Source organism: Nodularia chucula CCY0103, assembly GCF_963923915.1.
Taxonomy (GTDB): domain Bacteria; phylum Cyanobacteriota; class Cyanobacteriia; order Cyanobacteriales; family Nostocaceae; genus Nodularia; species Nodularia chucula.
The window spans coordinates 1-43,573 of the sequence record NZ_CAWUOL010000033.1; the positions used below are offsets into that span (position 1 = coordinate 1).

Annotated in this window: 35 protein-coding genes and 1 other RNA gene; 19 read left to right on the forward strand and 17 right to left on the reverse strand. The window is 41.7% G+C overall.

Annotated features, from left to right (window positions below):
- Positions 1 to 79 precede the first annotated feature (79 nt).
- The 5 genes from ACM0OP_RS11360 to ACM0OP_RS11380 all read left to right on the forward strand — a co-directional run bounded on the left by ACM0OP_RS11360 (position 80) and on the right by ACM0OP_RS11380 (position 5,811).
- Positions 80 to 1,708, forward strand: coding sequence for an iron uptake porin (locus ACM0OP_RS11360; protein WP_414528546.1), 1,629 nt, complete (start codon positions 80 to 82; stop codon positions 1,706 to 1,708).
- A 249-nt stretch (positions 1,709 to 1,957) separates the two neighbouring features.
- Entirely contained in the window at positions 1,958 to 2,578 is a 621-nt protein-coding gene (locus ACM0OP_RS11365) for an alpha/beta hydrolase (RefSeq protein ID WP_414528548.1), read from the forward strand.
- A gap of 156 nt (positions 2,579 to 2,734) precedes the next feature.
- The gene (gene isiD, locus ACM0OP_RS11370; RefSeq protein ID WP_414528514.1) at positions 2,735 to 2,947 is read left to right on the forward strand and encodes a protein IsiD; all 213 of its coding nucleotides are present in this window, start codon (positions 2,735 to 2,737) and stop codon (positions 2,945 to 2,947) included.
- 60 nt (positions 2,948 to 3,007) lie between these two features.
- Positions 3,008 to 4,261, forward strand: coding sequence for a bifunctional phosphopantothenoylcysteine decarboxylase/phosphopantothenate--cysteine ligase CoaBC (gene coaBC / locus ACM0OP_RS11375; RefSeq protein WP_414528515.1), 1,254 nt, complete (start codon positions 3,008 to 3,010; stop codon positions 4,259 to 4,261).
- Between the two features lie 65 nt (positions 4,262 to 4,326).
- Positions 4,327 to 5,811 carry a site-2 protease family protein gene (locus tag ACM0OP_RS11380; protein WP_414528516.1) on the forward strand — a complete coding sequence of 495 codons (1,485 nt, stop codon included), beginning with the start codon at positions 4,327 to 4,329 and terminating at the stop codon, positions 5,809 to 5,811.
- A 55-nt stretch (positions 5,812 to 5,866) separates the two neighbouring features.
- Here ACM0OP_RS11380 and ACM0OP_RS11385 read toward each other — a convergent pair whose 3' ends face one another.
- Positions 5,867 to 7,105, reverse strand: a complete 1,239-nt coding sequence (locus ACM0OP_RS11385; protein WP_414528517.1) for a glycoside hydrolase family 10 protein — start codon at positions 7,103 to 7,105, stop codon at positions 5,867 to 5,869.
- A gap of 289 nt (positions 7,106 to 7,394) precedes the next feature.
- Here ACM0OP_RS11385 and ACM0OP_RS11390 point away from each other — a divergent pair, with 289 nt between their 5' ends.
- Complete coding sequence (locus ACM0OP_RS11390; protein WP_414528518.1) at positions 7,395 to 8,114, forward strand: hypothetical protein; 720 nt, start codon at positions 7,395 to 7,397, stop codon at positions 8,112 to 8,114.
- A gap of 99 nt (positions 8,115 to 8,213) precedes the next feature.
- The gene (locus ACM0OP_RS11395; RefSeq protein WP_414528519.1) at positions 8,214 to 8,852 is read left to right on the forward strand and encodes a gamma-glutamylcyclotransferase; all 639 of its coding nucleotides are present in this window, start codon (positions 8,214 to 8,216) and stop codon (positions 8,850 to 8,852) included.
- A gap of 104 nt (positions 8,853 to 8,956) precedes the next feature.
- On the opposite strand, the gene ACM0OP_RS11400 is transcribed toward ACM0OP_RS11395, so the two are convergent.
- The gene (locus ACM0OP_RS11400; RefSeq protein WP_414528520.1) at positions 8,957 to 9,271 is read right to left on the reverse strand and encodes an RNA recognition motif domain-containing protein; all 315 of its coding nucleotides are present in this window, start codon (positions 9,269 to 9,271) and stop codon (positions 8,957 to 8,959) included.
- A gap of 291 nt (positions 9,272 to 9,562) precedes the next feature.
- On the opposite strand from ACM0OP_RS11400, the gene ACM0OP_RS11405 reads away from it, so the two are divergent.
- The 5 genes from ACM0OP_RS11405 to ACM0OP_RS11425 all read left to right on the forward strand — a co-directional run bounded on the left by ACM0OP_RS11405 (position 9,563) and on the right by ACM0OP_RS11425 (position 16,379).
- Positions 9,563 to 10,849, forward strand: a complete 1,287-nt coding sequence (locus ACM0OP_RS11405; protein ID WP_414528521.1) for an FAD-binding oxidoreductase — start codon at positions 9,563 to 9,565, stop codon at positions 10,847 to 10,849.
- A 55-nt stretch (positions 10,850 to 10,904) separates the two neighbouring features.
- The gene (locus ACM0OP_RS11410) at positions 10,905 to 12,257 is read left to right on the forward strand and encodes a (Fe-S)-binding protein (RefSeq protein WP_414528522.1); all 1,353 of its coding nucleotides are present in this window, start codon (positions 10,905 to 10,907) and stop codon (positions 12,255 to 12,257) included.
- Between the two features lie 305 nt (positions 12,258 to 12,562).
- On the forward strand, positions 12,563 to 13,699 hold the full coding sequence (locus ACM0OP_RS11415) for a cold-shock protein (RefSeq protein ID WP_414528523.1): 1,137 nt from the start codon (positions 12,563 to 12,565) through the stop codon (positions 13,697 to 13,699).
- Between the two features lie 44 nt (positions 13,700 to 13,743).
- Complete coding sequence (locus ACM0OP_RS11420; RefSeq protein WP_414528524.1) at positions 13,744 to 15,432, forward strand: AIPR family protein; 1,689 nt, start codon at positions 13,744 to 13,746, stop codon at positions 15,430 to 15,432.
- A 203-nt stretch (positions 15,433 to 15,635) separates the two neighbouring features.
- The gene (locus tag ACM0OP_RS11425; RefSeq protein WP_414528525.1) at positions 15,636 to 16,379 is read left to right on the forward strand and encodes a response regulator transcription factor; all 744 of its coding nucleotides are present in this window, start codon (positions 15,636 to 15,638) and stop codon (positions 16,377 to 16,379) included.
- 154 nt (positions 16,380 to 16,533) lie between these two features.
- On the opposite strand, the gene holB is transcribed toward ACM0OP_RS11425, so the two are convergent.
- Positions 16,534 to 17,493 carry a DNA polymerase III subunit delta' gene (gene holB, locus ACM0OP_RS11430; RefSeq protein ID WP_414528526.1) on the reverse strand — a complete coding sequence of 320 codons (960 nt, stop codon included), beginning with the start codon at positions 17,491 to 17,493 and terminating at the stop codon, positions 16,534 to 16,536.
- A gap of 114 nt (positions 17,494 to 17,607) precedes the next feature.
- Positions 17,608 to 18,783: a DNA double-strand break repair nuclease NurA gene (locus ACM0OP_RS11435; protein WP_414528527.1), complete on the reverse strand. Its 1,176-nt coding sequence runs from the start codon at positions 18,781 to 18,783 to the stop codon at positions 17,608 to 17,610.
- Positions 18,784 to 19,253: 470 nt separating this feature from the next.
- Here ACM0OP_RS11435 and ACM0OP_RS11440 point away from each other — a divergent pair, with 470 nt between their 5' ends.
- Together ACM0OP_RS11440 and ACM0OP_RS11445 are read left to right on the forward strand one after the other, a co-directional pair.
- The gene (locus ACM0OP_RS11440) at positions 19,254 to 19,994 is read left to right on the forward strand and encodes a cytochrome c biogenesis protein CcdA (RefSeq protein WP_414528528.1); all 741 of its coding nucleotides are present in this window, start codon (positions 19,254 to 19,256) and stop codon (positions 19,992 to 19,994) included.
- Between the two features lie 3 nt (positions 19,995 to 19,997).
- On the forward strand, positions 19,998 to 21,371 hold the full coding sequence (locus ACM0OP_RS11445; protein WP_414528529.1) for a cytochrome c biogenesis protein: 1,374 nt from the start codon (positions 19,998 to 20,000) through the stop codon (positions 21,369 to 21,371).
- Positions 21,372 to 21,392: 21 nt separating this feature from the next.
- Here ACM0OP_RS11445 and queF read toward each other — a convergent pair whose 3' ends face one another.
- The 8 genes from queF to ACM0OP_RS11485 form a co-directional block, all read right to left on the reverse strand.
- Positions 21,393 to 21,785, reverse strand: coding sequence for a preQ(1) synthase (gene queF, locus ACM0OP_RS11450; protein WP_414528530.1), 393 nt, complete (start codon positions 21,783 to 21,785; stop codon positions 21,393 to 21,395).
- 21 nt (positions 21,786 to 21,806) lie between these two features.
- Entirely contained in the window at positions 21,807 to 22,190 is a 384-nt protein-coding gene (locus tag ACM0OP_RS11455) for a hypothetical protein (protein ID WP_414528531.1), read from the reverse strand.
- A 128-nt stretch (positions 22,191 to 22,318) separates the two neighbouring features.
- Positions 22,319 to 22,708, reverse strand: coding sequence for a phasin family protein (locus ACM0OP_RS11460; protein ID WP_414528532.1), 390 nt, complete (start codon positions 22,706 to 22,708; stop codon positions 22,319 to 22,321).
- A gap of 26 nt (positions 22,709 to 22,734) precedes the next feature.
- An RNA gene (ffs, locus tag ACM0OP_RS11465) (signal recognition particle sRNA small type) lies at positions 22,735 to 22,831 on the reverse strand.
- A 37-nt stretch (positions 22,832 to 22,868) separates the two neighbouring features.
- A complete protein-coding gene (locus tag ACM0OP_RS11470; protein WP_414528533.1) occupies positions 22,869 to 23,135 on the reverse strand; it encodes a YciI family protein in 267 nt (88 codons plus the stop codon).
- 41 nt (positions 23,136 to 23,176) lie between these two features.
- Positions 23,177 to 24,667 carry a glutamine synthetase family protein gene (locus ACM0OP_RS11475; RefSeq protein ID WP_414528534.1) on the reverse strand — a complete coding sequence of 497 codons (1,491 nt, stop codon included), beginning with the start codon at positions 24,665 to 24,667 and terminating at the stop codon, positions 23,177 to 23,179.
- 153 nt (positions 24,668 to 24,820) lie between these two features.
- Positions 24,821 to 26,146 (reverse strand): aromatic ring-hydroxylating oxygenase subunit alpha, encoded by a 1,326-nt coding sequence (locus tag ACM0OP_RS11480; RefSeq protein ID WP_414528535.1) that lies wholly within the window; start codon positions 26,144 to 26,146, stop codon positions 24,821 to 24,823.
- A 126-nt stretch (positions 26,147 to 26,272) separates the two neighbouring features.
- Positions 26,273 to 26,869 (reverse strand): aromatic-ring-hydroxylating dioxygenase subunit beta, encoded by a 597-nt coding sequence (locus ACM0OP_RS11485; RefSeq protein WP_414528536.1) that lies wholly within the window; start codon positions 26,867 to 26,869, stop codon positions 26,273 to 26,275.
- A gap of 41 nt (positions 26,870 to 26,910) precedes the next feature.
- Here ACM0OP_RS11485 and ACM0OP_RS11490 point away from each other — a divergent pair, with 41 nt between their 5' ends.
- The 3 genes from ACM0OP_RS11490 (at position 26,911) to ACM0OP_RS11500 (ending at position 30,935) form a co-directional block, all read left to right on the forward strand.
- Complete coding sequence (locus ACM0OP_RS11490) at positions 26,911 to 27,471, forward strand: 2'-5' RNA ligase family protein (RefSeq protein WP_414528537.1); 561 nt, start codon at positions 26,911 to 26,913, stop codon at positions 27,469 to 27,471.
- A 110-nt stretch (positions 27,472 to 27,581) separates the two neighbouring features.
- A complete protein-coding gene (locus ACM0OP_RS11495; RefSeq protein ID WP_414528538.1) occupies positions 27,582 to 28,979 on the forward strand; it encodes a glycoside hydrolase 100 family protein in 1,398 nt (465 codons plus the stop codon).
- 75 nt (positions 28,980 to 29,054) lie between these two features.
- The gene (locus ACM0OP_RS11500; protein ID WP_414528549.1) at positions 29,055 to 30,935 is read left to right on the forward strand and encodes an ABC transporter ATP-binding protein; all 1,881 of its coding nucleotides are present in this window, start codon (positions 29,055 to 29,057) and stop codon (positions 30,933 to 30,935) included.
- A 76-nt stretch (positions 30,936 to 31,011) separates the two neighbouring features.
- Here ACM0OP_RS11500 and ACM0OP_RS11505 read toward each other — a convergent pair whose 3' ends face one another.
- From ACM0OP_RS11505 to ACM0OP_RS11520, 4 genes are all read right to left on the reverse strand, one after another.
- A complete protein-coding gene (locus tag ACM0OP_RS11505) occupies positions 31,012 to 31,989 on the reverse strand; it encodes a sucrase ferredoxin (RefSeq protein WP_414528539.1) in 978 nt (325 codons plus the stop codon).
- A 1,214-nt stretch (positions 31,990 to 33,203) separates the two neighbouring features.
- Positions 33,204 to 33,827, reverse strand: a complete 624-nt coding sequence (locus tag ACM0OP_RS11510; protein WP_414528540.1) for an exopolysaccharide biosynthesis protein — start codon at positions 33,825 to 33,827, stop codon at positions 33,204 to 33,206.
- 82 nt (positions 33,828 to 33,909) lie between these two features.
- Positions 33,910 to 34,845: an N-acetylmuramic acid 6-phosphate etherase gene (gene murQ / locus ACM0OP_RS11515; protein WP_414528541.1), complete on the reverse strand. Its 936-nt coding sequence runs from the start codon at positions 34,843 to 34,845 to the stop codon at positions 33,910 to 33,912.
- Positions 34,846 to 34,907: 62 nt separating this feature from the next.
- Positions 34,908 to 35,354 (reverse strand): DUF3110 domain-containing protein, encoded by a 447-nt coding sequence (locus tag ACM0OP_RS11520; protein ID WP_414528542.1) that lies wholly within the window; start codon positions 35,352 to 35,354, stop codon positions 34,908 to 34,910.
- A 264-nt stretch (positions 35,355 to 35,618) separates the two neighbouring features.
- Here ACM0OP_RS11520 and ACM0OP_RS11525 point away from each other — a divergent pair, with 264 nt between their 5' ends.
- On the forward strand, positions 35,619 to 41,270 hold the full coding sequence (locus tag ACM0OP_RS11525) for a translocation/assembly module TamB domain-containing protein (protein WP_414528543.1): 5,652 nt from the start codon (positions 35,619 to 35,621) through the stop codon (positions 41,268 to 41,270).
- Between the two features lie 266 nt (positions 41,271 to 41,536).
- Here the strand turns inward: ACM0OP_RS11525 and ACM0OP_RS11530 are convergent, their stop codons facing one another.
- Entirely contained in the window at positions 41,537 to 42,622 is a 1,086-nt protein-coding gene (locus tag ACM0OP_RS11530; RefSeq protein ID WP_414528544.1) for an aromatic ring-hydroxylating dioxygenase subunit alpha, read from the reverse strand.
- Between the two features lie 363 nt (positions 42,623 to 42,985).
- On the opposite strand from ACM0OP_RS11530, the gene ACM0OP_RS11535 reads away from it, so the two are divergent.
- Complete coding sequence (locus tag ACM0OP_RS11535) at positions 42,986 to 43,396, forward strand: heavy metal-responsive transcriptional regulator (protein WP_414528545.1); 411 nt, start codon at positions 42,986 to 42,988, stop codon at positions 43,394 to 43,396.
- The last annotated feature ends 177 nt before the right edge of the window (positions 43,397 to 43,573 follow it).

The following is a 43,573-nucleotide window of genomic DNA, read 5'->3' on the forward strand; positions in this document are numbered from 1 at the left end:
AACTACTATACCTGAATATGTAAAGTTTTGTAACGAGATTCAACATTTCTGGTCTAAACTATGTGGTGTGAGGAAAAAGATGTTGTCAAATAAAATTTATCTATGGGTTTTAATGTCTGTAACCTTGACATTACAGCTATTTTTAGGGCAAACAGCAAAAGCCAGTGAAATCACAGAAGTCATAGATAACCAAGTAAATTCCGAAAAAACATATTTAGCTCAAACTGGTGATAACTTAAATTTTGGTGATGATTTAGCTCAAGTTACCAGTATTTCCCAGTTATCAGACGTACAGCCTACAGACTGGGCGTTTCAGGCTTTACAGTCTCTAGTAGAACGTTATGGTTGTATTGCGGGTTATCCTGATGCTACATTTCGCGGAAATCGCGCCTTAACTCGCTATGAGTTTGCGGCTGGGTTGAATGCTTGTTTAGACAGAGTGAATGAACTCATTGCCACAGCCACAGCCGATATGATTAATCGCAACGATTTAACCACGTTGCAACGGTTACAAGAAGAATTTTCCGCAGAATTGGCAACTTTACGGGGTCGGGTCGATGCTTTAGAAGCCCGAACGGCAGAACTGGAAGGGAATCAATTTTCCACAACGACAAAACTGAATGCGGAAGGTATTTTTGTTGTTGCAGATATATTTGGCGATGAAAGGGCTAATGGCGGCGATTTAAATGTTAATCCAATTCTTGCTAATCGCGTCCGGCTGAATTTTGACAGTAGCTTTACTGGTAGGGATCGTTTGCGGGTACGCTTGCAATCTGGCAATATCTCAGGATTTAATAGTGGTCTAACTGGGACTAACATGACCCGGTTGGGTTTTGATGCCAATACTGGTAACAATGTAGAAATTGATGACTTTTATTATCGTTTTCCAGTGGGTAGAAACACCACAGCTTGGTTAATTGCCAATGGATTTGGTTCCGATAATGTGGTTCAAAGTACCTTCAATACTGCGTTACAGAGTGGTGGCACTGGTTCTATTTCTCGGTTCGGGCGATATCATTCTATTTATCGCATGGCATCAGGTTCAGGGCTGGCTGTTAACCATAAATTTAGTGATAGTTTAGCTCTTTCCCTGGCATATCGTGCTGCCAATGCTAATAATCCCAATGAAAAAGCAGGTTTATTTGATGGTCAACAAGCTATACAGTCACAACTAACTTTCCAACCCAGTCCGAATGTGGGTTTAGGTTTGACTTATGTCAACTACTACGCTCCTAGTGGTGCTGTAAACTTAACTGGTAGTATCGGCAGTGGTTTTGCTAGCCGACCTTTTGCAACTGATTCAGCTACTTTAGCCAACGCCTACGGTGTACAGGCTAGTTACCGATTTAGTCCCCGGTTCATTGTATCTGGTTGGGGTGGTTACACTAACGCCCAGGCCTTAGCTGGTAGTAATGAAGGTAGCAAAGCCGATATTTGGAATTGGGCGGTGACATTGGCTTTACCTGATTTTGGTAAGAGAGGTAATTTAGCTGGTTTTGTGTTTGGTATGCCTCCTAAAGTCACTAGCAATGATGTCGCTAGTCGGGAAAATGAAGGGACTTCTTATCACATAGAAGGTTTCTATCGTTACCGTGTGACAGATAATGTGGATGTGACTCCTGGTGTGATGGTGATTCTCAATCCAGAACACAATGATAATAATGACCCGCTTTGGGTAGGGGTTTTACGGACAAGGTTTAGTTTCTAATTTGGGTAGTTTACAATAGCTATTCTAGACTGGGGAAGAGGAAAATATCTTCACTTATCCCTAGTCTAAAAGTATAGGGATTTTAGGCTCAAACAGCGATCGCAGATAAAGGCTGTCTGACCCACAAGAACGGGGCTTTAAACCCAGATTTTTGGTAAAATGCCTTGAGGGTTAAGGTAACTGGATTTTCCCAAATTTATCCCATACCCAGTCCCTAATTCCCTATAACCAGTCACTAGGAGTAAGATTCTGTCTCTACAATTTATTTCCCTTCCCCCTGCTGGTTCTCAACCTGCTGCTGCTTTAATTGTCTGCTTACATGGTTGGGGCGCTAATGCTGAAGATACTGCTTCTTTAGCACCGTTTTTCAATTTACCTGATTGCCAGTTTCTTTTTCCTAATGCCCCTTTTCCCTTTCCTAATTCTCCTACAGGTAGGGCATGGTATGACCTGAGAAAGGAAAATATGTATGCAGGTTTGCCGGAAAGTCGGGAATTGTTACGGGATTGGTTGCAATCTTTGGAAAGCACTACTGGTATGCCTTTATCCCGTACTGTCTTGACGGGATTTTCTCAAGGTGGGGCGATGACTTTGGATGTGGGGTTAAAATTGCCGTTAGCGGGTTTGGTGATAATGAGTGGATATTTGCATCCTGATTTATTGACTACTGCTCCTGGTGATTTTCCCCCAAGTTTAATTATGCATGGCAGAGATGATCAGGTTGTGCCTTTATCGGCTGCTTTAAAAACAAGGGATTTTACTGAGTCTTTGGGGATGGAGGTGGATTACCATGAGTTTGATATGGGGCATGAAGTTAGCCCACAAATGTTAAATGTGTTACACGATTTTGTAAAAAATCTCTGGGACTAGTGTTAGTTCTAATTTTTTTTTGCAAATTATAGTAAAAAGATAGCAAGTTTTTCGGAAATGTGCGCCTTCTAATGAGTAAGATAGATTGGGTGGCAGCTGCAAGTGCAACTCATATCGTGCTGGGTGGTAATTCTGCATAAGGGAGGGGCAAGAATTATGAAAACTTTAAGCATTTCTCAGAACAACATTTCTGCTATGACTACGGCAGATGTGAAGGAGTTGGCTAATCGTCTGGAAGCAGATGATTACAGCAATGCTTTTGAGGGTTTAAATGATTGGCATCTATTGCGTGCGATCGCCTTTCAACGTCCTGAGTTAGTGGAACCCTATGTTTACCTGTTGGATTTAGAAGCCTACGACGAAGCATAACATTTTTAAGATTAGGAGTTAAGAGTTATATTTTTAACTACTTGCTCCTAATTTTCGACTATGCTAAATTTCCAACCCGAAACCCCAAATCGGAAAAAAAGGGTAATTATTGGTTTGGGTGGTGGTATCGCCGCCTACAAAGTTTGTGAATTGGTTTCCACTTTGTTTAAAACTGGGGTAGAGATTCGCGTCATTCTCACCCAGGCGGCGCAACAATTTATCACGCCTTTAACTTTGGCTACCCTCTCCCGCCATTGTGCATACACAGATGATGATTTTTGGCAAGGAAGTCAGCCACGTCCTTTGCATATTGAGTTGGGGGAATGGGCTGATTTGATGGTAATTGCTCCTTTGACGGCGCATACATTGGCTAAGTTAGCTTGTGGGATGGCTGATAATTTACTGACAAATACTGTGTTGGCTTCTACTTGTCCTGTGTTGTTAGCCCCGGCGATGAATACGGATATGTGGGAACAGTTGGCGGTGCAGCGCAATTGGCAGCATTTGTTGACAGATGGCAGATTTCATGGTATGAGTACGGCTTCGGGATTATTGGCTTGCGATCGCATCGGTGCAGGCAGAATGGCAGAACCCCCCGAAATTCTCACTTATATTCAATCACTACTGCACACTGGCGGTAAACGGGATTTAACTGGAAAGCGTGTATTAATTAGTGCTGGGGGAACTAGAGAATATATTGATCCAGTCCGGTTTATTGGCAATCCCTCCACAGGGAAAATGGGACTAGCTTTAGCACAAGCAGCACTACATCGAGGGGCAAATGTGACTCTGGTGCATGGTGAAGCGACTTGGGATGCACCTTTAGGGGTGGAAGCTATACCTGTGGATAGTGCCGCAGAAATGCAAGAGGTGATGCAGTCAAATTTACCCAATGCTGATGTAATAATTATGTCCGCAGCCGTGGCAGATGTCAAACCAAAAGTTTATAGTCCAGAAAAATTACCCAAGCGATCGCTACCCCAATCTTTACCTTTAGAATCAGTACCAGATATAGTTGCGGAGTTAGCACAACTCAAACAACCCCATCAATTATTAATTGGCTTTGCTGCACAAACCGGGGATATCATCACCCCAGCTATGGCTAAGTTGCAGAATAAGCAGTTGGATATGATTGTGGCTAATCCCATAGATGCGGCTGATAGTGGTTTTGGTAGTGATTATAATCGGGCGGTTTTTTTAGATAAACACGGAAATAAAGTGGAAATTGCGCGTTGTTCTAAGTTGCAACTGGCGCATTTATTATGGGATTTTGTGGTTTTTTTTCACGCAGAGTCGCAGAGGCGCGGAGAGTGAAAGAATATAATGTGTGTAACACCTGACTAATTCGGGCTTGGTTTTTCACAGCGAAGGGTTTGGAAATGTTTACCTCGTCGGATATTCCCGTAATTGGGATAATTTTGTTAATTGCTTTGGGTATTTTAGGTTGGGGCTTTTATCGCGCTAGACCTTTTGGCAAACTGGGAATCTTAGCCTGGTTACAGTCGGTGGTATTGATGACTCCCTGGCTACTATTTTTTGGTTTATTTGCGGCTGGGATTTACATCAATATAGCTGGTATATTGATTTTAGTCGTGACATCGGCTGGGTTATATGTCTTTTTAGGCAGACAGTTACGCGCAGCTGGACAAGATGCAATTATTAAGCAAAGAGCAACGGAAAGGTTAGCGGCTAATTCTTCAGAACCACTAGAAAACACGCCGCAGGTGGTACTTGCAGAAATTAAAGTTGAAACAATACCAATTCCAGAGGAAGACTTAAGCGCCATTAAAGGTATTTTTGGTATTGATACGTTTTTTGCTACAGAAACTATCTCCTATCAAGAAGGCGCGATTTTTAAAGGTAATATGCGCGGGGAAGCAGAGGAAGTTTACCAACGTCTGACTGCTAGTTTACAAGCTAAATTAGCTGATAAATATCGTCTGTTTTTAGTAGATAGCACAGATGGTAAACCTGTGGTAATTGTTTTACCTAGCCGTAATGATCCCCGTCCCATGTCATTATCCCAAAAATCCTTTGGGGTGATTTTGTTGTTAGCAACAATTGCTACAACTTTAGAAACTGCGGGATTATTGTTGAATTTTGATTTATTTAGCAACCCAGAACGATATACAGAGGCTTTACCCATAGCTGCTGGGATATTGGCAATTTTAGCAACTCATGAAATTGGTCATTGGTTGATGGCGCGTCGTCATCAAGTTCGCCTGAGCTGGCCTTTCTTTTTACCTGCGGTGCAAATCGGCTCTTTTGGTGCTATTACTCGCTTTGAGTCTTTATTACCCAATCGCAAGGTACTATTTGATATTGCTTTAGCAGGGCCTGCGGCGGGTGGTATCCTATCTTTATTCATGTTAATTGTGGGTTTACTACTTTCGCAGCCTGGTAGTTTATTTCAATTACCTAATCAGTTTTTCCAAGGTTCAATTTTAGTCGGTAGCTTGGCGCGGGTTATCCTGGGTTCGGCTTTGCAATCATCTGTTGTCAGTGTCCATCCTTTAGTAGTGATTGGTTGGCTAGGTTTAGTGATTACGGCTTTGAATTTAATGCCGGCTGGACAGTTAGACGGTGGTAGGATTGTACAAGCAATTTATGGTCGTAAAACCGCAGGTAGGGCGACTGCTGCGACTTTAATTTTACTGGGGCTAATTGCTTTGGGTAATTCCTTAGCTATTTATTGGGCGGTGGTGATTTTCTTCTTACAAAGAGATTTAGAACGCCCTACTTTAAATGAAATCAGCGAACCAGATGATGCTAGAGCGGCTTTAGGTTTATTAGCTCTATTTTTAATGATTGCTACCCTTTTACCTTTAACTCCCGGTGTCGCAGGAAGGTTAGGTATTGGTTGATGAGCAGGGGGGAGGAAGTCTAATTTATTACACCCTACTCCCCACTCCCCACTCCCTACGGTTTCCACCCAGCGAGTAAATTAGGATAACTGGTTGGGGTAGGGAACATCTTTTTTAACCGAAGTTGACGCTTGAGTGATTGTTCTTGGCTGAGATTCCAGAGGGTTTCATAAAAGAAAAAGGAAACTCCGGCAAATTTGCGATCGCGCACTGTTTCTACTTGTGTTTTAATCTGTTCTATGGGTACTGTACGATTTTTCAACCCTGATAAAATCCCAATACTCACAGGAATATGGCTCCGGGCGGCTTTCACTTCTGGATACTCTAATTCTTTGATAAATACATTCAAATCATCTCGATATATCTGCAATACTAAATCTTCTACCAGTCCCATTCTTTCCCATCTCTGCCAATCTGCTAAATAATATTCGTAGGAGAAACGCTGCGGATTAGGGGCGACGGAAACTATACAATCTTTGTGATTAGCTTTGATGGCTGTAAATACCCGCTTCATGAAGTCGGTAATTTTATTCGCTCTCCATCTCACCCATGCGGGATTTTTGGGATCTTGTGGCGGTGCTTGTCCCCGGTGTTCTTGTTTGTACAAGGCTACAGTATAGGCATCATAGCCTAATTCTGATGGTAAGCCGAAATGATCGTCAAATTGAATACCGTCAATATCGTAGTTTTTGACGATTTCCACAATTAAATCTTGAATAAATGTCTGCACTTCTGGGTGAAAGGGATTTAACCACACCCGCTCATGTATCCCTTCTTTGACAATTTTACTACCATCGCTGCGACTGGTGAGCCATTGGGGACGATTCTTAGCTAGGAGGGAGTCAGCCGGAGCCATAAAGCCAAATTCAAACCAGGGTATGACTTTCAGCCCTTTTTGATGTCCTTCGGTGACAACTTCTTTGAGCATATCTCGTCCTTGTAATCCGGGTTCGGGATCGAGCGATCGCCCAATGACTTTGGCTGCAACTTTGCTAGGATATAATGTATACCCCCAATTCCACACTACAGGGTAAACTGTATTAAAGTTTAATTCATTCAGCCGTTGCAAAGCATTTTTCAGGCGATCGCGTTCAAATAGTACATTACTATCAATATTGGTTAACCACACACCTCTTAATTCTGACTGGGGTGCTGTTTGAGCATTCACTGGAAAGGATAGCATGACTGTAGCAATCATACTCAAAGCCACTATTACCGCAAATAACCCCTGCTTTTGACGGTAAAAAAATTTCCCCCCCATCAACTCAATACACCACTGGAAAAATTTATTCATAACTTGCTACGCACAGCCTCAAACATGATTCATGACTAGTCTATTTAGCCATAAGTTGCGTTATTTTCTGCATCTTTACAGCGATAATTATATAAGGTATATCTTAGCCCCCTCATCGCTTGCGGAGAGGGGGTTGGGGGTGGGGTTCTTTTCCTGCATCTTTATATAAAATTGGTATGAGGTACAGCAGTAATAATTAAACGCAGATGAACGCAGATAAACTAGGAAAGGAACAAATAATCACAATTAGAGTGTCTATCTAAACATTAATAAATATAGGCATCTTCCCATGAAAGCTACTCTCAAAAAGTATTTTCTTGTCTATCAAAATAAAATCATCACCGCTTTAATTTTGACAGCTATTTTATCTATAGGTGGGGGGTTGACAATCATCAACAACGCCGTAGCTGATTCCCCTTTGAGAACAGAACGGAACACTGAATTATTATCCAGAGAACGTCAAAATAGCTTACCAAGTGTAGTATCTAAGGCTGTATTGACAGATTTAGCAAGTAAACAGGGAATTGACATTAAAGAACTCAAAATTATTGATTATCGCCAACAAACTTGGAGCAATGGTTGTTTAGATTTAGCTCAACCCAATGAAATGTGTACCCAAGCCTTAGTTCCTGGTTGGCGAGTTGTGATTGCTCATAATCAACAAAACTGGATATATCACACCAATAGCAACGGTCGTTCTTTACGTTTAGCTACTACAAATAACCCCAGCGATTCATCCATCAATCTACCTGAAGCAATAAAAAATGCCGTTGTTCGTGACGCATCCACTCGCAGCACAACTAAAGTTGCGGTGACTCCCCAAAATATTACTGAAGTAGAAAAAGTAGTTTGGAGTAATGGCTGTTTGGACATAGGCGGTGGAATTTGCACCTTTGCACTCGTACCCGGTTGGCGCGTGACTGTAACCGTCGCTGAAGAACAGTTTATTTATCACACTGATGAAGATTCTCTGGTGAAGTTTAACCCAGATGCTAGTCAAAAATTGTAGTCTCTATATCAAACTACACTTTATCTATCGGAATTAAGTTGTACTTTTGGGGAATAGATGATAGGATATGCTTTAGATAATAAATACATCTCAGGATAGATGAGTCATCAAAGCGATTGCTCACACCACATTTGGGTACAATCCCATAATCCGACAAAACGAGAGTTAAAACTGCAACAACAGCCACAGAAAGAGCCGACATTTTATTATTTTGCCTATGGCTCGTGTATGTGTCCGGTAGATTTAAAGCGATCGCTCGGTGAAAACACTCACCCTTACATTATCGGACCAGCAGTGTTAAAAGGCTATCGCTTAGGGTTCTATACCTATTCTCCCACTCGCCACTGTGGAGTTTTGGATGTATTACCAGATACTAACGCCAGTGTAAAAGGTGTGCTGTATCGCCTACCCTGGCGCTTGAGTAAATATTTAGATAAGCGGGAAGGTGTTTCTGAAAGTTTCTATCGTCGGGAAACAGTAGAGATTCACTGCCAAAATCATGTATACAAGAACACTCGCACCTATGTAGTAGTTAACAAGCTCACAGAAGAACTCGCCCCCAATGACTGGTATTTTAACGTTGTTCTGCGGGGTGCTGTCACCTGTGGACTACCAGAGGAATACTGCTGGCATTTGTTTGACCATATGTACAAATTACAACAAAGCCATCAACAAAAGCAAATCTTACACCCCACCCCTAGCCTTTTTCCCCCAGGGAAGATGGAAATCAGTACCTAATAGATAATAGAAAAACCTCAAACCAATTCTGGCTTGAGGTTTCCGAAACTATCACCTTTGGAAACTCCAGTATTTAGGAACTCAAAAGGTGTAATCAAATTGGTTTAGTAACGGCTACGGAAATTACCGCCCCCACCACTACGGTTTCCACCACCACCACCGAAGGAACCTCTATCTTCTCTGGGTTTCGCCTTGTTTACTTTCAAGTCGCGTCCCATCCATTCAGCACCATCAAGAGCTTCGATAGCTGCTGTTTCTTCTTCATCTGTACCCATTTCTACAAAGCCAAAGCCGCGCAGTTGTCCTGTTTCACGGTTGGTTGGTAGTTGTACACGTTTTACAGAACCATATTCTGCAAATACAGCACTAAGAGTGTCTTGTGTAACTTCGTAAGATAGGTTGCCTACGTAAACTGACATAGATTTTCTCCAAAATCGTAAGAGTGTAGAGATTTCGATTTCGGGGAAAAGTCTGTAAATACCAAAAGGAAAAAGCCTGTCAATAATAAAAACAAAAGCTGATCGCCGAATAAATTCTCACTCCCCCACTATGACACAAATTTCCCAAGTGTGGGGGAGTCAATAAAAATTGTTATGAAAAGTCACACAAGCCACAGAAATTTAAGTATGACATATTCTGCGATCGCACGTTAACTTTTTTTTAAGCAAAATAACCATTAAATTAGATATAGGGACTACAAACACAAACCGATGAACGCGATCGCCTCCTGTCTTGCATCTACCATTAACGAAGAAAATGCCATCTGTCTTTGGGAAAACCTGGAACACAGCCAGCAAAAACATATTCAACAGGCGATCGCATCTGCAAACCCGCCCCATTGTCTCGTCTATCCCCGCACCCCAGCCCAACTAGCAGCAATCATTGCCGAGGCGCACCGTCAAAATTGGCGCGTCCTCCCCTGTGGGAAAACCACTAAAATTCACTGGGGTGGTTTAGTCAACAGCGTCGATATCGTAGTTAGTACAGAACACATCAATCAACTAATTCAACACGCCGTTGGTGATTTAACCGTCACAGTAGAAGCCGGGATGCAGTTTTCCCATCTCCAAGAAATTTTGGCAAAATCGCAGCAATTTATCGCCCTAGACCCCAGCACACCAGAATTAGCCACCATTGGTGGTATCATCGCCACAGCCGATACCAATTCCCTCAGACAACGTTACGGTAGTGTCCGCGACCAGCTACTAGGAATTACCTTTATCCGGGCTGATGGGCAAATTGCCAAAGCAGGCGGGCGAGTGGTGAAAAACGTGGCTGGATACGATTTGATGAAGTTATTCACTGGTTCTTATAGCACGTTAGGCGTAATTAGTCAAGTAACTTTCCGTGTGTATCCCTTACCGGAAGCATCTGGTACGGTGGTGCTAACTGGGACACCAGAAGCTATATCCCAAGCCGCAAGTATTCTCCGCAGTTCTGCTTTAACACCCACCCAGGCTGATTTGCTATCACCTCAACTCGTTTCTGCATTAGGCTTCAGTCAGGGGTTGGGATTAATGGCACGTTTCCAAAGTATTAGCGAAAGTGTCAAGGAACAATCAAATCGCTTGTTGGCGATGGGGGAAAAATTGGGTCTGAATGGGACAATTTATCTGAATGCAGATGAAGGCTCTCTATGGCAAAGATTGCGAGAAATCATGGATAATCGGGTAACAGATTCTGCCATTACCTGCAAAATAGGAGTATTACCTACTGGGGCTGTGGAGGTTTTGACTAAAGCAGATATGGGTTTGGTTCACCTAGCTAGTGGTTTGGGTTGGTTGCAATTTGAGGATGAAAGTCAGGTTTTAAAAATGCGTCAGCAGTGTGAATATCATCAAGGTTTTTTGAGTATTTTAACAGCACCACATAGGGTTAAAGAATCAATGGATGTTTGGGGTTATTCTGGTAATTCTTTGCAGATAATGCGTCAAGTTAAGGCTCAGTTTGATAGTCAGAATATTTTAAGTCCTGGTCGGTTTGTGGGGGGAATTTGATTTAACTAACCGCAAAGGACACAAAGGACACGAAGGAAGAGGGGAAGAGAATAAAATGCAAGTTTCTGATAGTTCTGTGAATGATACTGCTAAGATTAAGAATTTAAAGGGTTTTGATGTTAGTCAGCCACCTGATCCGAAGTTGATTGATAGCTGTGTACATTGTGGTTTTTGTTTGGCTACTTGTCCCAGTTATCGGGTGATTGGTAAGGAGATGGATTCTCCTAGAGGGCGCATCTATTTAATGGATGCTATTAATGAGGGTGAAATTGCTCTGAATACGGCAACTGTTCAACATTTTGATTCTTGTTTGGGTTGTCTGGCTTGTGTGAGTACCTGTCCTTCTGGTGTACAGTATGACAAGTTGATTTCTGCGACTCGTCACCAAGTTGAACGCAATTATTCCCGCAGTTTACCAGATACTTTAATTCGTAAACTGATATTTTCTTTGTTTCCTAATCCTGATTTATTACGCTTGTTTTTGTTTCCTTTGTTGGTTTATCAAAAATTAGGTTTACCAAAGTTGGTGCGGGCTACAGGGTTACTTAAAAAAGTATCTCCCCGTTTGGCTGCAATGGAATCAATTTTACCCACAATTACTGTTAAGTCTTTTCAGGATAATTTACCCGATGTGATTCCCGCCCAAGGTGAGAAGCGTTACCGAGTTGGGGTGATTTTGGGATGTGTGCAACGCTTGTTTTTCTCTCCTATTAATGAAGCAACTGTAAGGGTTTTAACGGCTAATGGTTGTGAGGTTGTAATTCCAAAATCTCAAGGTTGTTGTGCGGCGCTTCCTGAACACCAAGGACAAACTCAACAAGCGCAGGCTTTAGCTAGACAAATGATTGATAGTTTTGCTAATACCGATGTAGATTTTGTAATTATCAATGCTGCTGGTTGCGGTCATACTTTAAAAGAATACGGTCACATTTTACAAGATGATCCAGAATATAAAGAAAAGGCTGAGGCATTTGCCGCTAAGGTCAAAGATGCTCAAGAGTTTTTAGTCCATGTGGGTATCACAGCTAAATTATCACCATTAACTGATAAACCTTTAAATTTAGTTTATCAAGATGCTTGCCATTTATTACATGGTCAAAAGATTAGTGTGCAACCACGTCAGATGTTAAAACAAATTCCCGGAATCAAGTTAAGCGAACCCCTAGATGCAGCTTTATGTTGTGGGAGTGCGGGTGTTTATAATATGCTGCAACCAGAAGTTGCTGAAGAATTAGGACAGCAAAAAGTGCAGAACTTATTAAATACTGGTGCAGAGTTAATTGCTTCGGCTAATCCTGGTTGTACTTTACAAATTACCAAACATCTGCAATTGCAAGGTAAAACAATTTCAGTCATGCACCCAATGGAATTATTAGATTATTCAATCCGGGGCGTGAAATTAAACTGAGTGAGATACACAAGGGCGGGTAAAATTTCATAATTAGCTCAACTCAAAACAAACGTAATCACCAGATCCCCGACTTATTTGAGAAGTCCGGGATCTATATCCTTAAATTCAGAAGCAACTATCTGATGCTGAAATAGTTGTGTATTTATAATTACAGATGATTTTAGGCGATCGCACGTTTATTTGCTATAATCAGTGTATCTTTGATACAAAGTTTACAGTATTACACATTTCAAACTGTTAACTTCTAAAGTTTTTTGGGAATACTATATTTGCAGTTCTTAATAAATTTTCAGTCAATGAGCATGAAATTTACAGGAAAAATTAAGGCTATTAGTATTAAGGAGGGTAAATCTGGTCTGGGATTTATTGATTCTGATAGACCAATACCTGATCATGAAGGTGATCTACTTTTCTTTGCTGACAAGCTGGTTGGTCTAGCAATTGAATATGTAGAGCGAGGAGATTCAGTAGAATTTACTGTTACTGAATGGAATAAAAAAGATGGTACTAGCCAAAAAATTGCCGAAGAAGTTCGCTTCTTGAATAAAACCATCAACTTAACAGGTGTGATCAATTGGGTAAATACAGAAAAAGGCAACGGTTATATAAGACCCGACACACCATTAGATAATCTAAATAAAGATTTATTCTTTTTTAAAGAAGATTTAGAGGATGTAGAAATAGAAAATGTTTCCAGAGGCGATTTGGTTGAATTTATAGTAAAAATTATAAATTATAGAGATGGGAGGGTAATAAAGTCAGTTAAAAATATTCGCTTACTTACAGACCAAGTAAATCTTTCTATAAAATCAGCCACAAATACACAAGTTTCTGAGTCAGTATCAACCACAAATACACAAACTTCTGATATAGCACCAGCCACAAATACACAAACTTATAATCACCATACTTTAAAGCTCAAAGAAGTCAAGGAAAATATGGGTTTACTTCTGAGTAGTTATAAAACACTATCAGATCCGGGAGAGTTTGAGGATTATACATTCATGATTCTCCGGCTCTTGGGTATCCACAGCTTATATCAATACGATCAAAAAAATCAAGCTGGTAGAGCCGATGGTTTTTTTATAATTGGTAGTCTAGCAGTAATGTATGACTGTACGCTCAGAAATGATTTTGAAGAACACAAAAAAGAACAAATTGAAAATTATGTTAATAAATTGAAAAATTCTCAAATCACAATTGATTTCAGATTAACCGATGGTGGTGTCAGGAAAAAAACTCTGCAAATACATGGTAAAAATTGTCAGGTTTGGATAATTACTAAAAACCTTACTAGAGAATTGTATGATGTTGATGGGATTCGGGTTAAAGAAGTTGCAATTCCAGATTTAATGAAGGTCTTTAATAAAAGACTGTATTCCGATGCTTTTGAAGAAGACGAACTATCTGCAAATCTTGCAGTAATTGATAAATCTTGATCTGTCGCCACATCAGCACAAATATACTCAATTAGCTAAAAATAATGAATATTAATGCCTCTATTATCGATCAACGTTTGGAATCATTGGCTGATGCCATTCGACAACAGGCTGATGAAGAATTACGTATTCGTGATCCTGGCAGGCTTAAATCTTTGGCATTTGTATATTTTTGCGTTACAACTCTTTTGGATTTAGAAGATTCTCATGCCTTTGATTGTTTAACTGAAGGTGGTGGAGATTTTGGTGTAGATGCCATGCACATTTCCGAAGAATATGATGGCGAGTTTACAGTCAGTTTATTTCAGGCGAAATATGTAAACAATCTAGAAGGCAACGCTAATTTTCCTGAAAATGGAATCACGGCTCTCATTAATGCAATTCGATTTTTGTTTGATCCTACTGCAAGATTAGAACATATTAATCAACGCTTACTTACCAAGGTAGAAGAAGCCCGCAGCTTAATTCGGGACGGATATATTCCACAAATCAGAGCATTAGCCTGTAACAATGGATTGGAATGGAATGCTGCATCTCAGGAAGCAATTAGTCGCGCTGGATTCGGCGATCAGGTTACATGGGAACACGTAAATCACGAACGTCTCATTAAAATTCTGCAAGCGTCCAAGCCAGTCAAAGATACTTTGCAACTCAGTGGTAAAGCTGTAGTTGAAGATATGAATTTCAGTCGGGTGCTGGTGGGGAGAATTTCAGTGACTGAAATTCAGGCTCTGATCGAGCAGCACGGAGAACGGTTGCTAGAACGTAATATCCGCCGTTACTTAGGGCTACAAGGAAACCGGGTCAACGAAGGTATTCGAGATACCTTAAAGAGCGACGAGAAGAACAATTTCTATTTTTATAATAATGGCATCACTCTAACTTGTGACAGTTTTTCCTATAACGCGCTGCAAAACGGTGATTATCAGGTACGAGTTGAGAATCTGCAAATTATTAATGGTGGTCAAACCTGTCTGACAATTTTTAAAACTCTTCAAGAGCCAAATTTATTAGATTCGCTACAGCAAAATACCCAAGCCTATGTTTTGCTTCGGCTTTATCAATTACCTAGTGATAACGAGGATCTAGTCCAAAAAATTACTTATGCTACCAATAGTCAAAACCCAGTGGATCTGCGTGATCTGAGAGCCAACGATGACCGCCAGCAAAGACTGGAAATGGATATCAAACAACTGGGATTTAACTATCGCCGCAAACGCTCTGACACTGGCACCAAATCCACGGATATTACTTCGGGTGTAGCGGCTGAGGCGATACTGGCCGTTTGGCGGAAAAAGCCCCATCAAGCCAAGTTTTTTACTCGTGAGCATTTCGGTAAACTATACGATACAATTTTTACTCAGCAGCTTAATGGCGCACAAGTTATGATCGCTGTACATCTGTACAGAATTGCCGAAAATCGACGCAAACGACCAAACCCAAATGATCCCGCTTATGTCCGCTATGCTTCTTGCTTTATTGCAATGCAGATGGGGCGAAGGCTTCTAAGTGAAATGAATCTCGAAATTGAGCAGATTAATCACCGCAATTTTCAGGATGCCAATCAGTTGATTGATCAAAACGGGGAGGCTTATTTCAATGATTCAGTACAAGACGTTCAACAAGCACTTCAAGAACTTTACGGCCAGCAAGAAATTTCCTTACAACAACTTTCTGCGACTTTCCGACGAGGTGATTTGATAGAGAAGCTTCAGCATATAGAAATCCATTGAATCTATTTTTGAGGAACAACCCCAGATTGTAGGCAGAATAACACAACATATCTGCGATTTAGGGTACTTTAGTTTTGGTTCCACATCCTGTAGTTTCAAATTTTATGCTACATTTAAATGTTTTTAATAATCCAAACGAAAATCTTTGTATCTATCCAAGGTTCTTATTTATCCTTAATTAAGTAGTAATAATTTTTTAAATAATGCCCAGGATTCTTGTTATAGACGATGACGCGGCAATTTCAGAACTTGTTGCCGTCAATTTGGAAATGGCTGGTTACGATGTCAGCCAAGCTGAAGATGGCATTAAGGGTCAAGCGCTGGCTCTCCAGCTACAACCTGACTTGATTATGCTCGATTTGATGTTGCCGAGAGTAGACGGTTTTACGGTTTGCCAACGTCTACGCCGCGATGACCGCACAGCAGAAATTCCGGTGTTGATGCTGACGGCTTTAAGCCAAACTCAGGATAAAGTGGAAGGCTTCAATGCTGGCGCTGATGATTACCTCACCAAGCCTTTTGAGGTGGAAGAGCTTTTGGCGCGGGTAAGGGCTTTATTGCGGCGCACTGACCGGATTCCCCAAGCGGCAAAACACAGCGAAATTCTCAATTATGGGAATTTGACTCTGGTTCCCGAAAGATTTGAGGCTATCTGGTTCAATGAAACGGTGAAATTAACTCATCTGGAATTTGAGTTACTCCACTGTTTACTGCAACGCCACGGTCAGACAGTTTCTCCTAGCGAAATTCTGCGAGAAGTTTGGGGCTATGATCCAGATGATGACATTGAAACTATTCGAGTCCATATCCGCCACTTGAGAACTAAGTTGGAACCAGACCCCCGTCACCCCCGCTATATCAAAACTGTCTATGGTGCGGGATATTGTTTAGAGTTACCTGGCTTACCTCAATCTAATGAGGGGGCTTCTGCATCAGTGATTGAGTGAAATTTTTCAGGGATTTCAGGGATATGTGAGGTCATCTCGCCTTCTCTACGCAAAACGGCACTCTGATGATTGACACATCTGTACTTTGACTCGCTACGTACACTAGGGTTCGGCTTCTACTCTACGAGAAGCCACCCTCCAGAGTACAGTTTGGTCAAAAGGCTCTTCTATGCTGGAACAGTGCCATGAGTGTGCATTCCCAAACTAGGCGCGGTTGGGCGTAACACAGTAAGGATTTACGGGCTTGTTCTAGTTTGTGGATAATTTCTGGTTGATGCCACTGTTGCCAGTAGGATTGTTCTAGATAATCGACTAACCATAGTTGTGCTTCTGTATCTAATTCTTGGGCAATTTTTTTGGCTAACTCTAAGGCTTGGCGGTAGGATGTAGGGGCTTTGGTGACATCTTGGATTAAGGTGTCAGGAATAATCTGTAGTTGTTTATAGGATGCGATCGCACTGCCTGGGCTACCAGCTGCTATATTTAACACTGGCTGATGCTGCAAAATTTCCTCATGTCCTGTTTGGGTAAGTACCTGAGTTAAAGATTGTGTATCTAAACGATAAAAAGGAATCCGTTGACAGCGTGACACTAAAGTGGGTAAAACTGACTCAGGAGATGGTGCAATCAAAATTAAGGTCGCCTGTCCTGGTTCTTCCAAAGTCTTTAGCAACGCATTAGCGGCTGATTCTGCCATTGTTTCGGCTGACTCTAGCACTACCACATTTCTTCCTGATTCTAAGGGCGGACGGCCGAGAAACTCGGTAATTTCCCGAATCTGCTCTAACCTAATTACAGGGGGTGCTTTGCGCTTGAGTTTTTTCTCAGCTGCTTCTACGACTGTGAGTCGTTTTCCCTCGTGTTGGTATGTCGGCTGTACCCACAACAAATCAGGATGATTCCCTTGACGCAAACGACTGTGTAATGAGTTGATATTCCGTGTCTGGGCTGAAAATAACAATTCTACAAAACACCGTGCGGCTAAAGTTTTACCCACACCATCTATACCCACAAATAAATAAGCTGGGGCGACTCGGTTTTGTTTAACAGCTTGAGTCAGTAATTCTACGGCTTGTGACTGTCCTGAAAGTGGCGCAAATGGATCAATTGTCATTACTCATTAGGGATTTTCAGAAAATAAATTGTCCCATTTCATCAGACCATATTTGTTCTTTATCCCCCCTTCGACTGCGCTCAGGGCAAGCCTGCTCCCTGCCCCCTGCTATAATTAAGCAATACTGCCGCGTTTTCTGGTTTCTTTGTAAGACGTTCCCACATTTTTCAACCCGGCTTTAATCATTTGTCTTTCTAACAGGGCAAAGAATCGAGTGCGATCGCCACCTCTAACTACTGCTTGATTATGGGCTTCTGCGATCGCCACAGGATAACCATAGCCTTTTTGCACCTGTGCCAGCATTAATCCCAGGGCTTGGTTTAAAATATCTGTATTATCCGCTACCCAGGCAGGTACTTCAATGCGCGCAATTTCACTACCTACATGGACATGACAAAAGTAAATGATTTGCTGTTCATAGAGTTCTAAAATCCGGTTATTACTCCGCCACAGTGGACCCCTTTGTCCTGGTTTTAGTTGGCTTCCCCAAAGGGTCGTATCGCGTAAGGTGTCAAATAGTTTACAAGGTACTTTTTCTAGTTGGTCTGGACAATGACTGCGACAATCGGGGGCGGGATGGGGACAGGCTAATAACCGTAAAAAGTTGGTACAATCGATGTTGCGTGAGGCGCTGAGATATCCCATGAGGGGAATTTTTGCTTGTTGTAACTGTTGCCATGCTTCTAGAATTGGGGGTAAAATGCGATCGCGCGCCTCTAAGGGTAACTGTTCTAAAAACCAGTAAATTAAAGAACCATCCACCATTGCTAAAGCTGGGGCTTCTCCTTTTGCTGCACAAGCTAATTCAGCTAAAACTGTGGTTTCCGATGCAGTACGGCGATAACCCATCCATTCCTCCGTTTTAATTCCCCACTGGCGAGACACATATAAATCTTCTGGGCGATAAAATACCTCTGGTAAACTATCTAACAAGGGTTGGCGATTTTGACCGTAGTGTAAAACAACTCTACCGATATTCAAAAGATAGCAATAGGCGATTTCATGATGATTGGGCGCAATTTGGGAACCGTCGGTAGCAATGACTGTATGCACTTTCGGCGGTACGGGAATATCAATGCAGGTTTCTAGTGGTTCTATGGGTGTAGCATTAGCAAAGAGAATGCGATCGCGCCATTGTTCCTGAGTATCAATTAAATCTTTTTGACGCTGATAAGCCTGTTGCAGATGTTGTTGGGCTAATTCTAAGCGCTGGCGACTAGCAGCTGCTTCTAAACTCAGATGCTGACTTAAACCCTGCATTTGTCTGGCTAATTTTGTCAAATCAAGCATAAGGGGAGTGGGGAGTGGGGAGTGGGGAGTGTGGGGAGTGTGGGAGGTGTGGGAAAAAACTTTTAGAGTGGTTGAGAAATCAAATATTAGTCCTAATATATACTGAAAATCTTAGTACAACATATAAAGCCTTTTCCTTACCCCCTAATGAACTGGTGTATACACATCCTTATCCAGAAAGGGTTTCCAGACCTAAAAATAAGATTGAACCGGAAATCCAGTTCCCCTCCTCGCTTGCGGTGAACCAGCGCTGTAGGCGGGTTTCCCACCGTAGGCGACTGGTGAATCCGAAGGAGGAGGGGTTAGGGGTGGGGTCTTATGACACAGCAGAGAATTTACCGACTTGTGTGTACACCATAGCTACTGAACTAGGGTGAAAAGCAAAATTCAATGGCTATGAGCCGATAAACATCCCTCATAAATAAGCTAGAATGCTAATATCACAAGCATTTGCCGCTTAAAAATATGCCATGCTGGAGACTATAGAAACAAGACTTTACGAACTAGAACAATTTGCCAACACCTTAGTATCCCAGCAACTCACACACCTCAGTTTACTTAGTATTGGCATCATTTTTACAGCTGGTTTACTCACTAGTCTTACCCCTTGTATGCTGTCCATGCTACCAATTACCATTGGTTACATTGGGGGTTATGAAGCCAAAGGGCGCTTGCAAGCAGCAGCCCAGTCTACATGGTTTGCTTTAGGTTTAGCAACTACCCTCGCAGGTCTGGGAATTATAGCAGCTTTTGTGGGTAAAGTCTATGGTCAAGTGGGCATCGGCTTACCTATTATCGTCAGTATTATCGCTATTCTCATGGGGCTAAACTTACTCGAAGCCCTACCTATACAATTTCCTTCCCTGGGTGAAACTAATTGGATTTCCGCAGACTTACCGCCTGGTGTGCGTTCTTATTCCCTGGGTTTAACTTTCGGCTTAGTGGCTTCTCCTTGTAGTACCCCGGTTCTAGCTAGTTTACTGGGTTGGGTTGCCAGTACACAAGATTTAATTTTGGGCGCGATTTTGTTACTATCCTATACGGCGGGGTATGTAGCACCTCTGATTTTAGCTGGGACTTTTACCGCTTCCATTAAAAAGCTGCTAGAACTGCGGCGCTGGTCTGGTTGGATTAATCCTGTTAGTGGTGTGTTATTGGTCGCCTTTGGTGTATTTTCCTTACTTTCTCGATTCCCCTTGGGAAGTTTTTAAGCCATGACTGTAGAAAATTCAGCATCCACAGCATCCACTTGGTGGTCATTACCTGGGCGATTTTTACGCAGGGAGATTTTACCTGTACTAACTAATTTACGACTGGCGATCGCACTATTATTAATCATCGCCCTCTTTAGCATTAGCGGCACAGTAATTGAACAAGGCCAGTCACCTGCATATTATCAATCTAACTACCCCGAAAGTCCAGCTTTATTTGGTTTCCTCACTTGGAAAGTCATTCAAGTAGTGGGATTAGACCATGTATATCGTACTTGGTGGTTTCTCGGCTTACTGATTTTATTTGGTACTAGTCTCACAGCTTGTACATTCACCCGTCAGTTACCAGCCTTAAAAACCGCCCAGCGCTGGAAATATTACGAAGAACCGCGACAATTCCAAAAATTAGCCTTGAGTGCAGAATTAGATAGCGGTTCCCTCAACTCTTTAAACGAAATCTTACAAAATCGTCGTTATCAGATATTTCCAGCACCAGAAAAAGATCATATTCTTTACGCGCGCAAGGGAATAGTTGGACGTATCGGTCCCATAATAGTCCATGTCGGGATTGTCACAATTCTCCTGGGGGGAATTTTAGGGGCGATGACTGGATTTATGGCTCAAGAAATGATCTCCAGTGGTGATACATTCCAAGTAAAAAATATTATAGATGCTGGCCCCTGGGCAAATTTCCAAATCCTCAAAGATTGGTCTGTGCGGGTGAATCGCTTTTGGATTGATTACACACCCACCGGAGGAATTGACCAATTTTATTCAGATATGTCAGTTGTGAATAAACAAGGGGAAGAAGTTGACCATAAAAAGATTTTCGTTAATCAACCCCTGCGTTATCATGGCGTAACCTTTTATCAAACTGATTGGGGAATTTCCGCCATTCAGATCCAATTTAATAATAGTCCCATATTTCAGTTACCGATGGCTTCCCTAGACACCAACGGTAAAGGAAGAATTTGGGGAAGTTGGATACCCACCAAACCCGATTTGAGTGAAGGAGTTTCCGTCATCGCCAAAGACTTGCAAGGAATGGTATTAATTTATGATTCCGCAGGTAAACTAATCAACACAGTCCGCAGTGGAATGTCAGCCGAAATCAATGGCGTAAACCTCAAAATCGTTGATGTCATTGGTAGCACCGGATTACAAATTAAATCCGACCCAGGTATCCCATTAGTTTACACAGGATTCGCCTTATTAATGTTAGGTGCAACCATGAGTTACTTCACCCACTCCCAAATTTGGGCATTAAAAACAGGCGATCGCCTGTATATTGGAGGAAAGACTAACCGCGCCCAGGTTGCATTTGAACAAGAAATATTACAAATCCTAGACACCCTCGCCTCCCAAGCAAAAACATAAAACCTCAGCGTACCTTTGCGTTTAAACCTCTTTCTGATGACGCACTTCCACCACAGTATGCACATTACCACGGGGAGTAAAATCAGCCTTCACCGTCACCTGCAAAGGATCACAAGCAGCCACAAAATCATCTAAAATTTGATTTGCAGATTCCTCATGAGAAATATAGCGATCGCGGTAACTATTAATATATAGCTTCAAAGCCTTTAACTCCACCACCCGCTCATCAGGAACATAAGTGATATAAATCGTCGCAAAATCCGGATAACCAGAAAAAGGACACTTACAAGTAAATTCCGGTAAAGAAATACTCACATCATATCGCCTACCCACACGCGGATTAGGAAAAGTAATTAACTTACCCTCAGTAATCTCACGTTCACCATACTTCATTTCAGGAGAAGAACTGCTCATACTTGTTTCAATATAATTGAATTAAACCCCTTCCCAGTCAGGACAACTATCATCATCCCAACCGTGAGGATGCATACCACACACTAACAGATTACCACTATAGACTTGACCGTGGTAGTGATGACAACCCATACAAGCAGCATTCTTTTCCTCTGTTGGTTCTACCCCGTAAGGAAAACCAATATCTAAATCTCCAAACGCATCTTCCAATTCCAAATGTGAATCAGTCAGTTCCTGTAAATACTCTTCAATGTCAGTAGCGATAGAATTTTGTACCTGTTCTGAAAATTCTTCCGTTAATTCAAAAAATACATCTATCATTTCACTCATTCCCAGGAAGAAACGTTCTACTTCATCAGTCACAGTTTCGACCATTTCTGCTAAATCTTTTTGCCATTGTTCCATAAATTCTACGCCCTTATCCCATCTCAACAGGAAGGTTAGTGCTATCAACCTGGCCGCACTATACTACATCCTTGGCAATCTATATATAGCAAGTTTCGGTACATTAGGCTATGCCTAAATGCCCCTAATTAATCATCTTTTTGTAAGTTTTTTAACTGTTCTTGCAGTTCTATCACTTGTTGGCGCAAATCAGAAACATTATTTGTGGGAGTATCTGCATCTTTCACAGTTCCCGGTTCATCATCTTCTAAAATTTCAATGCGGCGCGGTTCAGATGCTGGTGGTTTATCTGGGGTTTCACCAGGTTTATCTGGCTGTTGAGCTTGTTTCATCATATCTTCAACGAAACGGCGGGCTTCTTCGGTGTTCATTTCGCCCTTAGCCACCATTTCATCTGCCAGTTTTTGGACTTGCGATCGCAGTTCGCCCAACTTCCCTCCTGCTTTCTCACCTGCGTAAGAAGCTAACCCGACACCGAGGTAAAAAGCTTTTTGAACAAAATCTCCCAAACCAGGCATTTTTGATGACCGCTCCTAAAAAATAGGGCGACCCGGAGACTACGCCTACCATAAGCATCCCGTATTGCTGCTACCTTCCGGTTCTGACAAGATTTGGGCGTTAAAGTCGCGTAGATCCAGGTCTAAAAACAGTATAACACCAAAAGCCCGTAACTGTGTCTTACTCCACAATAATTTTCCATTCATAAAGTTCATAACTGACACAGCCATTCTGCACCAAGGGGTCAAGGGAGACAATTGCTTCCGCTTCATCCCTAGAAGCCGCTTCAAAAATTAACATTCCGCCCCTTGCTTCTGCCCAATAACCGCTACGGGCTTTGTGTCCTTTGGCAATTAAATCTTCAACATAGGCTTTATGGGCGGGGACGTATTGATCAAAAATGGCTTTATCAACTTTACCCGCTTCAATTTTGACGAACAAAGGCATTTACTAGCATCCTCTAGCTAAAGTTTATATTGTTGCTGTGATCAAAATAATTCAAAATATTCTCTTTGCTCCCAGTCAGTTACTCGCTGGGAATATTCCTCTGGAGACTGGTCAGCAACAGCCTTTAAAAAACGGTTAATTTCACTTTGTTTCATCTTGATCATAAAGTTAATGAATTGCTGTCCCATTTTTTGGGCAAAAAGTTCACTTTGACTCAAGTACGAAATCGCCTCTAGCAAATTGGAAGGGAAGGGGGGATTTTCTGTAGTATAAGGTTCCTCTGTGGGGGAACCAGGGTCAAGCTGAGAATCTACACCATCTAACCCACAAATCAATTGTGATGCCATATAGAGATAGGGGTTTGCAGCTGGTTCACCAATGCGGTTTTCTATGTGAGTATTCGGGTCATCAAAACCACCTTGGAATCTAATCATTGCGCCTCGGTTTTCCCATCCCCACCCGGCCCGGTCAGGAGCCAAGGAATTGGGGCGAAATCTTTTATAGGCGTTAATCGTCGGGTTTGTGAACACACAAGTAGGATTGACGTGTTTGAGAATCCCACCCATGAAGTGCTTGGCTAAATCTGACATTAACGTATTTGAGTTGGCAGAGATAAAAGCATTCTCACCTGTTGTTCGGTTGATCAACGATTGGTGCAAGTGCCAGCCATTAGAAGAACAACCTTGTAATTTTGGACGACACATAAATGAGGCGATGTAACCTTGTTGACGACAGATTTGTTTCGTGGCCATGCGAAATACTGTCATCGTATCGGCAGCTTGCAATCCAGGAATCGGGTCAAAGGTAAATTCAAATTGACCAATACCACCTTCGTTTTCTACACTTCTTAAAGGCAGTCCCATTTGCACTAGGTTTTCTGCCAGAATACACAGTAAATCATGAATTTCTGGATTGTGTGATTCCAGCAGATATTGAAAGCTATGTTCAACGGCGCTCACTTTTGGCGGTTCACCGGGTTTTCCAGAATGACCAACATCGGCCATTGCTAACATTGGATCTTCCAACTTTGCTAAATACCACTCAACTTCTAATCCCACAACATAATCTAAGCCTCTATGCTGTAAGTCTGCTAAAGATTGACATAAAATACTTCGACTGGACAGAGGTATAGGCTGACCATTTTGATAGTATTGGTCGCAAAGGATTAAACCAGTCCGTTTTGCCCAAGGCAGAATGTAGAAAGTATGGGGGTCAGGAACAGCAATAATATTCGGCGCACCCTTCATTTCGGGTATTTCTAAACTGTTATTAGCAACAAAAGGGTTAAATACCAGCGCACCTCCAGTATCAAATAAAAATGTCCCTGTGCTGATTTGCATTCCATTTTCCAAGGCATTAAAAAATGCTTGGGGTAAGAGGGATTTACTGCGAAGAATACCATGCTGATCTGACCAAGCAGTACGAATTAATAATAGATCCTGTTCTTTCACAACAGCTTTGATCTGTTCTGATAATTCTGTTTGATTTTCTGTCCACAGGTGATGACGCTCAATAAATCCGGGTCTTTTCATCTGGTATAGCTGGGGAGTGGGGAGTGGGGAGTGGGGAGTGGGGAGTGTGTGGAGTGGGAGGTGTGGGGAGTGTGGGGAGTGTGGGAGTGGGGTAAAAGTCTTTCAGTGTCTAACTTTTATGATCAGTTTATTTCCTGACGTGTATGCGTAGTGCTATGTTTGTGCTGTTAGTTCTAAATTAGCTGTCATGAGGCGCTTCCACTCTTGGTAATAACCACGAATTGCTAACTCATCGGTGACAGGGCCGGTTAATACTCCATCTTCATCCAAATGATGGCGATCGCTCATTCCCACTCCACGATTGATCGCTACCCATTCTAGTTCCGGGATACTTAACCCCCGATGACATTCAGTAAAATTCACCATATCATCGGGAATACCAAAACTGGGAAAGTCTTCTTGAGTTCTCATCCGCAGAACATTAACCTCATCTGGTACTCCAGAGATTGTTGTAGCATATATCGTCACTTGAGTGCGATCAACAGCTAGGGGTTCAATTACCTGAATTTGATTACCCATAATCAGCAAATTGGGAAAAATAGTTAAATTCATTTGGGAACCAACAGACAAATCTAACCAATAATCTGCCTGCTCACCCCACTGCTCTCGAATCTTGGCTTCATAGGCTTCCCGTCCAGGTTGGGGGCGCTGTTGTTGCCAGTAAGCACCAGGTTTTTTGGTATAACTGGGGCGCTGATCGATGAACATATGCCCATGACCAAGGTACTGTACATACATTGGTTCCTCATCGGGATTGTGGGTGAAATATTGCATATCTTTTGCTGATTCTCCACGATTAGCTACAGCCAGCAAAGAACGGTGTGAGAAGGCCACATGATAACCATCAGCTGCGTTATCGTAGCTAAATTTCCAGTTAGCTTGATAAATCATTTTATGGGCGCTACTCTGGACAGTGATTTTGGCGTTGGGAAATCGATCAATCCACTGATCTAATAAATCTTTTGCTCTTCCTAGATAAGTCAGTAAATCTGGTGCGGCGCAATTTAAAGTACCAAATATAAAACCCCGATAGCTGTCTACCCTGGGAATTTGCCCTAAGTTAAATTCTGAATGCTGGAAGTCAGCGCCATACCCTTTTGCCCACGGTACACCTTTGAGTTGCCCTGTGTTGCTATAAGTCCAACCATGATAAGGACAGGTGAAACTTGTTTTACAGCCACGAGCTTCACGACAAACTGTTGCACCTCTGTGGCTACAGCGATTAAATAAAGCGCGAATTTTTCCCTGGCGATCGCGTAAAATAATAATTGGGCGATGCCCTAATTGAGATGTCTTAAAATCGTTGGGTTGAGGAATTTCGCTTTCATGAGCTAAGTAAACCCAAGTTCCCCCAAAAATCCGCATCATTTCTTCTTGGAAAATTCCGATATCTGTATAAACTAAGCGATGCACTCGCTGCGGCTGAACTAGATAATCCCAGTCATAAACTTCCTTGGCTTCACTGTTTCTATGGTTCATGGTGAGCTTTTTCCAGAAATACTGATTTTATAGTTTTGCTACCAAAGATAGCTATAGCCATCAAGATTAGGACGTAAACTATAGCAACCGCCAAGGTAGTTAGGAAATTTGCTGTTCCCTGTTCCCTTAAAGCAAGAAGCTCAGGTTTTCATGACCTTGATCTCCATTAATCAAATTCACCTGCTTAAGAGCTATTTTCCATTTACCATCCTGCTGTTGTAGTCTATGTCTGTAGCATCCAGCCAAAATTTGTGTCTGGCCTTGGCGAAATGCGTGAATGATAAAGTTAGAGTAAATTTTCACTTCTTGTTTTCTAGTACATGAAAATATTTCTATATTGCTAATTATTCTATTAGTCCGTGAACGTGGTATTTGGGCATGAGCAAAACCACATTGTAACCAAAACACTCTGTCTTCTAAACGTCTGTGGTCATCAAAAGCAATTGATACTTCTGTTTTGGGGTCGCCACCACCAGGAATGCTGGGAATCCAATAAAGGCAATTATTAGTAAATAGGCTCAACCAATCATCAAATTTTGCTGCATCCAGCAAGCGTGCTTCCCGAAACAGTAATGCTTGACATTCTGACTGTATTGATTGATTAACTGGTTTATCTTCGTCTTCCCAGTTATGAAGTCCCTCAATTAGTTCACTATAAAAAATTTCATCTACATAATCAGAGTATTGTGAATTTCTAGGGTTTTTCTCTGGATTAACTGACAAAACTCACCTCCAAAACTGCTATATGTATAATATTTATCATTATGAGCCGTTTTTTCATCGCCCTGATACCACCAGAGCATATTCAGGACTACGCTAACGAAATTAAACAGCACTTTGCTGATCATTATGCTAGTTATGGCGCACAAAAGTCACCGCCTCACATTACCTTGCAACCGCCCTTTGAATGGTCAGATGCTGAAGTTTCCCAGTTAGAAGCATTCACCCAAGAATTTGCTCGCAGACAACAGCCAATACCAATTACACTCCAGGGTTACGCCACCTTTCCGCCCCGTGTTATATACATAAATGTAGTTAAAAGTCAAGCACTTTTAAGGTTGCAAGCTGATTTAATGGCTGATATTAACAGTAATTTAGGTATTGTGGATCAAACATCACAGACTCGCCCCTTTAATCCCCATTTGACAGTTGCGTTTCGGGATTTAACAAAGGGGAATTTTCGGGCTGCTTGGGCGGAATTTGTCCACCGTTCTTTAAATTTTGATTTTACTGCGGAACATTTAACTCTACTGCAACATGACGGTACACGCTGGAATATTAAATCCCACTTTGCTTTCTGCCGCCACCTTGAGGAATTATTGTAGTGATATGCTGGTTAAGAAATGCGATCGCATCTTAGCCCCAAACAATTCCCCTCAACTCTGCATATCTTCTGCTGATGGGAAGCAATAGCAATTTTTCGGCCTGAATTATTATGACTCGCGCAACTGAAAATAACGACTCTCTAGATACACAAGCCTGGAAATTGCTAGAAGAATCGATTATCTACTACAAAGGTAAACCCGTTGGTACTGTCGCCGCCCAAGATCCAGATTTAAAAGCACTTAATTATGATCAGTGCTTTTTCCGTGATTTTGTCTCTTCGGCTTTGGTGTTCTTGATGGCGGGTAAACCAGAAATTGTCCGCAACTTCTTAGTAGAAACACTGAAATTACAAAGTCATGAAAAGCAAATGGACTGCTTTGAACCCGGTGCAGGATTGATGCCTGCTAGTTTTAAAGTAGAACATGATGGTGATAAGGAGTTTTTAGTAGCTGATTTTGGAGAACAGGCGATCGCGCGCGTTCCTCCCATAGACTCTTGTATGTGGTGGCTGATCCTCCTCCGGGCTTATGAAAAATCTACAGGGGACGCAGAATTGGCGCGTCAGCCAGAATTTCAAGCCGGCATCAAATTGATTTTGGATTTGTGTTTAGTACATCGGTTTTCCATGTACCCGACAATGTTAGTCCCCGATGGCGCGTTTATGATTGATCGCCGCATGGGAGTCTACGAACATCCACTGGAAATTCAAGTATTATTTTATGCCTCCCTCATTGCTGCCCGTCAGTTACTCTTACCAGATAATGATACTTACATAAATAAGGTAAATGGGCGATTGGGGGCATTAAAGTATCACGTCCGCAACTATTACTGGATAGATTTGCAACGATTGAGCGAAATTTATCGCTATAAGGGTGACGAATTTGGGAAAGAAGTTGCTAACAAGTTCAACATCTATGCAGAATCAATTCCCCATTGGTTAACCGAGTGGCTACCGGAAGAGGGCGGCTATTTAGCCGGGAATCTTGGCCCTGGAAGGATGGATTTTCGCTTTTTTGCTTTGGGAAATCTCATGGCGATTTTAGCTTCCTTAGCCAGTGAGGGGGAATCAGCAAGGATAATGAATTTATTTGTGGCACGTTGGCACGATTTAATGGGTTATATGCCTGTGAAAATTTGCTACCCGGCTTTAGAAGGTTTAGAATGGCGTATGACTACTGGCTGTGACCCCAAAAATACCGCTTGGTCTTATCATAATGGTGGTAATTGGCCAGTGTTACTCTGGTTATTTGTGGCCGCTGCTCAAAAAGTTGGTCGTCCAGAACTAGCGCAAAAGGCGATCGCCGTCGTCGAAAGCCGTTTAATAGCCGATAAATATCCAGAATATTACGACGGGAAAAATGGTCGTCTCATTGGCAGAGAAGCTCGATTGTATCAAACTTGGAGTATCGCCGGTTTACTCACTGCCAAACAATTCATGGCTAACCCTGAGTACATAGAACTCATCAGTTTTGCGGAAATTAGCGATAGTTTGGGTTGTACTCTGTGAACTAACCGACTCCAGACATTGCTACTGAAAAAAAAACGTGTTTTTCCCATTGCAAAACTGAATATAATGCTCTACATGAGCAGCTACCAAACTTTCAACAAATCCGACTCAGATAACCGCACGAATAACAGTGACTGGCGGTTATTTTTACGACTATGGCCTTATGCCCGTCGCAGTAGCAAACTGTTGACACTGGCAATGGTACTACTAATACCCATCGCATTAGCCAACGCCATCCAACCACTGTTAATTGGACAGGTAATTTCTCTAATTCGTAATGAACCCAGCACATATCAGTTTCTGCGCGATCGCCCCCTATGGCAAGGGTTAAATATATTACAAGTCTTGCTGCTAATTTCTATAGTGATCAGACTGGCATTAACAGGTTTTCAGGGTTATCTACTACAGAAACTAGGACAAAAAATCACCGCCGCAATTCGCCAAGATTTATTCGATCATACGACATCTTTAGCAGTACGTTTCTTTGACCGCACACCCATAGGTAAGTTAATTACTCGACTCACCAGCGATGTCGAAATGTTGGGGGATGTCTTTTCCACTGGGGCTATTGGCATTATTTCCAATATATTGACCATGTTGGTGATGATCGGTATCATGTTTTCCATTGAGTGGAAACTAGCTTGCTTGCTGCTGCTGATGCTGGTACCAATTACCTGCTTAGTGATTTACTTTCAGCAACAGTACCGCCAAGCCAATTCCAAAGCACGGGAAGGACTTTCTACTTTAAATTCCCAGTTACAAGAAAATGTAGTTGGGGTTAATATAGTACAGTTGTTCCGACGGGAAAAAGTTAATGCCGAATTATTTTACGAAGCTAACCAAAGCTACACTAAACAAGTAGATCAAACCATCTTTTATGATTCGGCTGTTTCCGCCACCTTAGAATGGATTGGACTAGTGGCGATCGCCGGAGTATTATTATTAGGTGGTTGGTTACTTTTAGGAGACACCCTCACCTTTGGCGTACTAGCTGCATTTATCTTATATGCCCAGCGATTATTTGATCCTTTAAGAGATTTTGCCGAAAAATTCACCGTCATTCAAGCTGGTTTTACATCCATTGAACGCATTACCAGCCTTTTAGATGAACCCATAGAAATCCGCGATGGTAGTAATCAGCGCCTTTCCACAAATGATTCTGGTGTCAGCTACATAGACCAGATAACTAGTAATATGGAATCCCAAGAATTTACTCCTACCCCAGAATTGGGAGAAATTCGCTTTGAACACGTCTGGTTTGCCTACAAAGACGATGATTACGTCATTAAAGACCTCGACTTTGTAATTCATCCTGGTGAAAAAATCGCCTTAGTTGGCCCCACAGGTGCTGGCAAAAGTTCCATTATTCGCCTCTTATGCCGCCTTTATGAACCCACAAAAGGACGCATCTTAGTAGATGGTATAGATATCCGGGAGTTACCCCAAACAGACTTACGGCGGTATATGGCAGTAATTTTACAAGAAGGCTTTTTGTTCGCTGGTGATGTCAAAACTAACATTACTTTAGGAGACGATTACACCCTAGAACAAATTCAACAAGCTGCAACTAAAACCAATGTTGACCAATTTATTGCCGAATTACCCCAAGGTTATGATACTCAACTGCGACAACGGGGTACAAATATTTCTAGTGGTCAAAAGCAACTTTTAGCCTTTGCGCGCGCCGCCATTCGTAACCCGCAGATTTTGGTATTGGATGAAGCTACTGCTAGTTTAGATGTGAATACAGAAACTTTAGTCCAAGAGGCTTTAAACCAACTGTTAATCAGACGTACTGCCATTATTATTGCTCACCGCTTGTCTACTATTCGCAATGTCAATCGAATTTTTGTGTTGAAACGAGGTGAATTAATAGAACAAGGTAGCCATGATCAGTTGTTACAAGCTGAAGGACTCTATGCTACTTTACATAATTTGCAAATGCTGGGTTCTTGAGTAGCAGCTATTAAACGCAGAGGGGCGCTAAGGTAACGCTAAGTGTCGCTGAGGTTTTTTGCGATGATTCAGCTTTTTAATTAGTACAAGTTACTACTTTTTCACAAACTAGGCTAATACTATCTACTGCATATTTGACAAATACAGAATTTTCTTTGGCATTGCAAGAACCTTTTATTTCAAGTGTTCTTGTAGTGTCTTTGATCAGTTTGGCTTGGTAAATAAATACTGAATCAGATGTGTCTTCAAAACTTAACTCGGCTAATATTGTATTGTTATCTAAACTTTGCTGAATGATTTTTCCCGCCACTTTGTAATTAAACCAATTCCATCCGTGGTGTAGCATCAGTTCTCTTTCTAATATTTGCACCGCCGTGGGTAGGATTCCCCAGCCTCTATATACTTGGCGGAGAGATTGTATATCGCCTGTACGGGTTAAAATTGATTTAAAGGATTCTTGATTAAGCACACCATAATATCTCCCATCGGGTAAATCTATGGCGGTTGGTGCAAATCGATGTCCACCAAAATGGCTTGATTTCCAAATCCGGACATGATCCAATCCCAAATCCGTAATAGTTTCCCTAGCTTGGAAATAAAAAGGACTACCATATCTAGCACAACATTGATCGTGGCTACCGTGGGTACAGACTAAAATATCTCTGGTGGTATTTGTCTCTATTTCGTACTCAGGTATTTTACCCCACAAATATTTTTTTACTACCGCAGCTACTTCTTCAATATGTGGTAATTTAAACTCATATTTTTGGTATCCACTACTTAAACTTTCTTGTTTTTGATAAATCAACAGGGTGCTGTAATCTACTTTATGGGAATAATGATTACAAATTAATAAAAATCTAACAGGTAATTTTGCCCGTCGGACTTCCTCTACTAAAATCTTTAAATTATTTGGTACCCATTTAGATTGAAATGCATCATAAGTCCAGGGTTGAGGACATTCTACTAAAATATATGTTTCGTAATTTGCTGCACTACTAATAATATCTTCTCCTACTTCTCGTGCATGGTCAGAACAAAAAAAAGTATTCATCGAATTTTACTCATTAGTGAATTTTATGGACAACAGCCTATGAAGAAAAAGTCATGTAATTTTGGCTACGATATTTCCCAACTGAGCAATAAACAAGAATAATCTGCATTTATTCGTAAAAAGCAGGTAGCCACTTTATAGCACTGGTTTTTATCAACCTCTTTCTGATTAAGAAAATCTCTAGATTACAATTCATTGATCTCAAGATAGATATTGCACTGATTTTAAACTTCATTTTGTATTGTTCTTTATCCGGTGGAACAAAAAATTTTGCTTGGTGAAAATCAACTTTTTTCCACTGTGGAATATCTTCATCGGTGGCTATGGTGAAATGTAATAGGGTGGGAAGCTGGGAAAATAATGGTTTTTGACTGTTATCGTCTGTGAAAAGGGCTATGTTACTCCCATAGGTGTTTAAGGCTGCTATGAGACTCCTTACCTTTAATATATCAAAAAAATAAAACATAATTGCAAAAAATTCTCAATTGTTAGGTAAAAAATAAAACATCAGTCTGAAAGTAATCTTACCTTCGGTAGATGAATTAGATTGGTGTATTTATGCTGAATAGAATATCAGTGTTATATTATTTACTTACCCTGATTTAATCTAATGACAGCTGAACATATCTAATTTTTTTGAAATCAACATTTTAAATCTAACTTAATTACAGCAAAAACACAAGTTTTTTTATCTAAATTACTTGAGTAAAGTTTTATTGACTTGATATCTTCAATACTATTTTAAGCTAATTAACATTCAATTTCAGCCAAAAAGTATTGAATGTTTCAATAATATATATATATAGTCTTTTAAGGTACAGAATTTAATTTCAAATAACACCAGATTACATTGGATTTCTCTATGAATTACCCAGAAAAATATTTTGGTAGATGTGATAATTGTACGGTATATAGTGGGAACAGGGAACAGTTTTAGAGGTTGTCTGAAAAGACTAAGTTGTTAAGCATTTAACTTGCACAATTTGGACGGGCAAGATGCCCATCCCACAAGAGTTGTATTTAAAATGTTGTGCAAAATCAGGTTTGTTTAGCTTAATTCATTACAGTGTCAACTGGCGACTAGAAGTCGCGGAATCACCCAAACTAAACCTACCTGTGCGGGTTAAACATTGATTCGAGACAGCAAAAAGGTTCTAATATTATGTACCTTTAGTTCTTTCGCTACTATATGCCTTTAGTGGTATTTTCCCAGATTAACGACTCAGCCAAGCTTTGAGTACATCTAAAAGACTCGCACCACCCCAAGCTAGTGCGATGAAAATGGAAATGCTGGTAATTGCTCCTAATAAACAGATAACTAAACCGCCTAAGCTAATAGCACCATCATCTTCCAGCAAACCAAAGCTAGTGACGAAAACTCCGATAGCTGGGAGGGTGTTGGTTCCAGGAATCGGTATCATCATGGAAATGGCCATTAAGGCGATCGCACTGCCGACGGTGAGTTTACCTGGTATGGTGGTACAAATATAGGTGAAACGTGGCCTGGCGATCGCTTCAATTCTTTTTAACCAAGGATTTCCCGCTTTCAAAAATTTCTGTACTGTTGTAAGTTTGATGGGATAATTGAGTATTTTTTGGGGTAGTGTGGGAATTTTAGCCCCAATCATCAACTGGATAGCTAGTATAAAAATCGGAATTGCAAAAAATATTGAGTAACCAGGGGCGGGAATTGGTAAAGCTGAAGGTAAAGAAAGAATTACTAACAAAAACCCAAAAGCTCTTTCTTTTGCTAATAGCAGAATTTCTGCTAACGTCACTTCTGGGGTGCGGTTTTCGTCAAAAAAATACTGTTGCAACTCGTGAGATAGTCTAGCCATTGATTGGGGAATGGGGAGTGGGGAGTGGGGAGTGTGGGGAGTGTGGGAGGTGTGGGAAGTGGGAAAAAGTGATTTTGAATTTCTACCTCTTCTCTGTTTCCTGTTCTTTGGTATAACTAGCAACTGCTACCCTGAGATTACCTTGATGTTTTGCAAGTAAGCGATCGCCCGCCTCTTTTTCTAAACCAGTCCAGTGCATGAGTAAAGCTAGTTTAACCCACTTACCACTTTTTTCTAGTAGAAACCCAGCAGCATCACGACTTAAGCCTGTCAAGTCTTGTAGCATCTGTAAAGCGCGATCGCGTAACTTTTGATTTGTCACCGCTACATCAACCATGCGATTGCCGTAAACCTTGCCTAGCTGCACCATTACCCCGGTAGAAAGGATATTTAAAGCCAACTTGGTGGCTGTTCCCGCTTTTAAGCGTGTAGAACCAGCGAGAATTTCTGGGCCAGTTAATAAGCGAATATCAACATCTGCATCAAAGCGCACTTGTTCACTAGGTACACAAGCGATAAAAATAGTTCTAGCACCCCTTTGACGGGCAGCATTCAGCGCTCCATGCACAAAAGGAGTTGTCCCGCCGGCTGTAATCCCCACTACTACATCTAATTGAGTAATATGTCGTTGGGCGATCGCCGCTTCCCCATCTTCAGCACGATCTTCTAAATCTTCCGAACTGCGTACCAATGCACCAGCACCGCCAGCAATAATTCCCTGTACCAACTCTGGAGGGGTGCAGAAAGTGGGGGGACATTCCGCCGCATCTAATACCCCTAACCTGCCACTTGTCCCCGCCCCCACATAAAATAAACGTCCTCCCTGGCGCAAACGTTCCGCCGCTAAATCAATAGCCTCAGCCAACTGAATTTGAGCCGCCGCCACCGCCGCCACTGCTTTTTGGTCTTCAGTGTTAAATAAGTCCACCAACTCAACCGAACTCAGCTGGTCTAAATTCAGACTATCAGGATTTACCTGCTCAGTTAAAAGATAGCCCCGTGACTGCAAATCTGCCATACTCTACATCTTTATCAATAGCTTTTTTCCCCACATTCCCCATTCCCCATTCCCCAGTCAATTCATAACAACCCTTCTAATTTACGGCGAATATTTTCCAGTTCAGAATCAGACATTTCTGGTGCTGCTGGTGGTACTTGATTAGAACGATAGCTGTCATCATCATCATCTCTTGTTCCATCAGCTTGCCAGTCGGTATTTTCCAAATTCATTTCTGGCGGTAAGACTAAATCGCTGTTGGCTGGCACAATTTCCCATTCATAACCCGCACTTGTACAAAACTCCTTAATTTCCTCAGCATCCAGCATTTCCACTGTAGGAGTCGGAAAATCCTGAGCTTCCAGTAACAAAGCAAAGCGCAGAGCATCATCTTCTGACTCAAACATTAAAATTTTATTACGGGCAATCCCCGGAGATCCTTCAGCATCGCCTACCCGAATGGAATGAATCCCTTCGTTTTCCGTATGAGCATTAAAAATTAACACAAAAACACGCATTGGCGTAATCATCTGTCCTCTTGTTTTGCGATTTACCTATATTATTAGAGTTTTAGGCTGTATATCAGGAAAACATACAGTTGTAAATTTTACTTTATTGACATTTTTTTCTATCATTAGTAAAGATGATACATGAAAAACATTTAAACCCCACACATCTGACACATCCCACACTTCCCATACCTCCCACTCCCCAAATTGCCAATAGGTTTGTATCCTGGAATAAGCATTACCCTAGTAGTCACCTAGCTACACCCAGTCATCAGCGAAATCATAATGACTAAATCTCCTAATGAAGATAACTATTCCGATTCCTCCGCAAACAAGCGTTTGTGGTTGCTGTTATTGAGTCGCGGTGGTATTGCCTTGGGCGTACTGGTGCTGTTGGCAATGGGCGCAGGGATTTGGCGCTTGTGGAGTTTTGTCAATAATGAATTAACGCCCCTAGCTGCAAGCGGAATTACCAATACCCTGAACCGTCCGGTAAACTTGGGAGAAGTTACGGGCTTTTCCTTGACAGGAGTAAAATTTGGGGCTTCTGATATCCCGGCCACAGCCACAGATGCCGATCGCGCTGTAGTGGATGCTGTAAAAGTGAATTTTGACCCCTGGCGATTAATTTGGCAGCGTCAATTAAAGTTAGATGTCACTTTAATTAACCCAGATATTTATATTGAACAAGATAATCAAGGGCGGTGGATTACTACTGAAATTGCCCCGCCAGGTCAGGAACAGCTGATTAAAACTGATTTAGATAAACTGCGGTTTCGTAACGGTAAATTAGTATTAGTACGGCAAGAGCAAAATCAGAATGTCACATCTACTATTCCCCCGGTGGCGTTTTCACAAATTAATGGCACAGCCCAACTTCTAGACGATAACAAGCTGATTAGGTTTAACGTCAGGGGTGAAGCCGAGGGGGGCGGGAATGTTGCTATCCAAGGTGAGGCGGTTCCTCAAACATTAGCATTTAAATTCAAACTGCGATCGCAAGACTTATTAGCTGCTAAAATTACCGACCTAATTCAGTTACCTTTCGACTTGCAAGAAGGCAGAGTTAATAGCAACTTGCAAATTGAACTCACACCCCAACAGCCAGCCCTCCTCTTTGGCGATGCTAATTTACAAGGGGTAACGCTGCAAATTCCCAATGTTCCCCAGGCTTTTATAAATGCCCAAGGACTTATCCGCTTTCAAGGAACAGAAGTACAACTAAATGATGTGGCTGGCAGTTACGGCAAAATTCCTTTAGTCGCTACAGGAATTATCGACCCAGAAACAGGCTATAAATTAGCAGGTCGGATCAATGCAGTCAGTGTAACCGACGCTCAAGAAAGTCTGAATATTAAATTGCCCGTACCTGTGACTGGGGAATTACAAGCTAACGTCCAAATGCTTGGTCCCATCACCCAACCTGTTATCTCCGGCACAATTGGCACTATTAAAACTGCCCAAATAGATAAAATTGTTTTTAATCAAATTACTAGTAAATTTGAATTTACTCCTGATGCTGATTTAGTCAGTTTCCGAGACATTCAGGGTACAGCCGCAGTGGGTGGAGAAATTACAGGTGTTGGCAATATCAAACTCTCCACAACCCCCCAATTAGATTTTAATTTCGCAGGTAAAAGTATTTCTGGAGATGCTTTTGCCCAAATTTACCAAATAACCTCCCCCATTGAAATCGGCACTGTTTCCGCGACAGCCCAATTAACCGGTGGGGGAGATAATGTCCAAACTGTGGTCAGATGGCAAGCCCCAGAAGCTACCTATCCCGGTACTGGTGAAACTGTGATCACCCCAGATAATACCCTGCTGTTTCGTAATGTGGCTTTAAATGTCGGTGGGGGAATGGTGCGCGGTTCTGGGAGTTTTGCTAACCAACGTTGGCAAGCAGTAGCCGAAGCCTCCGGTGTGGGTTTGACACCTTTTGTAGACCAAAATCAACTAGAAAATATTTCTTTAGCCGGGGCAGAATTTAATGGTCGTCTGATCCTAGAAGGTGGCGCTGAACCATTTCAAGTTGCCACAATTCGCACTGAGGGTGCGGGAGTTAATATTGGTGGGGGTACAATTGCCGTCTCTAATATCCAACTACAAAACCAGAACTTCTCGGCGCAACTTGTGGCTAATGGTTTAAGACTAGGACGGATATTGAAAGATTCTCCCCCAGCTTTAAATAGTCCCTTGGCTGGTACGTTTCAAATCGCTGGGAACAGAGAAAATTTTGCACTCAACACCTTACGCGCCACTGGTGAAGCCCGGCTAAATGTGGCAGGTGGGACTGTGACAGCCTCTAATATTCAATTGGCTAATGGTCGCTATCAAGCACAGGTACAAGCCAATAATGTGGCTATGCAGGAGTTGGCAGATGTGCCACCACAATTCCAGGGTGCGTTAAGTGGTCAATTTAATGTAGCTGGGGCTGTGGACTCCTTTAGTCCCGCAACTATTCAAGCCAGTGGTACTGGACAGCTAAACCTCTCAGGGGGAAGAATTACAGCCTCTAATATCCAATTAGCTAATGGTCGCTATCAAGCACAGTTACAAACTAATAATTTGCCTTTGCAGCAGTTAGCAGATGTGCCACCGCAATTCCAGGGTGCGTTAAGTGGTCAATTTAATGTAGCTGGGGCTGTGGAATCTTTTAGTCCCGAAACTATTCAAGCCAGTGGTACGGGCAGGTTAGATGTTGCCGGGGGCAGGATTACAGCCTCTAATATCCAACTGGCTAATGGTCGCTATCAGGCTGTAGTTGATGCGTCTGGGGTGCAATTAAATCAGTTGAATCAGCAATTACGGGGTGATTTTGGCGGTAATTTGCAGGTGGCTGGCATTTTGGGATCTGCGAAATTAGCTGATGTGCGGGCGGCAGGACAAGTACAATTATCTCAAGGTCTGCCCGGTATTGAGCAACCTTTGGTGGCTGCACTGACTTGGACTGGTGAAAAGCTGGCTATTGAACAAGCTGTAGCCCCAGGGTTAAATGTGACTGGTGATATTTTAACTAATACTCAGGTTGCAGGTATCCCGGAAATTACTCAGTTAAATCTCCTGGTTAAAGCCGAGAATTACGATTTAGAACAGTTACCAATTACTCTCCCGAATCAGTTGGCTGTGGCGGGAAATGTTGATTTTGACGGACGAATTACTGGTAATCTACCTTTGCCGAATTTCACAGGGACATTAGGGTTGCGGGATTTGGTTGTCCAAGATATTGCTTTTGAGCCTTTGTTAACTGGAAATGTTCAGTCTACCGCTCAAGGTTGGAATTTAGATTTAACTGGAAGTAGAGACAGGATTGCTTTTAATCTCGATGCCCAAAATCGTCCCCAATCTTTTATTGTCCAGAGGGAAGAAGCTTTAGCTAGAGGTGAAGCCCAAGGGGATGATTTAGCAGTTCAGGTGGCTAATTTTCCGTTAGCAATTCTAAATTTAACACCACCAACGGAACTGGGTCTAGGTGCTGGTAATGTGGCTGGGCTGTTAACTGGGGATTTGCTGGTTAATCGGGAAACTTATGCAACTACGGGAGATTTAGCGATCGCATCTCCAGAAATAGGCCGGATTACAGGCGATCGCCTAGCAGCACAATTCAGCTACAGTAATGGTAACGCCACAGTCAACAGCAGCGAATTTATTAAAGGAGACAGTCGTTATGCCTTTGATGGCAAATTTGGGCAAACTCCCCAAGGTCCCCAACTCCAGGGCAAATTAAATGTCAATCAGGGTAATATTCAAGATGTCCTAACTGTAGCTCAGATATTTGAATTACAAGACTTTCAACGTGGCACAGCCGAGCCAGTTTATGGCACATCTGGCGATTTAGTAACTAACTCCCGTGGCTTACCAGAACAGAGTTTATTAACCCAACTCAGACGCTTTTATGAAATTGATGCCCTCATAGAAGCACAAAGGGAAATCCGGCGAGAATTTAATCCTGTCCCAGATTTAGCAGATTTACAAGGAACTTTTAACGGAGACATTGTTGTAAATACAGCCACAGAACAGGGCTTATCAGTAGAATTTGATGTCAAAGGTGAAAATTTTACCTGGGGTCAAGAAGCAGAAGATAATCGTTTCTATACTGCTGACAACATATCTGCCAAAGGACAATTTTCCAATGGCATTTTGCAATTGCTCCCATTACAGATTTCCTTAGAAAATAGTCGTCTCCTATTCACAGGTAACATTGGCGGTGAAGCACAATCTGGTCAATTGCGAGTAAGAAATTTCCCCATCCAGTTACTAAATAATTTCGTAGATATACCAGTGGGGATATCAGGTAATCTTAATGGTGCAGCTGCGATCGCCGGCAGCATTGCCAATCCCCAAACCAAAGGACAATTCACGATCACAGAAGGCACATTAAATCAGCAGCCAGTTGACTCAGCCACAGCCAGTTTCAGTTATGCCGATGGACGGTTAAACTTTGGTAGCAAAGTCTCCATTGTGGAAACAGAACCAGTCAATATTATCGGTAGTATCCCCTATCAACTACCTTTCGCCTCTGTAGCACCAGAAAGCGATGAAATTAGTTTCGATATCGAAGTCAGAAATGAGGGATTAGCAATCTTAAATATCCTCACCAATCAGATAGCCTTTGAAGACGGTGAGGGAGAAATAGATATTGAAGTGCGGGGTACAAGAGAAAAACCCATAGTAAATGGTATAGCCACTCTCAATAATGCCACCTTTGCCGCCCAAGCATTCCCCGAAAAAGTGCAAAATGTGAACGGCAAAGTCCTATTTGATTTCGACTATATCTTAGTAGAAAACCTCGAAGGTCGGTTTAGCCGAGGTGATATAGTCGCATCTGGACAAATTCCCATCTTCAGCAACGGACGAAGTAGTTTAGATAATCCCCTCACTGTCAACGTCGATGAATTAACTTTGAATCTCAAAGGCTTGTACCAAGGAGGTGCAAGTGGGAACTTAGAGATTACAGGTTCAGCCCTAAATCCAGAAATTGGTGGTAAGGTTAATCTATTTAATGGTCAGGTTTTACTGACAGATACTAGTAACCCAGAACCAGCTACCAATAGCACACCCTTGTTATCATCCATAGCCAACAAACAAATTGAACCCAGTGGCGACAATGGATCAGCGATATTTAATAATCTAGATATAGAACTAGGTCAAAACGTCGAAATTAACAATCCACCTCTTTTGAGTTTCAGAGCCACAGGTAATCTCATTGTTAACGGCTCCTTTGCTGAACCCATACCAGAAGGTACTATCAGGTTAGAATCAGGTGGCGTGAATCTATTTACCACACAGTTTAACCTAGCTCGTGGTTACACACACACCGCTACCTTTAGATCCAGCCAACCCCGTGACCCAGAATTAGATGTTCGCTTAGTCGCCAAGGTACTAGATGTAGTTCAGAGCAGTGACTTTACACGGGCAAATACTGCCGGTTTAGCAGCCTTAGAAAGTGTGCAAGTGGAAGCCAATGTCCGAGGTTTTGCTAGTCAAATCAATGAAACACTGCAACTCACCAGTACCCCAGCCCGTTCGGAAACAGAAATTGTTGGTTTGTTGGGGGGTGGATTTGTCGATGGACAGAGCGGTAGAGATACCACTTTAGGACTGATTAATATTGCCGGTTCAGCCGTCTTTAGTAACTTTCAGTCAGTCTTTAGTCAGCTTGGTAGTGCTGTTGGGTTAAGTGAACTACGTATATTCCCCACAATTGTTTCCACAAGTCCCGAAGCAGGCAGGGGCAGTTCTAGTCTGGAATTAGCCGCAGAAGCCGGAATTGACGTTTCTCCCAGATTTTCTATTTCCAGTATCAAAATCTTGACAGCCAATGATCCATTTCAATGGGGTGTAAATTATCGCATTAATAATGAAATTCGCCTACGTGCTTCCACTAATTTAGATGATGATAGTCGGGCTGTAGTAGAATTTCAACGGCGGTTTTAAAAATTTTTAGATCCACACACAAAGTAATAAAAACAGAGGTTTTTACTAAATCAGTGTTAGTTTATACTATTTATAATTTGGATAGTCGTTATACTCATTTTTAGGTTCTACCTGGGAATTATGAAGTGGCTTTGCCACTTCATTTTTATCTTTAGTGACTGTATTTACCCCCAGGTTGGTGAGAACAAAAATAGATAATGAAACCCTCACTATAAAAAACTTCTCCGCCTGTTACCAGTGCTAGATAATTTTTTCCCAGAGGTCTATTAGTCATTAGACTTAGTATCAGACCATTTTTCACGGGGTTCCTCAATCTTAACATTTTGCGATCGCGCCAATTGCCAAGTCTTCAACATCAGAGGTTTTTGTCTTTCCAGATGATTAACAAACTGGATAATTGAGTGATCCGCCTTAATTGGGGTTTTCAAATCAAATTTAATTGTCTCAAAAACCTTCAAGTCATCCTGAACAAAATTTATCCCCACAATTTTAGTCAGCCACAGCACCGCTCGACTATATAACCAACCCAAAATTCCCCGACGTTTTTTACTAATTAGTATCACCTGAATTTCAGATTTTCCTCCTTCTAAGAGGCGTACAGCAAACATCACGTGAACATGGAAGCAATCAGGCCCAAATGTGACTATATTAGTGCTACCATACCAATAACATACATTGTAACTACTCTTTTTACTGAAAGGAAGTATCAGCTTCTCTAAAAATGAATTTCCAGTATTAGGTGTACTATTTGTGAAAATAATCGCATTTTGATTCAGTTCCTGTTTTTCAAAATTAATTCTTGATGTTAATTTGTGAACTGTATTGAAGTGTTGAGCATCGATGGGATTAATCATCACCGTATTAGGATGACAGTTCATCAAAAAATAATCACCAAAAGCAACATCACATTCCTTATTTTCTAACTCCAGAACAAAGGGTAGAGGTTGTTTAGGTGTTTCTCCAGTCCAAACCCAAATCATGCCATACTTTTCTGCCGTTGGCCAAGTTTTTAATTTGATAGAAAGTGGTTGATTTGCACAGGGGATATCAACACAAAATCCCTGGCCATCAAACTTCCAACGATGGAAAAAACAACGGATATCGTTACCCTCAACTTTGCCTTCAGCTAGGTGAGCGCCCATGTGGGGACAGTACGCATCAACGATTACGGCTCTTTTATCTTTACCACGGTAAATCGCTAATTCTCTCCCCAAAACTGTCACAGGATTTACCTCACCGACCCGCAATTTTTTTGATGGCATAACCCAGTACCATCCTTCAACAAAACGGTCAGGATTATTGAAAATTCTCGATTGATGAGTTGAGCTAAGGTTCTGCAAATTAACATTCATTTTCAGAGTTTCACTTGAAGTGAAGCGGTTAATCTAGAAGTAACATGAAAATCTGCCCTAAAAAGTTACTTTTAGTACCGGGAAATATAATTGCAGAACTAATTTATTCGACTTACTTATAATCAAACTCTGATGCTTGTAAAAATCTGATTTTTGTCAATTAAATAATTACAATTTTGTAATCTATTAGGAATCCGGTTTGAGGTAGGGAACAGGGAAAGAAGAATAATGTGTAAAGTTAGATACCTCAAGGCTTTTACCCCAGTCCCCAGTCCCCAGTCCCCAGTCCCCAGTCCCCAGTCCCCAGTCCCCACTCCCCAGCCATATATGGCATAATACATACAAGAGTTAGGGAAATATGCCGTGTTAACTCAGGATAAACAACTATTTTTAATTGGTCAGGTAAAAAGTCTCAGTGGAATCCCTATTCGGACAATTCGCTATTACGAAAGTTTAGGTTTAATTGCATCATTATCACGCACAGAAGGCGGTTTCCGCCAATTTTCAGCAGATGTGCTGACCCGGTTAGCTTTTATTAAAAGAGCGCAAAGTTTAGGACTAAGCCTAGAAGAAATTCGAGATATCCTGGAAGTATATGACGCAGGAAAACCCCCCTGTGGAGACATTCAAGACAAGTTAGCAGAGAAACTGTTACAGATTGATAGTCAAATTGCTCAATTACTAACTTTACGCTCGAAAATTGGGGAATTATTGGAAGACTGGAACCATAACATAGGTAAGCCAGAGGATAAAATCTGTCCAATTATTCAGTAGATTCAGTATAAGAATTGTCAGAATACACAGGTTAATTTTCAGGGAACAATTCTTGCTCCTCTAGGTGCTGAAATAATTATATTGTGCAATTAATTATATTTCTGTGTCGTCTTTCCTAAGACATTAGGACTTACGCATTGACAAAAGACATCACCTATACACTCTAGTTCATGCGAT

Bases quoted from the DNA above. Each gene is read 5' to 3' on its own strand.
- ACM0OP_RS11360 (WP_414528546.1), top strand. From the start codon at position 80: ATGTTGTCAAATAAAATTTATCTATGGGTTTTAATGTCTGTAACCTTG.
- isiD (WP_414528514.1), top strand. From the start codon at position 2,735: ATGAAAACTTTAAGCATTTCTCAGAACAACATTTCTGCTATGACTACG.
- coaBC (WP_414528515.1), top strand. From the start codon at position 3,008: ATGCTAAATTTCCAACCCGAAACCCCAAATCGGAAAAAAAGGGTAATT.
- ACM0OP_RS11380 (WP_414528516.1), top strand. From the start codon at position 4,327: ATGTTTACCTCGTCGGATATTCCCGTAATTGGGATAATTTTGTTAATT.
- ACM0OP_RS11385 (WP_414528517.1), bottom strand. From the start codon at position 7,105: ATGAATAAATTTTTCCAGTGGTGTATTGAGTTGATGGGGGGGAAATTT.
- ACM0OP_RS11390 (WP_414528518.1), top strand. From the start codon at position 7,395: ATGAAAGCTACTCTCAAAAAGTATTTTCTTGTCTATCAAAATAAAATC.
- ACM0OP_RS11395 (WP_414528519.1), top strand. From the start codon at position 8,214: ATGAGTCATCAAAGCGATTGCTCACACCACATTTGGGTACAATCCCAT.
- ACM0OP_RS11400 (WP_414528520.1), bottom strand. From the start codon at position 9,271: ATGTCAGTTTACGTAGGCAACCTATCTTACGAAGTTACACAAGACACT.
- ACM0OP_RS11405 (WP_414528521.1), top strand. From the start codon at position 9,563: ATGAACGCGATCGCCTCCTGTCTTGCATCTACCATTAACGAAGAAAAT.
- ACM0OP_RS11410 (WP_414528522.1), top strand. From the start codon at position 10,905: ATGCAAGTTTCTGATAGTTCTGTGAATGATACTGCTAAGATTAAGAAT.
- ACM0OP_RS11415 (WP_414528523.1), top strand. From the start codon at position 12,563: ATGAAATTTACAGGAAAAATTAAGGCTATTAGTATTAAGGAGGGTAAA.
- ACM0OP_RS11420 (WP_414528524.1), top strand. From the start codon at position 13,744: ATGAATATTAATGCCTCTATTATCGATCAACGTTTGGAATCATTGGCT.
- ACM0OP_RS11425 (WP_414528525.1), top strand. From the start codon at position 15,636: ATGCCCAGGATTCTTGTTATAGACGATGACGCGGCAATTTCAGAACTT.
- holB (WP_414528526.1), bottom strand. From the start codon at position 17,493: ATGACAATTGATCCATTTGCGCCACTTTCAGGACAGTCACAAGCCGTA.
- ACM0OP_RS11435 (WP_414528527.1), bottom strand. From the start codon at position 18,783: ATGCTTGATTTGACAAAATTAGCCAGACAAATGCAGGGTTTAAGTCAG.
- ACM0OP_RS11440 (WP_414528528.1), top strand. From the start codon at position 19,254: ATGCTGGAGACTATAGAAACAAGACTTTACGAACTAGAACAATTTGCC.
- ACM0OP_RS11445 (WP_414528529.1), top strand. From the start codon at position 19,998: ATGACTGTAGAAAATTCAGCATCCACAGCATCCACTTGGTGGTCATTA.
- queF (WP_414528530.1), bottom strand. From the start codon at position 21,785: ATGAGCAGTTCTTCTCCTGAAATGAAGTATGGTGAACGTGAGATTACT.
- ACM0OP_RS11455 (WP_414528531.1), bottom strand. From the start codon at position 22,190: ATGGAACAATGGCAAAAAGATTTAGCAGAAATGGTCGAAACTGTGACT.
- ACM0OP_RS11460 (WP_414528532.1), bottom strand. From the start codon at position 22,708: ATGCCTGGTTTGGGAGATTTTGTTCAAAAAGCTTTTTACCTCGGTGTC.
- ACM0OP_RS11470 (WP_414528533.1), bottom strand. From the start codon at position 23,135: ATGCCTTTGTTCGTCAAAATTGAAGCGGGTAAAGTTGATAAAGCCATT.
- ACM0OP_RS11475 (WP_414528534.1), bottom strand. From the start codon at position 24,667: ATGAAAAGACCCGGATTTATTGAGCGTCATCACCTGTGGACAGAAAAT.
- ACM0OP_RS11480 (WP_414528535.1), bottom strand. From the start codon at position 26,146: ATGAACCATAGAAACAGTGAAGCCAAGGAAGTTTATGACTGGGATTAT.
- ACM0OP_RS11490 (WP_414528537.1), top strand. From the start codon at position 26,911: ATGAGCCGTTTTTTCATCGCCCTGATACCACCAGAGCATATTCAGGAC.
- ACM0OP_RS11495 (WP_414528538.1), top strand. From the start codon at position 27,582: ATGACTCGCGCAACTGAAAATAACGACTCTCTAGATACACAAGCCTGG.
- ACM0OP_RS11500 (WP_414528549.1), top strand. From the start codon at position 29,055: ATGAGCAGCTACCAAACTTTCAACAAATCCGACTCAGATAACCGCACG.
- ACM0OP_RS11505 (WP_414528539.1), bottom strand. From the start codon at position 31,989: ATGAATACTTTTTTTTGTTCTGACCATGCACGAGAAGTAGGAGAAGAT.
- ACM0OP_RS11510 (WP_414528540.1), bottom strand. From the start codon at position 33,827: ATGGCTAGACTATCTCACGAGTTGCAACAGTATTTTTTTGACGAAAAC.
- murQ (WP_414528541.1), bottom strand. From the start codon at position 34,845: ATGGCAGATTTGCAGTCACGGGGCTATCTTTTAACTGAGCAGGTAAAT.
- ACM0OP_RS11520 (WP_414528542.1), bottom strand. From the start codon at position 35,354: ATGATTACGCCAATGCGTGTTTTTGTGTTAATTTTTAATGCTCATACG.
- ACM0OP_RS11525 (WP_414528543.1), top strand. From the start codon at position 35,619: ATGACTAAATCTCCTAATGAAGATAACTATTCCGATTCCTCCGCAAAC.
- ACM0OP_RS11530 (WP_414528544.1), bottom strand. From the start codon at position 42,622: ATGAATGTTAATTTGCAGAACCTTAGCTCAACTCATCAATCGAGAATT.